Source organism: Nocardiopsis suaedae (assembly GCF_027706745.1).
Classification (GTDB): Bacteria; Actinomycetota; Actinomycetes; order Streptosporangiales; family Streptosporangiaceae; genus Nocardiopsis_A; species Nocardiopsis_A suaedae.
This window is the reverse complement of the sequence record NZ_JAQFWP010000006.1, coordinates 1-56,123: the sequence shown is the minus strand read 5'-3', so window position 1 is coordinate 56,123 and position 56,123 is coordinate 1. Positions and strand designations below refer to the sequence as shown.

Here is a 56,123-nt window from a genome sequence, read left to right as displayed (position 1 = left end):
CCGGTCCGCACCGGAGCCGTCACCCCGATGGCACCGGGGTTCCGAATGGCGGCAGATCCTCTTTTCGTGACCCCGAACGGCCGCCGCCCCTTGTCCTCCGGAGCGGCACCGAAGTCATCGCGCTCCGTCATTCGACGTGAACAGATCGAGAGACCGGAGGCACCATGACGAACCCGAACGCGGGAATCCTTGAGGAGATCGGCGAGCAGGGCCTGGCGCAGATCATCTTCGGCGCCGACGCGACCCCGAACACGATCACCGGAATCGGTTGCATCGGCATCAGCCTGGGACTCGGGAACCCGGGGCAGGTGTGCACCCTCACCGTGGAGTGCCAGGACGGATGCTGAGAACGCCTTCTTCCACTGAAAGCGACGAGGAGCCCTTCATGACGAACCCGAACGCGGGAATCCTTGAGGAGATCGGCGAGCAGGGCCTGGCGCAGATCGCCTTCGGCGCCGACGCCCACCCGAACCCCATCACCTTCCCCTCGTGCGCGACGCCGAGCATCATCCTCGGCAACCAGGGGAAGGTCTGCACGCTCACCGTGGAATGCCAGGACGGATGCTGAACCCCCCAGAAAACGACAAGGAGCATTCCATGGCGAACCCCAACGCCGGGATCCTCACGGAAATCGACGACCAGAGCCTGAAGGGCATCACCTTCGGCGCCGACGCCGCGCCGAACACCCTCAGCTTCACCTGCCAGAACCCGCTCACCATCCTCTGCACCCACACCACCGACATCTGTCGGCCCGTCGAGCCCTAGAACGACCGCTGAGGCCCCGACGGGACGTTCCATCCCGAAGGGCCCACCGCGGACCGTCCCGGACGGCGCGTGCGAGGCGGCCGGCCCCGCACCGGCCTCCCGGGCGGTCCGCGGCCACGACGACGCCCGGTTCCCGCCGGGCAGGACGATGCGAATCTGGAGTTGCCACGGTGGACGGTCACGGGGCGGACGCCGCCCGCGTCGTCATCGACAAGTACCTGCCCGAACTCGACTCCGACGAGCTGCGCGAGGCCCTGGTGGAGCAGCTCTCCGCGGTGTCGGCCGATGCACCCGCCGGTGAGGGCGAGTTCCCCCCTCCGCCCGCCTACGCCCCCGAGGCGGACGTCGAGGGCGGGATGCAGGATTACTTCGCCTACTGGACCCGGGCCTGGTCCGACGGGATCGCGGCCCGGATCGCCGCCTCCCCGCAGGTCGCCCCCGACAACGACATCGCCACCGGATTCATCGCCGACCAGACCGAGCGGACGGGCGCCGCCATGGTCCGCGTCCTGCTCGAAGAGCTGTACCGGCTGCGCAGCAGCGGCGGCCTGGAGGGCGCGACCGCCGAGGAGCGCTACCGGAGCTTCCGCCGCTGGACGAACGGCCCGGACGGCCACCGTCACCTGCTCGGCCGCTACCCCCACCTGTTCCACTCGTGCCGCGCCCGGGTGCAGGCGGCCGCGGACCACCTCCTCGCCATCATCGGCGAGGTCGGGCGCAACCGTGCGGCCCTCGACCGCGACATGCCCGGTGTGCGGGAGGGCAGCAGGATCACCTCGGTCCGGCTCGGGAGGGGCGACACCCACAACGGCGGCCTGTCGGTGGCCGAGGTCGGGTTCGACGACGGCGGCCGGATCCTCTACAAGCCGCGGCCGGTCCAGGCCGAACGCGGCTACAACGCCTTCGTGGACTGGGTGAACCGGCGCATGGGGAGCACCCTGCCGACCGTGCGCTACCTGCCCGCAGGCGCCGGGGGCTTCAGCGCGTTCGTCACCACGGGCCCGTTCTCGGGCACCGCCGAGGAGTACGACGCGGCCCTCGGACGGCTCGCGGGCGTGCTCTACCTGGTCAAAGGCGTCGACATCCACTTCGAGAACGTCCTCGCCTCCCCGGCGGGTCCGACCGTCATCGACGCCGAGACCCTCTTCGCCCCGCGCTGGCGGATGCCCGAGGCCGCCGACTCCGCTTGGACGACCGCCCGGCGCCGCCTCGTCGAATCGGTGGCCTGCATGGGCCTGCTGCCGATGGTGATGCGGCAGCCGGGCGCCGACAGCGGCATGCACGTCGGTGTCGTCGGCTACGAGGCCGGGCAGCAGTCCCCCTATCGCGCCCTGCGGGTGCGCAACCACGGGCGCGACGACATGCACACCGAGCTCGTCGCCGCCACCGCGCCCGGTTCCGAGGGGGAGACCGCCGTGGGCGCCGACCGCGGCGCCGACGAGCCGACCCCGGCGGCCCAGCGCGACACCATCAAGCGCGAGCTGCGGCGTGTTCTGGAGTTCGCGGCCCGCCACCGCTCCGAGGTGGCGGCCGCCGTCGAGGAGCACCTGGCCGACGCCCGGTTCCGCTACGTCGCCGAGCCCACGGCCTTCTACGCGCAGCTGCTGCGCATGGCGCGCCACCCCGAGGCCGTGGCCGACCCCCTCGTCCGCGCGGCCCTGCTGCACCGGGTGGCGCTGACCAAGGGGGCCGTCGACGACCTGACCCGCGCCGAGGCCGCCCAGCTCGCCGCGGGCGACGTGCCCTACTTCTCCTACACCGGACGTTCGACCGCTGTGGAGGCGGGCGGGGCCGTCGTGCGCGCCGACGCCTTCGAGGAGCCCCCGGCCGATACGGTCCGCGACCGGATCCTCGCGTTGGACGAGGAGGAGATCGAGCGCCAGCTGCACATGGTCGACCTGGCGTTCGTCACGCGGCTGCCCTTGGACGAGGAGACCACCGGGTTCGCACCGGCGGCGGCCGGCGGCGGCCGCGCGCCCGCCGCGCCCGTGGGCCGCTCCCGGCTGCTGGCCGAGGCCGTGCGCATCGGGGACGATCTGGTGTCCTCGGTCATCGGCGGCGACGACGCGGACTCGCCCGCCACATGGCTCGCACCGCAGATCGCGACCCTCGACGACCTGCAGTGGAGCCCCGGCGTGCTCGGGGCCGACCTGTACAGCGGGACGAGCGGGGCGGCGCTGGTGCTGGCCGGGCTGGCGCGGGCGACCGGCCGCCAGGACTTCCGGGACACCGCACTGGCCGTGCTGGACCCTCTGGAGCGGGGGTTCGCCGACGACGGCCCCGGCGGCCTTCCCTCCCCGCCCGGCGCCTACGGCGGGATCGCCGGAGTGGCCTACGCACTGGCCACGGCCAAACGCCTGCTGGGCGACGACTCCGGCGCGGGCTCCGGTGACCTGGCCGAGGCCATCGCGCGGACGCTCGACGGGTGCACCGAGCCCGACCTCGTCGGCGGCGCCGCCGGGGCGCTGGCCGTCCTACTGTCGCTGCACCGGAACTGCGCGGACGCCCGCGAGCGGGAACGCATCGCCCGCGCCGCCCGCCAAGCGGCCGACACCGAGCTGCACCTGCTCGCCGACACCGGTCCGGACGGACGCGCCACCGGGCACACCGGGTACGCCCACGGCACCATCGGGATCGCCCCCCACCTGCTGGCGTACGCGGCGGTCTTCGGCGATGAGCGGGCCCACGGGACGGGTCTCCTCCTCGCGCGCGGCATCGCCGGTGCCCAGGACCCCGGCGACCGCGACTGGCCCCGCGAGTGGGACAACGAGGAGCGTTCCTTCGCCTGGTGCCACGGGGCGCCCGGACTGCTGCTCGGGGCGCTGCAGGTGAACCGCCACGCGCCGGAGGCCGTCCCCGAGCGCCAGATCGCCCGAATGGCGGAGCTGACGCTCGCCCACGGGTTCGGCAACAACCCCAGCTACTGCCACGGGGACCTCGGTACCGCCGAGGTCGTGCTCTTCGCCGCCCGGGAGCGGCCGGACCTGTTCCCCGCGGGAACCGTCGACGGGCTCTATGAGCGCCTGTTCGACGCGGTGCTGGACCGCTATCCGGCCCGGTGGGACACGCGCTACTCCTACAGCCGCAGCCTGATGCTCGGCCGCCCGGGAACGGCCTGGTCCATCCTGCGCCACCTCGAACCGGAGGCCTTCCCCTCCCTCCTGCGGCTGGACTGACCGCGACACCGGCGCACCGACCGCCTCCCGACAGGCCGTGGGCCCCACCTCGGTGCGCCGTCCACGATCGGGCCCCGGCACCCGCCGGAGGCCTCTGCAGAGAATGACAGGAAGGGATACGGCCATGAGCAACCTGCCCATGGACAGGTCCACCGGGTACATCTCCGTGGACGAGCTGGTCGAGCTCGCCGAGCCCCCGGGCGGCTTCGTCGGCGGCGACGCCCAGGTCCAGAGCACCATCGCCTGCGTCAGCGCCACGGTGGCTTCGGCGACCGCCGTCAGCGCGGCGATGGGCGACAACTGCCCCAGCACCGCCTGCACGAGCCGCTGCGCGGGTACCTGACCCGACCGGCACACCACTCGCGCCCCGGTGCATCCGCGCCGGGGCGCCCTCCTCCGCCCGCCGGGGCGCCCACCGTGCCTCCGTCCGACCCGGCGGGCGCCCCGGCCGCGCCGCGCCTCCACCGGCGCGGCCGCGCACCACGTCCCCTGGAGGTCCCCATGTCCGATGCCGTCGCCCGGCCCGCGCCCGCCGAGACGGAGCGCGTCATCGATGAGCTCATCGCCGCCAAGAGCGGTGTGTTCGGCCGCTTCCACCGGCCCGTCCTCGACGCGTGCGCGGAGCGGCCCGTGCTGCGCCGGGCGGCCGACGACGGCCGCGCCGCACTCGTCCGCTCCATCCTGGGCAGCGTGCTGGACGGGTTGCACTGGATCGGCATCCGCTCCCTGGTCACGGCCTTCCACGCCGCCCGCGCCGAGGAGGACTCGGCGCCCGGCTACGCCGAATTCCACGACCGGGTCGCCGGCGCCGAGGGGCGCCGCCGCATCCTGGACGCCTTCCCCGAGCTGGAGCGGCTCCTGGAGCTGTTCGCCCGGCGGCGGACGGCCCTGGTGGAGGCCGTGCTCGCGGCCGCCGACGAGGACGGCGGCCTGCTGCGCGAACGCTTCGGCACCGCCGGTCCGGTCGTCGCGGTGGAGCCGGGCGCGGGAGACAGCCACCGCAGGGGCGCCACCGTGTGCTTCGTGACGTGGGAGAACGGCACCACCCTGGTGTACAAGCCGCAGGCGCGCACCGCACACCGCATCCTGCAGGCCGTGCGCGGGGCCGCCGACCCGAGCGGGGGCTTCTTCGGCCCGCTGTGCCCGGACACCCTGGAGCGGGACGACCACCTGTGGCAGGCGCGGGTCGTGTACTCCGAACCGGCCGACGAGCGGCAGGCGGCCCTGTACTTCCGCAGGTTCGGTCGCTGCGCCGCACTGCTGAGCATGTTCGGGACCGGGGACCTGCACCACGAGAACGTGATCGCCACCGCCGACGGACCGGTCGTCATCGACCTGGAGACCCTGGTCGGCCTGCCGAACCCGTCCTCGGCCGCCGCGGACACCGGGGGCGCCCCGCAGGCCGCCGACGTCGAGTCCTCCGTCCTCAACACGCTGATGTTCCCGGTGCGCTACACCGCCGAGATCCTCGACATCGACATCTCCGCCCTCGGCAGCGTGCGCACCGACCGTTCGGAGCGGATGGAATCGTTCACGATCGTCGACGCGGGCACCGACGCCATCAGGTTCGACACGGCCCCGGTCACGGCCACGCGCGGTGACAACGTGGCCCGCGTCGGCGGAGAACAGCTCGACCCCCGCCTCTGGGAGGACGAGCTGGTCACCGGCTTCGAGGAGGGGCGCGCCCGGCTGCGCACGGTCCGGGAGGCGGCCGTGGAGGCGGTGCGCACCACGGACGGCTGGTCGGTACGCCAGCTCGTCCGGCCGACCTTCGTCTACTACCGGTTCCTGGAGGCCTCGACCCACCCTGCCCATCTGGCCGGGCGCGCCGACCGGCTGGACCTGTTGGACCGGCTGCCCCGGCGCCACCGCGGCCTGCGCCGCAGCGTCGCCGAAGAGGTCTGCTCCGAGGAGGCCCACGCCATGCTCGGCCTCGACACCCCCTTCTTCGAGGTCGAGTGCGACTCCACGGCGCTGCTGTGCAACGGCGGCGAGGAGGTGCCCGACGCCGTGGTGCGCACGCCGCGCGAGGCCGCCCTCGACAACATCGGGGCGTTCTTCGCCCGCCCGGAGCGGCGGGACCCGAACTACATCCGCTTCGGCCTGGCCACGTCCACCGACGACGCCTGGACCGACCGGCCTGCCCGGCCCCCCGTGGCCGGATCCGCCGCCGCCGGGCCCGCCGCCGCGCGGCCGTCGCCGCTGGCCGACCCCGGAGAGCTGGTCCGCACCATCGGCGACCTCGCCCTCGGCACCCCGGAGCGACCGACCTGGCTGATGCCGCGCCTGCAGGGCAACGACCTGCGCCTCGACGTCCTCTACCCGTCCCTCTACGAGAGCGGCGGGCTCCTGCTCACGCTGGCCCGGCTGCGCACCGCCGATGGCGCCGAGGGCTCCGGCGGTGTCCACCCCGCGGCCGCCCTGCGCACGGCCCTGCCCCGGGAACTCCCCCCTGTCGCCGCGCCGCTGGGCCTGTCCCCCTTCACGGGTGCTCTCTCCATGCGGGCGGTGGCCCTGGACCTGGGCGGGACCGAGGACGCCGCGCCGGAGGCCACCCTGGAGGCGGAGACCTCCGCCGACCCCGAGGCGCTCACCGCCGACGACCTCGACTACCTCAACGGGCTCGGCGGCTACCTCGTCCACCTCGCCGAGTACGACGACCCCGGCGCTCCGCGCCTGCCCGGGTACGGCCCCGAGGCCCTCGTCCGGCGCCTGGTCGAGGTCGACGGCCCACCCGGTGGGCACAGCGGTGGGCACGGCGGGGAGCTGGGCCTGGCGCACGGCCGGTTCGGCCGGGTGGCGGCGCTGAGCGCGGGCATCACCGCGGGCGCCGACCCCGACGGGCGCGCGCGGGAGCACCTTGAGGCGCTCACCGGCGCCTACCTGCGGTACCGCTGGCGCGACGACGTGCTGGACACCCCCGGCGACGCGTCGGGGTGGTGCAAGGGCTACGCAGGTATCGCCTTCGCCCTGGCCAAGGCACTGTCGGTGCTCGGCCGCACGCCGAGCGAGATCCGCGCCGCGATCGGCGAGGAGGCCGGGCGCGCGGCCCACGGTCCGTTCACCGGCGACATCAGCATGTGCCACGGCGCCGCCGGGCGGATCGCCGTGCTGGTCTGGCTCGCCGACCGCTTCGACTGGCCCGAGGCCCGCACCTGGGCCAAGGAGCTGGAATCGCGGTTCCTCGACCGCCACGCCGACGGCGGATGGCGCTGCGGCGTCGGGGCCACCACGGCCCTGCCCTCGTTCATGGTGGGCCTTTCCGGCTGGCACTACGCTCGGCTCATGCTGCGGGACCCGGCCGTGCGGCTGCCGCGCTGCCTGGGAGGGCGCTGATGGGGCGCGGGCCGTCCGGCGGGCGCGGGCGCCGGGTCCGGGAGGTCCAGCAGTTCGCCCAGACCGAGTGCGGCCTGTGCTGCATCGCGATGGTGCTCTCGGCGCACGGCTCCCACGGCACGGTGGCGGCCCTGCGGCGCGCCTATGAGACCGGCCGCGACGGGCTGTCCATGCACGACGTCGTGGACATCCTGCGCGGGTACCGGATGCGGGTGCGCACGTTCCGGGCGGGGCGGGACCGGATGCCCGAACTCGCCCTGCCGCTGATCGCCTATTGGGACGACAGCCACCTCGTCGTGGTCGAGCACATCGGACGGCGCGGCATTACCGTGGTCGACCCGGCCGGCGGCAGGCGCCGCTATTCTTTCGAGGAGTTCGACGAGCACTACAGCGGCGTCGTGCTGGAGGCGGTGCCCGCAGAGGACTACGCCCCGGTCCGCCACCGCGAGCCGAGCATGTGGTGGACGTTCCTGCGCGCCGCCGCGGGCGCCAAGTGGCTGCTGGCCGGCGCGTTCGCGGCCTCGCTGGTGCTGTACGCGTTCACCCTCGCCGTGCCCCTCGCGGTGCAGTTCGCCATCAACAGCCGCGGCGCCTTCATCGAGCAGACCCCGGCGGCCCTGCTCGCGGTGGCGTTCCTGGTACCGATGGCGCTGCACTTCGCGTTCTCGGCGGTGCGGGCGCTGTGCCTGGCCTCGGTCATCCGCCGCCTGGGCGAGGCGATGATGGGGCAGACCTTCCGCAAGCTGCTGAGCCTGCCCTACAAGTACTTCTCCAGCCGCTCCCAGGGCGAGCTGGTGTACCGGCTGTCGAGCATCGCCGCGGTACGGGACATGATCTCCAACCAGGTGGCGGCGACGCTCCTGGACATCGGCAGCCTCGCCGTCGCCCTGACCTACATCTTCCTGCGGTCGCCGCTGCTGGGCGCGGTGGTGGTGGCGGTGATGGCACTGATGGCCGCCATCGCCGTGGCCTCCTACCGTCCGGTCCGCTCCACGACCGACCGCGAGATCGGCGCGACGGCCGAGTCCAGCGCGATCCAGATGGAGGCGATGGCGGCCATCGAGACGCTGAAGGTCTCCGGCATGGCCGACTCCTTCTTCGCCGACTGGCGCAGGGTGTACGCCGGGGCGATGCGCCACACCTGGCGCAGGATCGTGCTGCAGGGGATGGCGACCAGCGGCTACGCGGCCCTCCAGACCTTCGGGCCGCTGCTGGTGCTGGGGCTCGGTCTGTGGCTGGTGGCGGGCGGGCGCCTGGACATCGGCTCGGCCGTGGCCGTGCAGAGCCTGACCGCCACCGGGCTGGCGACGGTCATGTCGCTGACCTCGGTGTTCAACCAGCTCATCACGGCCAACGCCCAGGTGTCGCGGATCGGCGACATCGTCCACCAGCCCGACGGCGAGGCGGTGTTCGGGGACCGGCCGCACGAGGTCCGCGGGCACGTATCGGTCCGGGACCTGCGGTTCACCTACCCGGGCGGGCGCACACCGGTGCTGGAGGGCGTGTCGTTCGAGGCCCCCGCGGGCGCGTGCGTGGCCGTCGTCGGCGGGACCGGGTCGGGCAAGAGCACTCTCGGCAAGCTCCTGATGGGGCTCTACCCGGCCCAGAGCGGCGAGATCGCGTTCGACGGGGTGCCGGTCGGCGCGATCTCCGCGGAGTCGTTCTACCGGGCCGTGGCCTACGTGCCCCAGGAGATCGTGCTGAGCAACCGCAGCATCGCCGACAACATCCGCTTCGGGCTGCCCGACCTGACCCTGGACGGGGTCCGGGCGGCGGCCGTCCGCGCCGACCTCGATGAGGACGTCCAGGCGATGTCCCTGGGCTACCACACCCAGGTCCGTGAGATGGGGAACACGCTCTCGGGCGGGCAGCGCCAGCGGATCGCGATCGCCCGGGCGCTGGCCCGCGACCCGCGGGTGCTGGTGCTGGACGAGGCCACCAACGCGCTGGACACGGTGACCGAGTCGCGGATCGCGTCCACCCTCGACGCCCTTCGGTGCACCCGGATCATCATCGCGCACCGCCTGTCGACCATCGCCGCCGCCGACCTCGTCGTGGTCCTGGACAAGGGGCGGGTCGTCCAGATCGGCGCCCACGAGGAGCTGATGGCCTCCTCCGGCAAGTACGCCGACCTGGTGCACTCCCAGGAGGTGCTGGGGGGCGTTTGAGGCACGGGCAGGGCCGGGGCCGGGGTCGTATCCCGTGGAGTGGTGCCATTTCCGTCCGCCCGGGTCGGCCCGCCGGTGACGGACCTGGCGCGGGCCGACGCACCTTCGGGGCCTTGACCGCCGACCCGCCTTCGGCGGGGTCGGCCTCCGGTCGCCCCCGGTGCCGAGGGGAGGCGGCCGGACCGCCCGTCAGCGTTGCCCTTCACCTCCCGGCGCGTGGTCGAGGCGCCAGAGGCGGTCGCCCTCCACGCGGGACAGGCGCCAGCCCTCGGGAGTGCGGACCGCCTCCATCCGGTACTCCTCGCCGACGGTGAACTCGGGGGCCTCCCCCTCCCGGCAGAACACCGCGATCTGCTGGGCTCCGAGCACGGCGCGGTCGCCGTCGACCTCCACCAGCGGGTTGGTCGTCAGGTGGTGCGTGCGCGCGAACGGGCCGTGGCTGCGCGCGGCCAGCTCGGCGACGCGGTCCGCGCCCTGCACCTCGCCGGAGCCGACGACGACCACGGCGTTCGCGGTGAAGACGCTCCGCACGTCGTCGAAGCGCTTGTCGTCCAGCCACCGGCCGTGCCGGGAGAGCAGGTCGGTGATCTCGGCGCGGTCCGCGAGGCGGGCCACGGTGTCCTTCGCGGCGTCCCCGCCGTCCTTTTCATTGGTCACACCAACGTTCATGGCGGCGACCGTACACGAATTCGTTGGCGACGCCAACAGTTGGCTAGACTGCCCGCATGACCACCCGTCCCGCCGCGCAGCCCCCCGAACGGCTGCGCCTCCTGCCCAGCCGCCTGCTCACCCGCACGGCCGCCCAGGTCCAGCGCCTGGTGGCCGAAGGGCTCGGGGAGTACCGCACCCACCACTACGCGCTGATGGCCGCCGCGGCCGAGCTCGGTCCGGCCAGCCAGGCCGCGCTGGGGCAGGCCTGCGGGATGGACCGCAGCGACGTCGTGGCGGCCCTGGACGACCTGACCGTGCGGGGACTGGTGCGCCGCGCCCTCGACCCCGCCGACCGGCGCCGCAACACGGTCGTCCTCACCGGCGACGGCGAACGGGCCCTGCACGAGCTGGACGCGCGTGTGCAGGAGGTCCAACAGCGGGCGTTCGTGCCGCTCACCCCGGACGAGCGGGGCGTGCTGGCCGACCTTCTGGCCCGGGTGAACCGGCACCACGCCGAAGCGGAATGACGCTCTCTCGGGTTCCGTTCCGGAGCGCGCGCCCCGGCCTACCAGGGGCCGGGGCGCGCGGGGACCTCACTCCTCGGCGGTGCACCAGTACTGCAGGGTGGCCTCACCGCTGTGGACGTACGACAGGCCGGTGAACCCGTGGCCGCCGCTGAACGCGATGTCCTGCACGGCCGGGGTCCCCAGCTGGTACAGGTCGCGCGCGATGCGGTCACCGGCGGCCCCGGTGACGTCCACGGAGACCATGCGGCCCTCGGGGGCCTCGCCGATGTACCTCAGCGCGATGCTCATCTCCTCGAACTCGGCGGTGTCCTCGGCACCGGCCCTATCGTCGGTGCGCTCGGCCTCCAAGGTGGCGTCCTCCTGCCCGGCGCCGCTGTCACCGGCCCGGTAGTCCGCCTGGCACACCACCCGTGAAGGCAGGGAGGCACCGCCCCCTTGAGCCCCCGAGGCGCCTTGGGCGCCCTGGGCCCCTTGGGCGGCGCCGCACCCCGCGGCGGCCGCCACCAGGGCCCCGGCTCCTGCGAGGACGGCCGCCCCATGACCCTTCATCTCGATCTCCTCCCGACGCACGTGCGGTCACTGCGGTGGGACGGGGGTGTCACAGGGTACGCGGCACCCGCAGGGTGGCGATCTCGAACGGGCGCAGCTCCAGCCGGTGCCCGTCGCCGTCGGGCACCGGCGCGGTGGCGCCTTCCAGCGGGCGTTCGAGCAGGTCGACCCGGGCGGGCCTGCCCGCGGCGAAGCCGAACCCCACCCGCGTGGACGCCCGCGCCCCCCGGGCCTCGTACAGGCGCACCACCACGTCGCCGGAGCGGTCGTCGGCGAGTTTGACCGCCTCCACCACGACGCCGGCCTCCTCCACGCGCACCAGCGGCGCGACCGACCCGCCGCGCGCGGCGGTGCGCTCGGGGAGGTTGATGCGGTACCCCTCGCGGACCGCGTCGGCCACGGCCGCGCCGGGAACCAGCGCGTAGCCGAACCGGTGGACGCCGTGGTCGGTGCGCGGGTCGGGGAAGCGCGGCGCCCGCAGCAGCGACAGCCGCACCGCCGTGGTGGTGCCGCCGTCGCCGCGCACGTCCCGCGTGACGTCGTGGCCGTAGGTGGAGTCGTTGACCAGCGCGTGCCCGTAGTCGGGGTCGGCCACCCGGATCCACCGGTGCGCGCAGGTCTCGAACCGGGCCGCGTCCCAGGAGGTGTTGGTGTGCGCGGGGCGGCGCACGTGCCCGAACTGGATCTCCGAGGCCGCCTCGTCGGCGCGCACGTCCAGCGGGAAGGCCGCCTTGAGGAACTTCTCGGCCTCGCGCCAGTCCACCTCCGTCTCCATGTCCACCCGCGCCGCCCCCGGGCGCAGCACGGTGCGCTGGACCGCCGTGGACGAGCCGAAGCTCCGCCGGGCGGTCACCGCCCACGCCCCGCCCTCCAGCGGCTCGGCGGAAACGTCGTCGGCACCGTCCAGGTCGGTGACGGTGTTGCGGTAGAAGGAGTCCACGTCCCAGGCGTCCCACATGTTCGGGAAGTCGGGGTGGATCTGCAGCAGGTTGCCGCGCCCGCCCGGCGCCAGGGCCTCGCGGCCCCGCCCGCCGTCCGCGCTCAGGTCGACGACCGACAGCAGCAGCCCGTCCGGGCCGACGACGGCCCGAACCAGGCCGTTGTCGAGCACGTGCGCGTCCCCGTCGAGGGTGTGGCGCACGGCCCCGCCGGTGTCCTGGGCCCGGGTCGCCGGGCCCGCGCCCAGCGCGGGGACGCCGTCGCGCTCGTGCGGGCAGGCGTTGAAGACCGCGGGGGCGTCTGGGCCCCCGGGGCCGGGGGCCGCGTCGAGCAGGGCCGCCTGGGCGCCGCCGATGACCTCCTCCAGCTCGCGGGCGATCCCCTCGTAGGTCTCGGCCGCCTCCCGGTGCACCCAGGCGATGGAGGTGCCCGGCAGGATGTCGTGGAACTGGTGCAGCAGCACCCGCTTCCAGATCCCCTCCAGCCGCTCGTAGGGGTAGGGCGCCCCCGCGTGCACCGCCGCCGTGGCCGCCCACAGCTCGGCCTCGCGCAGCAGGTGCTCGCTGCGCCGGTTCCCCTGCTTGGTGCGGGCCTGGCTGGTGTAGGTGGCCCGGTGCAGCTCCAGGTACAGCTCTCCCAGCCACACCGGCGGGTCGGGGTAGTCCTCGCGGGCGGCGGCGAAGAACGCGTCGGGCCGCTCCAGGCGCACCCGCGGCGAGCCCTCCAGGTCGGCCAGCCGGTCGGCGCGCCCCAGCATCTCCCGGGTGGGCCCGCCCCCGCCGTCGCCCCAGCCGAACGGCACCAGGGACCGGCTCGCCCCGCCCTTGTCGCGGAAGTTGCGCACCGCGTGCGCCAGCTCCCGCCCCGACAGGTCGGAGTTGTAGGTGTCCACCGGCGGGAAGTGGGTGAACACCCGGGTCCCGTCGATGCCCTCCCACTGGAAGGTGTGGTGCGGGAAGGGGTTGGTGCGGTTCCAGGAGATCTTCTGGGTCAGGAACCACTCGGCCCCGGCCAGCCGCACGATCTGCGGCAGCGCCGCCGAGTAGCCGAAGGAGTCGGGCAGCCACACCTCCTTGGTGTCCACCCCGAACTCCTCGGCGAAGAACCGCTTGCCGAACACGAACTGGCGGGCCATCGCCTCCCCGCCGGGCATGTTGGTGTCGGCCTCCACCCACATCCCGCCGACCGGGACGAACCGCCCCTCGGCCGCCTTCTCCTTGACCCTGGTGTACACCTCGGGCCGGTGCTCCTTGATCCAGGCGAGCTGCTGGGCCTGCGACATGGCGAACACCAGGCCCGGGTGGTCGTCCATGAGCGCGGTGACGTTGGCGGCGGTGCGCGCCACCTTGCGCACGGTCTCCCGCAGCGGCCACAGCCACGCCGAGTCGATGTGGGCGTGCCCGACCGCCGAGACGCGGTGCGCCCCCGCCTCGGCCGGGGAGGCCAGCACCGGGGCGAGCACGCGGCGGGCCGCCTCCGCGGTGCCGGGCACGTCCTGCAGGTCGACCGCGTCGAGCGCGCGCTCCAGGGCCCGCAGCACCTCCCAGCGGCGCGGCGCCCCCTCGGGCAGTTCGCGCATCATCTGGTCGAGCACCTCGATGTCGTGCACCAGGTGCCACACCTCGTGGTCCAGGACGGCCAGGTCGACCGACTCGACGCGGTACAGCGGGCGGTCGTGGGCGGTGCGCCGGTCGCCCAGCTCCGTGGGCCGGAACGGGGGCACCCCCAGCACCACGGGGTTGGCGGCGGCCTCCACGAAGTACTCCACCGGCTGCCCCGCCTGCGCCGAGGAGGCGGCGCGCAGCCACCGGTTGCGCGGGCTGAGCCCCTTCACCACCGCGCCGTCGGCGGTGTAGGCCAGGCCTTCGCACTGGAAGCCGGGCATGCGCTCGTCGAAGCCCAGGTCGACGAGGGCCTCCACGGTGCGCCCGGCCCACGCGCCGGGCACCCGGCCGCGCAGCCGGAACCAGGTGGTCGCCCACGGTGGGCCCCACGGCTCCCCCGTCCGGGCGGGACGGTAGGGGGCGGCCAGGCCCTCGGCCACGGGGACGGGCTCGCCGGGGGCGTCCCAGCGGGCGACCTCCATGGGCACCCGCTCGGGGTGGACGGCGGGGCGGATGCGCTCTTCGAGGACGCGCGAGACGCGGTCCTCCACCAGTTGCCGGTCGTCGTGCATTCCTGCCTCTCTCTCGGGCCGGGGCCGGTCAGGGGGCGTGGCGGGTGCGCCGGTCACCACCGGTGGCGGAGCACCGCGCAGGCCGACCGCCCGTAGTCATGCCCGACGGCGGTGATCTCCAGCCGTGTGTACCGCTCGCCGCCGCGCCGCCGCAGCTCACGGATGTGGAAGGCGGGTGTGGCGGTGGCGCCGAGCAGCACGGCCCCCTCAGGGGCGGCGTGGAAGAGCTCGTAGTGGCGGGCGCCGCGCACCGGGTTCCAGCGCAGCCGCAGCTCGGCCGTGCCCTCGCCGGTCGGGCGGGCGTCCTCCACGCGCGCGCCGGAGGGCGGGGGCGGAGGAGCGGCGCCGGCGCCGGTGACCCGCAGCAGCCCCAGCCGCCATACCGCGCCGCCGTCCGCCTCCTCGGCGCTCAGGCAGACGGAGAGCGTGCCCGGTTCAGCGCCCTCGGGGACGCGGGCCCGGACGCGCCGCCACCCGCCGCCCGCGTCCCCGGCGTCGCGGGCGGCAAAGCGGCGCCCGCCGACCGCGACCTCCACGTCGACGCCCGCGCCCCGGTAGACCAGCTCCACCGTCACGGCCCCTGCGTCAGGAAGCGCCAGGGGGTAGAGCCCGACCTCGGCGGGCTCGGCGCCGATGCCGCTCACCTTCAGGCACGAACCGCCGTGGTACGGCTCGGCGAAGTCGAACCCCGCCTGGGCCGTGCCTCCACTCGTCGACCAGCGCCGGGGCGGCAGCACGTCCTGCACGCCCAGGTGGCTCCACTCCCCTTCGGATGACTCGCTCCCCTCGACGGCGTAGCGCAGCCCGTGGCCGGTGTTGAAGGCGGTCGCGAACGGCGGTGCGATCTCGGCGGCCCGCGCCTCCACGTGGGCGGCCACGCCCGGCCAGTCCCCCTCGCCCGTGTGCCACATCCGCTCCTCGCGGCGGTGGAACTCCTCGGGTCCGGCGTCCTCGGGCAGACGGGTGTGCGTCCACTCGGGCCGGTAGAAGCCGATGGACACCTTCCCGTCCGGGTCGGCCCCGAACAGCGCGTCCCAGTCGACGCGGGTGCCGGTGCCGTTCGCCTCCAGGTCCACTCCGGCCCACAGCTCATAGGGGTCGCGCCCCAGACCCCGCGCGCGCTCGGCGGAATCGGCGAGCCCCCGGGCGGTCCAGTCGAAGTTGAGGAACATCGTGTGGGCGACGGGCCCGTCGGCGTCGTGGAAGAACGGTTCGTTGGCGTCGTCCAGGCGGTTGCGCCAGTCGATGCCGCCGTCGGCCGTCATGGAGTCGTACCAGGTGATGCGCAGCGGCGCGGCCGCCCTCAGGCGCTTGAGGAACCCCCGCATGTCCTCGGCCAGCGCGCGGTCGCCGCCTCCGGTCTCGGCATTGACGAACCAGCCGTCGAATCCGTAGGCGGTGGCGACCTCGGCGAGCTTGTCGGCGACGGGATATCCGCCCATGGCGTCGCGCTGGACCAGCTCCCTGGTCCAGCGCAGGTCGCCGCCGTAGGCGGCGGGCGGGAGGAAGACCGTCCCCAGCACAGGCACCCCGTTGCGGTGCGCCGCATCGACGACGGGGGCGTTGGGCGCCAGGATCAGCCCCTCGAACGAGGAGCCGCCCCAGAACACCAGCTCCTCCACCAGGGCCCAGTCGGTGAAGGCGTAGTAGCGCGCGTCGGGCGCGCCCTGGCTGGGGTTGCCCGAGGTGGGCGCGAACGAGACGAGTGACTGCACGCGCGCGCCGTCGGCCGGGGGCCGTTCGGCCAGGGGGACGGTCGCGGTGTTGTAGGGCAGGTCCGGGTCGTCCTCGGGTACGTAGTCCAGCAGGCTCCGCCAGACCACGCCCGGGTCGGGTTCGCCGCCGGGCACCGAGTCGGGAAACCAGTAGGCCGCCTGCGGGCCGAACACGTCGGCCCGCCCGGTCGGTGTGCGCGCCGCGACGGCATCACGGGCGGGCACGGCGGCGCACAGGGCGGCCGCCGGAACGCCCGCCAGCACCGCGCGGCGGGACGGGCGGAAGCTCCGGGCGGGGCGGTGTCGGGGGGTCATGGGGTTCCTCCAAGGACCTCGTGGGGGTCGACGACCTCGGTGATGCCGCGTTCGCGCAGGTGGTCGGCGCCGACGCGGTCCGCCCGCACCAGCGCCGCCCACACCCCCTCGGCCGCCAGGTGGGCCCAGGCCTCGAACACGCTCCCGCCGGGAGCGAACTGCGCCCGGCGCGGCGCGTCCAGCGGGTCGGGGCCGGGGTCGAACCGCACCGCGGTGCGGCGGCCGGGCGGCTCGGGCGGGCGCTCCCGCAGCTCGGCGACGACACGCGCCAGGCGGCGGCCGAGCGGCTTGGGCTCCCGGCCGGCCGTCATCAGCCCCAGGCCGTACTCGTGCTCGGGGAAGTCGGCCAGGGAAGGGTCGACGTCGTGCGAACACCACCAGGTGAGGCCCCACGTCGCGGCGGACGACACGGCGTTGCGCACGGTGGCCTCGGCGAAGTCGGGGGCAGCGTCGGCGGGCACGTACGGGGCGGGCGCCCCGACCTCCTGCACCCATACCGGGCGGCGCGGGTCGGCGGCCCAGGCGGTGGCCAGCTCCACCATGTACTCGGCGTGGTGCCCGGTGGCCGCCCCGTCCGGGCCGTGGCGCTGGGCCGTGCCGTTGAACACCCACGAGTGCACGGTGGTGGCCGGTCCCAGGCCGACCGCGTGGGCGGGGGTGAAGGGGTGGTGGTCGCGGTACCAGGCGGCGTCGTACTCGGAGTGCAGGTGCATGCGCCCGGGGGCGGCGTCCTCGCAGGCCTTGAGCAGGCGCTCGATCCAGGCGCCGGCGCCCGCCGGGTCGACCCGGTCGGGGTCGGGGTGCGGGTCGCCGGAGAACTGGTCGAACTCGTTGCCCAGGGTCATGCCCAGGAAGTTGGGGCGCTCGTGCAGGGCGGCGGCCAGGGTGCGCAGGTAGGCCTCGGTGCCCTCGGCCACCTCGGGGTCGGTGAACAGGTTGCGGCGGTGCCAGGTGCGCGTCCAGGCGGGCAGGAAGTCGAAGCTGGACAGGTGCCCCTGCAGCGCGTCGGCGGCCACGTCCAGCCCGCACTCCCCGGCGATCTCGGCCAGGCGCACGAGCTGGGCGACGGCGCGCGGGCGGATGAGCGCCCGGTTGGGCTGGAAGAGCGGCCACAGCGCGAACACGCGCACGTGGTCCAGGCCCAGAGCGGCGACGGACTCCAGGTCGGCGCGGACCTGGCCCTCGTCGAAGTCGAGCCAGTGGTGGAACCAGCCGCGGGTGGGGGTGTAATTGGCTCCGAACCTGATTCGGGTCATCCCTTCACGGCCCCTTCGTTGACGCCTCGGAAGAAATAGCGCTGCAGGGAGAAGAAGAGGGCGATCAGCGGCGCGACGGCGATGACCGTCCCGGCGGCGATGAGCCGCTGGTCCCCCACGAAGGTCCCCCGCAGGTACTCCAGGCCGACGGTGAGGGTGTAGTTGGCGGGGTCGCTGAGGACGATCAGCGGCCACAGGAAGTCGTCCCAGGCGCCCATGAAGGCGAAGATCGCCACCACGGCCACGGTGCCCTTGACCGAGGGCAGGGCGATGCGGGTGAAGCGCTGCCAGGCGTCGGCGCCGTCGATCATGGCGGCCTCGTCCAGCTCGCGCGGCTGGGCACCGAACGCGTTGTACATCAGCAGCACGTTCAGGGCGCCGACCATGCCGGGCAGGACGACGGCGACGAGGGTGTCGTGCAGGTTCACCGAGCGCATCATCAGGAACAGGGCCACCATGACGGCCTCGCCGGGCACCAGCAGCGCCAGCACGAACACCGACAGGGCGGCCGTGCGGCCGCGGAACCGCAGCCGGGCCAGGGCGTACCCGGCCAGGCTCGCGCCGACGACGTTGAGGACGACGGTGGCCAGGGCGACCCGCACCGAGTTCCACACGTACCCCCACACGGGCAGCACCTCGCCCACCCGGGTGAAGTTGCCGCCGGTGGGTTCGGCGGGCAGGAAGGTCGGCGGGACCGCGTAGATGTCCTCGCCCGCGCCCTTGAGCGCGGTGGACAGCTGCCACAGGAACGGGCCGATGCTGATCGCGGCGATGAGGAGCAGGAGCGTGTAGCGCAGCAGGGTCGTCGCGCGGCGGCTCACCGGCGCCCCCTGCCCGACTGCAGCCGCAGCACCGCCAGCAGCAGGAACAGCGTCAGGGCGAACAGCACGAGGCTGAGCGCGGAGGCGTAGCCCACGTTCCCGTCCAGGCCGGAGCTGACCTCGCGGATGAGCATGACCAGGGTGATGTCGCGCCCGCCCGGCCCGGCGGTGTCCCCGGACAGGATGAACACCTCGGTGAACACCCGGAAGGCCGCCACGGCGCTGAGCACCGAGATCAGCGCCATCGTGGTGCGCATCGCCGGGAGGGTCACCACCAGGAGGCGGCGCACCGCCCCGGCGCCGTCGACCTGGGCGGCCTCGTGCAGCTCCTTGGGGACCCGGTCGAGCGTGGCCAGGTAGATGACCATGTAGTACCCCAGCCCCTTCCAGACCGTCACGAGCATGGCGCTGGCCAGCAGCAGGTACTCGTCGGTCAGGAAGGGGATCGGCCGGCCGATCGCGCCGAGCGCCTGCAGGGTGCCGTTGACCAGGCCGCGGCTGTCCAGCAGCCACGTCCAGATCAGCCCGACCACCACCGCGGAGGCGATGACGGGGGTGTAGAAGAGGGTGCGGAAGACGCCGACGCCCGGCCCCTTGTCGCGCACCAGCAGGGCCAGCAGCAGCGGGAGCACCACCAGCGGCGGCACCACGCCCAGCACGTACAGGCCGCCGTTGCGCAGGGCCAGCCAGAAGCGGTGGTCCTGGAGCATGCGGGTGAAGTTGTCGGCGCCGGTGAAGGTGCCCGGGGCCAGGGTCCGGGCGTCGGTGAAGGCCAGCAGGACGGTGTTGGCGAAGGGGTAGAGGGAGAAGGCGACGGCGGCGGCGAGCGCGGGCGCCAGGAACAGCCACGGGGTGGCCGCCCCCTGCATGCGCGGCGCCCGCCGCCGGGCGGCGGGCGCCAGGGCGCTCACCCCTCCTCCAGCAGGGCGTTGCAGCGGTCGACCGCGTCGTCCAGGGCCTGCTGCGGGCTCTTGTCGCCGCGCATGGCCAGGGCGATCTCGTCGCGCAGGAGGTTCTGCATCTGGTCGCCGAAGACGACCGGGGTGTAGCTGGTGGCCGACTCCAGCTGCGCGGCGGCGGCCACCCGCACCCGGCCCTCGTCGGTGCCGTCCTCCTCGGTGAAGTAGGGGTCGTCCAGGGAGCCCTTCGTGCTGGGGAAGATCTGCACCTCGTGGGCGAAGGCCTCCTGGTTGGCGGCGTTGGTGACGAACTCGGCGAAGGCGGCCGCGGTCGCGGGATCCTCGCTCTCGGCCGAGACCGCGAGCCCCTGCAGGTACATGTGGGCGCGGCCGGTGTTGGTGATGACCTCGGTGATGCCGACGTTCTCGTACAGGTCGGGGGCGTTGGTGCGGAAGTTCTCCAGGTCGTAGGCGCTTCCGGGGGCCCAGGCGATGGCGCCGCTCATGAACTGCTCGCCCGCGCCCGTGTAGTCCTGGGTGAGGGCCTCGGGGACCAGCGCCCCGGCGTCGTAGAGCTCCTTGTACCGCTCGACCATCTCCACGCCCGCAGCGTCGTTGAAGGTGAAGCGGGTGCCGTCCTCGTTCATGGCCTGCGAACCGTAGAGGCCCAGGTCGATGATGCCGGGGGTCTGGCCGAGCATGGCGGTCTTTCCGCCGGTGGCCTCGGCCATCCGCTGGGCCTGGTCGAACAGCTCGTCGTAGGTGGTGGGCGGGGCGTCGGGGTCGAGCCCGGCCTCCTCGAACAGGGCGCGGTTGTAGAAGACGGGGCCGGTGTTCAGGTACCAGGGGTAGGCGTAGGTGCCGTCCTCGCCGGGGACGGTGAAGCCCGCCCAGGCGTCGGCGGTGTAGGCCCCGGCCGCGCCGGGGCGGGCCCGGTCCAGGTCGAGCACCATGCCGGCCTCGGCCAGGGGGTGGACCAGGTCGGGGGCGACGTTGACGACGTCGGGCAGGGTCCCGGCGGCGGCGTCGGCGCTGAGCTTGTCGGCGTAGCCCTCGGCGGGCTGGTCGAGCCAGCGGACCCGGGCCCCGGGGTTGGCCTCCTCGAAATCCTCGATGACGCCGGTGAAGAACTCCTCGTAATCGGCCTTGAGGTTCCAGGTCTGGAAGGTGATGGCGCCGTCGGCGGGCCCATCGACCGGGCCGTCCTGTCCGGCGCCGCCGGAGCCGGGTGCGGCCAGGCCGCATCCGGAGGCGGTGAGCGCGGCGGCGGCCAGGGCCGCCGCCGCGCGGATGGCAGGGGTGCGCATGGAACGGTCTCCTCGGCTTTATAAACCGCTTTAGTTCCTCGCTGCCGATGAGCGTCCCCCACCGCGTGATCCGCGTCAATACCACCTCCGGCGGTTTTTTCCGGGTCCGGGAGTGTAGGATCGCCGGAAGTCGCTGAACCGGTTCATAAACCCGTCCTCCCCCGGACGGGAAAGGAGGGCGGGGTGCGACGCCCCACCATCGCCGACATCGCCCGCAGGGCCGGGGTCTCCCAGGCCGCGGTCTCCTTCGCGCTCAACGGCCGCCCCGGCGTGTCGGCGGCCACCCGGGACCGCATCCTGGCCGCCGCCGACGCCCTGGGCTGGCAGCCCAACACCGCCGCCCGGTCGCTGTCGGCGGCCGCGGCCGGGGCGGTGGGACTGGCCGTGGCGCGCCCCGCCCGCACCCTGGGGGTCGAACCGTTCTTCATGCAGTTGATCTCGGGGATCCAGGCCGAGCTGAGCGAGCGCGGGTACGCCCTGCTGCTGGACCTGGTCGAGGACGTGCACGCCGAGGCGTCGGTCCACCGCCGCTGGTGGGCCGAGCGGCGGGTGGACGGGGTGCTGCTGGTGGACCTGCGCACCGGCGACCCGCGCCCGGAGGTGCTGCGCGAGATCGGCATGCCCGCGGTGCTGGCGGGCGGCCCCGACCCCACCGGCGCGGTGCCGGGGGTGTGGGTCGACGACGCGCGCGCGATGACCGCGGTCGTGGAGCACCTGCACGGTCTGGGCCACGAGCGGCTGGCGCACGTGTCCGGGCCGCCGGTGATGGAGCACAGCGCCCACCGCGCCGAGGCGTTCGGAGCCGCCGCGGGGCCGGAGGCGGCGCGCGCGGCCACGGACTTCAGCGACGCCGAGGGGGCGGTGGCCACCCGGGGGCTGCTGCGGCGGCGCCCGCGGCCCACCGCGATCGTCTACGACAACGACGTGATGGCGGTGGCGGGCCTGTCGGCCGCCCGGCAGGCGGGGCTGTCGGTGCCCGGGGACCTGTCGGTGGTGGCGTGGGAGGATTCGGCCCTGTGCCGCCTGACCCACCCGACGCTGACCGCGCTGACCCGGGACGCCTTCCGCTTCGGCGCGGCGGCCGCCGCCCGCCTGCTGGACCTGGTCCGGCACGGCCCCGGCGGCGGTGCCGTCGGCGACACCGAGTTCGAGCTGCCCGAGCTGGTGGTGCGCGAGAGCACCGCGCCGCCCCGCCCGAACGGAGGATGATGGACCCCACCCCTGAGCACACCTCCCCCGCCCCTCCCACCGCACCCGCCTTCCCCGGCGTCGACCCCGCGTGGCTGGCGGCCGAGGAGAGGCGCGTGGTCGGCTTCGCCCGCGCGGCCGCCCTGCCCGAAGGCGGCTTCGGCTGGCTGGACGAGGCCGGGCGCCCCGTGCCCGGCGGCACCGCCCACACCTGGATCACCTGCCGGATGACGCACGTGTTCTCCCTGGCGCACCTGCGCGGGGACCGTGGGGCCGCCGCGCTCGCCGACCACGGTGTGGCGGCGCTGCGCGGGCGGCTGCGCGACGCCGGGCACGGCGGCTGGTTCGCCTCCTCGGATCCCGGAGCGGGCGCCAAGGGCGCCTATGAGCACGCCTTCGTCGTTCTGGCCGCGTCCAGTGCCGCGCAGGCGGGCCGCCCCGGGGCGGAGGAACTGCTGGCCGAGGTGCTGGGGGTGGTCGAGGAGCGCTTCTTCGACACCGCCGAAGGCCTGTGCGTGGAGGGCTGGGACCGGGCCTGGCGGGAGTGCGAGGCCTATCGGGGCGCCAACAGCAACATGCACATGGTCGAGGCGTTCCTCGCGGCCGCCGACGCCACCGGCGGGCAGGTGTGGCGCGAGCGCGCGCTGGGCATCGCCGACCGGCTGATCCGGGGCGAGACCGCCGCGAACGGGTGGCGGCTGCCCGAGCACTTCACCCCGGACTGGACGCAGGACCTGGACTACAACCGGGAGGCGCCCGCCGACCCCTTCCGCCCGTACGGCACGACGGTGGGCCACTGGCTGGAGTGGGCGCGCCTGCTGGTGAACCTGGAGACGGCACTCGGCCCGGAGGCCCCGGCGTGGCTGCTGGAGGACGCCCGGCACCTGTTCGGCCTGTCCTGCGGGCACGGGTGGGCGGTCGACGGCTCCGACGGGTTCGTCTACACCCTGGACTGGCAGGACCGGCCGGTGGTGCGGGAGCGGATGCACTGGGTGGCGGCCGAGGCGACGGCGGCGGCCGCGGTGCTGTGGGCGCGCACCGGCGAGGAGGGGTACGCGGAGCGGTACGGCCGGTGGTGGGGCTTCATCCGGGAGCACCACCTGGACGGGGTGCACGGCGGGTGGCACCACGAGCTGGCGCCGGACGGGTCCCCGTCGTCGACGGTGTGGCGGGGCAAGCCGGACGCCTACCACGCCTACCAGGCGGTGCTCATCCCGCGCCTGCCGCTGTCGGGTTCGGTGGCCGGGGCGGTGGCGGCGAATGCGGGGGCGGACCCAGCGGACGGCTGACGTCCCCGCACCCGGCGGCGTCCGCGGAAGGGGCGGAGCCTTCGGCGGCTGCGGTCCGGCGGCGGTCCGGCGGCGGCGTCACGCGGTGCCCGCAGTCCCGCCGATGGGCACGGCGGGCGTACCGCGGGTGTCCGGAGCGCGTCCCCGGTACGCACGGCCCCGGCTCCGCTCCTCCACGCGTTCGGGCCCCCGCCCCGGTGCGGTCGGGGCGGGGACTTCGGAACGGCGCCACAGGCGCCGGGGCGCGCCGCCGCTCAGGACGTGGAGTCGAGGACGAAGTCGAAGGCGGCGGCCCTGCCCGCCCCGTCGTCGCGCACGTCCATCAGCAGGCGGGGGTCGAAGATGAGGTCGGTGTCGTTGCGGGGCTCGCCCGGGAAGTAGAGCTGCGTGGTCAGCACCGGACGGGACGGCGCCTGCACCTTCACATGGATGTGCCGGGTGCGGCCCGGATACAGGCCCGGGACGATGGTGGACAGCGCGAACGCGCCGTCGGCGCCGGTGTACTGGTGGCCCCGGTAGCGGTAGCCGGCGTTGTCGTAGGCGCCGTAGTAGTCGGCTTGCCAGAAGTCGAGCAGGGCCCCGGCCACGGGGCGGCAGTCGCGGGTGAAGACGAGGCCGGTGACCGCCAGTGCCATGCCGGGGTCGCCGGGGATCCTCAGGTCGCCGGTGCGCGGGGAGTCCGGTTTGAAGTAGGGGCCCTCGGTCTGCGGCGGCGTGGGGTCGTCACCGTCGTCGCAGGCCGGAGTGGGGTCGAGCATCCGTTCGCCGACCCGGTCGCGGGCCAGGGCGGGTGCGGCGCCGGCCCCGGCGGCGCCGAGCACGGCGCCGGCGGCCAGGGCGGCCTTGAGCATCGTCTTGCGGGTGGGCGTGCTGTCGGTGCTGTCGGCCACGGCGGGCTCCTCCTGCGGGGTGGGGAGGGGACGGAAGAGGGGGCGCGGGATCCGGCCGGTACCCCTCGGGAGCCCTGAGACTACGCCGCGTCACCTCCCGTGTGCGATGGACGTTCCGCGGGCGGCGTTGTGCTTGCCGCGGGTCCCGTGTCGATGCGGGCCGCGGTGCGGAAGGCGCCGGGGGTGGTGCCGGTCTCGCGGCGGAAGAAGCGGCAGAAGTAGGCGGGGTCGGTGAACCCGGAGGCGCGGGCGACGGCGGCGACGGTGAGCCGGGTGCAGGCCAGCAGGCGCTTGGCCTCCAACAGCCGGGCCTGGCGGAGCAGGGCGCCGGGGGTGCGGCCGGTGGCGCGTTTGACCGCCTCGCCCAGGTGGCCGGGGGTGACGCCGAGGGTGTCGGCGATGCGCTCGACGGTGGCGCCCGCCTCCAGCGCGGCGGGGCCCTCCAGCGTGTCCAGGTACCGCCCGGCCAGGCCGGTGGCGGACTCGGGTGCGTCCGGCCGCAGGTCCGCTCCGTCGTCCGCCCGCGCGGCGCCGCCCGCTGCCCCTCCCCCGGCGCCGGGCGGCCGGGCGGCGCGCACCAGCAGGACGTGCAGCAGCGCGCGCACGACGGTGGCCATGCCGGGGCGGCGCTCGTCGAACTCGCGGGCGATCTCGGTGACGACGGCGGCGGCCTCGGCGTGCTCGCGGGGGCCGAGCGCGGTCCAGGTGCGCTCGGCGGCCAGGCGGCGCAGCAGGTCCCGGTCGTCGGGGCGGTCGAGCAGGAAGGCGTCCTCCAGGAGAAGCACGTACCCGTCGAGGCCACGGGCGCCCTGCCAGTGGTGGACCTGTCCGGCGGCCAGCACCCCCAGGTTGGGCGGGGTGACCGGCAGCGGGCGGGTGTCGACGACGTGCAGGCCGGTCCCGGAGGTGACGAGCACGATCTCGTGGAAGGTGTGCCGGTGGGGGTAGTCGGCCCGGGAGAGGGGGCCGATGCTGTCGAAGGTCCCCACGGCGAAGGGCAGCAGGTGGGGCGAGGGGACCTCCAGCCGGTGCAGTTCCAGCGCGGGGTGGGCGGCCATCCGGGGCCTCCATGAGGAAAGGCTCTTTACGGAGAGAGGCGGGGTGAGGAAGCCTAGCCCGCCGCGGCCCCGGCGGGGCGGCCGCCACCCGCGCCGCCGCCCCGCTCCCCGGTGCTCAGTAGCCGACGGTGAAGCGCTCGCCGACGTGGGCCGGGGTCTCGACCTCGTCGATCAGGGCCACGGCGTAGTCCTCGGCGCTGATGCGGCTCTCGCCCTCGCCGTCCACCACGAGGTCCTCGGTGGCGGTGCGGTAGGCGCCGGTGCGCTCGCCGGGGGCGATGTGGGCGGCGGGGCTCAGGCTGGTCCAGGGCACGTCGGACACGGTGCGCAGGAAGTCCAGGGCGTCGCCGTGGGCGTGCATGATGTCCAGCAGCCAGTCCGGCAGGCCGGGGGCGTCCCAGACCTGGGAGCCGTCGGCGGTGCGGAGGCTGCCCGCGCCGCCGACCATGATCAGCCGGGGCGCCTGGTCGCCGAGCGTGCGCAGGGCCTCGACCAGGGCGCGGGCGGAGGGCTCGACGAGCGCCCTGTGTCCGGCCCCGTCGCCGCCGCCGATGGCGCTGACCAGGACGTCCTTGCCCTTGGCGGCCTCGGCGACCGCGGCGGTGTCGAGCACGTCGCCGGTGGCGACGGTGAGCCCGTCGTCGGCCCGGTCGACCTTGGCGGGGTCGCGCACGACGGCGGTGACGGTGTGCCCGCGCCGCAGGGCCTCGTCGACGATGCGCGATCCGATGGTGCCGTTGGCTCCGATGACGGCGATGTCGGCCATGGCGGGTCTCCTTCGACGGTGGTTCCGTTCGGTGTCCGCCAGCAACACTAACGAGTGGTTAGTACTTACGAAAGTGCAGTACGTGCGATCTGGATCACGGCAATGCGGAGGGATGGGGAGGTATCGTGCTCAGGTGAGTTTCGAGGACCTGGCCTACGACGTGTTCCAGAAGCGCTGCCCGTCGCGCTCGGCGCTGGAGCACATCACCGGCAAGTGGGCGGTACTGATCCTGGGCGCGCTCGCCCAGGGGCCCGCGCGCTTCGGCGCACTGCGCAGGCGTGTGGACGGGGTGAGCGAGAAGATGCTGTCCCAGACGCTGCAGACGCTGGAGCGCGACGGCTTCGTCCACCGCGAGGTGCACCGCCAGATCCCGCCGCACGTGGAGTACTCCCTCACGGCCCTGGGACGGGACGCCGCCGCGCACCTGATGACGCTGGTGGAGTTCCTGGAAGACCGCATGGACGAGGTCGAGCGGGCGCGCACCGCCCACGACGCCCGCGGGGAGTAGGGGCCCAGACGACAGCGAGGCGCCCGCCCCGGCGCCCTTACAGGGCCGGAACAGGCGCCTCGATGATCGAAGACGGCCCCGGGCGGGATCACCCGTCCAGGAGTCCGGGCACGGAGGCGACGGCCACAGAACGCAGCCGATCTCCATCGGTGCGCGCGAGGATGCGCTCGCGCTCGGCTTCAGCGACTCCACACCACGCGACTCCAGACCCTCGAGCAGCGACCCGGTTGCTCTCGCCCTCCCCCTGCTCGGCGAAGCGGTCCGTCACGAGTCCACCGGGTCAGGTGTCGTAGCGGGCCATGTCCACGGCGCCTTGGAACCAGGCGGGCGGCCGCAGGCCCAGCCGGAAGGCGAGGGTGGCCGCCGCCAGCATCGCGACCATGGACGTGTCCCGCAGAGCCATGCCGACCCTGCCGGTGCGCGGCGCCACGAAGCCGGTGGAGTACCCGCCCACGCTCTGAGAGCTCTTCACGAAACCGCGCATCGCCGCCTCGTAGGCGGCGAACGCGCGCACGTGGTCGCCGTCGGCGGCGGCCAGCTCGCCCGCCAGGACGATCGCGCCGACCAGGCCCAGCACGCTGCCCTGGCCGGTCATCGGATCGGGGCAGAAGGCCGCATCCCCCACCAGAGCCACCCGCCCCTTGCTCCACGCGTCCATCCGGATCTGCAGCGACGGCGCGAAGTGGACGTCCTTGGCGTCCCGCATGGCCTCCACCAGCCACGGCACCCGCCACCCGAGGCCGTCGAAGAGGCGCTCGACGAACGCGTCCCGCTCCTCCGGGGTGAACACGCGGGTGTCCATCGGGCGCGCCGCGCGGAACAGGAAGAGCCCTTCGAGCAGCTCGTCGCCGGGGAAGGCGCTGATGGCGCAGCCCCGGTAGGGCCCCGGCCGGAACATGACCTTGCCGCGGACGCCCAGCGTGTTGGGCGTGCTGAAGATGACCAGGTGGGTGCCCAGGTAGTGGGAATGGTCGGCGGTGGTCCCGCCGAAGACCAGGCCCCGGACGTTGGAGTGCAGCCCGTCTGCGCCGATGACCAGGTCGAAGCGGCGGTCCGGGCCGCGCTCGAACCGCACGTCGACGCCGTCGGGGTCCTGGTGCAGGGCGGTGATGGAGTCGTCGTAGAGGTATTCGGCGTCGTCGCGGGCCCGGTCGAGCAGTGCCGCGCACAGCTCGCCCCGCCGGACGGCCAGGCCCGCACTCTCCGGCGGGACCTCCATCCCGTAGGGCCGCCCGCCGTCGAAGGGGTAGAACTCGACCTCGGGGGACAGGTCCCCGACGGCGCGGACCCGGTCGAGCACGCCCGTCCGCCGCAGGGCCTCGATCCCGGGCTCGGCGACCTCGAGGCGGTGGCCGGCCGTACGCGGCTTGGGTGCGCGCTCGACGACGGTCGGCGCGAAGCCCTTGCGGCAGAGCCAGTGGGCGAGAGTGGGGCCTACGACCCCGCAGCCGGAGATGAGGACGGTGGTCGCCATGGTCGCTCCCAAGGGTGGAGGGCTTTCCCCATGGTCGCCCCCGGCGCTTATGGAAGGCTGACAGCGCTGAGGGGCCGCTGACGCCGGGCGGACAGGGCCGGACGGACCGGGCCGCGCCGTCACAGCGCGGGATCGGCCTCCCCGGTGACCCCGTCGGCCATCTCCTCCACGACGCGCAGCGCGGCGTAGTGGTTGGAGGCGCCCCAGTGGTCGTAGTCGGCGGCGTAGACGCGCTCGTCCCGGACCGCGCCCAGTTCGGCCCACACACCCGAGCCGTAGGAGGTGGGGGCGTCCTCGTAGCCGCTTCCGGAGAGTACGAACAGCACGTCGGCGTCGGCGCGCTCCAGGTTCTCGTAGCTCTCGGAGATGAAGTCGCGGTCGGCGTCGGGCTCGTCGTGGCCTTCGGGACGGGCCAGCCCCAGGTCGTCGGCGATCTGCCCGGGGAAGGAGGCGGGAGTCTCGATGCGGATCTCCTGCGGGCTCTGCAGGCGCAGGAGGGACACCTCGATGGCGGAGGGGTCTCCCGCCTCGTCCTCGATGCGGGTGCGGGCCTGGTCGACGGCGAGCCGGTACTCCTGCTCGGCGGCGTCGGCCTCGTCGGGGACGCCGAGGACGTCGGCGACCTCGGCCAGGTGGCCGCGCCAGGACTCGGTGCCGGTCCATTCCAGCAGGACCGTGGGGGCGATGGCCTCCAGCTCGGGGAGGGTCTCGGCCTGGGCGCCGAGGTCGGTGGAGACGCCGATGACGAGGTCGGGGTCGGCTTCGGCCAGGCGTTCCAGGTCGACGTCGGCTTCGGCGGGTGAGCCGGAGACGACGGGAGGGGCCTCGGCGCCGTCGGGCAGGAAGGGGGCCAGGCCGCCGTCGTCGGCGGAGGGGTCGCCGAGCGAGCCGACGACGTCGGCCCCGAGCCGGGTGGCGGCGGCGAGGGTGGGCCGCCACAGCACGGCGACCCGCTCGGGGTCGGCGGGCACCTCGACGGGTCCGGCGGCGGAGTCGACCGTGCGGGTGTCCCCCGCCGGAGCCGGATCGGCCCCCGACGTGCACCCGGCGAGGACGACGAGGAGGGCGGCGAGCGGGGCGGCGACGGTGGGGGATACGCGCATGCCGAGATGATATTCGGTTAGCCTAACCTCATCAATATCGGCCCAGACCCCGGTTCTGCGTGTCCCTGACATGGACGGCCCGCTCCGCCTTCGCGACCTCCGCACAGCCGGACTCGCGGCCACTGTGCGCCGACTCGGCCCCTGGCCACGCCTCTAAGGGACACCCGCTCCACCGGGAAAGACGTCACGTGCCCCGGACTCCCCCGCCGGATCCACGTCGTCCGCCTCGGCCTGACCGTGGACCGGGTCACCGGGACCCTCATCACCGGTTGACCTCCGCCGACGCCTCCTCCGGGGCCGAGCGGGCCAACCGCGCCAACACCTCCAGGGCCGCATTCAGCTCCCCCTCGCCCGGGGCCACCAGCGCCAGCCGCACCGCCGCCGGGGAGCGCCCCCGTCCGACCGCGAACGCCGACGCCGGGGTCACCGCGATCCCCCGCCGGGCCGCGGCCGCCGTGAACGTCTCCGCCCGCCACCGCTCCGGCAGCTCCCACCACAGGTGGAACGCACCCGGGTCGGCCGTGACCGCCTCCCCCTCCAGGCACGCCGCGGCGATGCCCTGGCGCCGCTCCGCCGCCCGCCGCTTGCCCTCGACCAGCCCCGTGACCGTCCCGTCGGCGACCATCCCGGCCGCGGTCTCCAACGCGAACCCCGTCGCCGCCCACGTCCCCGACCGCAGCGCCCCCGCCACCCGGTCCCGCAGCCGCGGCGGCGCGCACGCGAACCCCAGCGTCAGGCCGGGGGCCACCCGCTTGGACAGGCTGTCGGTGACTACGGTCCGCCCCGGCGCGTGCGCCGCCAACGGCTCCGGTCCCGGCTTGAGGAACGCGTACACCGCGTCCTCCACCGCCGCCAGGTCCAGCTCCTCCACGGCCCGGGCGATCGCACGCTTGCGGTGCCCGGACATGGTCGCCCCCAGCGGGTTGTGCAGGGTCGGCTGCAGGTACACCGCCCGCACCGGCGCGGCCCGGTGCACCTCGCGGAGCGATTCGGGCACCATCCCCTCCCCGTCCACGGCGGCGGGCACCGGAACGATGCCCAGCCGCGCCGCGATGCCCTTCACCACCGGGTAGGTGAACTCCTCCACCGCGACCCGCTCCCCCGTCGGCACCAGCGCGGCCAGCGCCGCAGCGATCGCCTGGCGCCCGTTGCCCGCGAACAGCACGCCGTCCGGGTCCGGGGTCCAGCCGCCCCGCGCGAGCAGGTCCGCGACCGCCCGCCGCAGGCCGGCCCCGCCCCCGGCCTGCGGCGGGCGGAGGGCGCCGTCGAGCGCCCCCGGGCGCAGGAGCCGCCGGAGCGAGGCGGCGACCGCCTCCTCCTGCCCGTCGAGCACCAGGTAGTTCAGCTCCAGGTCGACCAGCGCCTCGCCGGGCTCGGCCAGTGCGGTGTCGGCGGGCGGCGGCCCGGCACGCACGTAGGTGCCGCGCCCGACCTCGCCCACGGCCAGGCCGCGCCGCACCAGCTCGCCGTAGACCCGGGCGGCGGTGGAGGGGGCGATGCCCTGCTGCCGGGCGAAGCGGCGCTGCGGCGCAAGGCGCTGCCCCGGCCGTAGCCGCCCCCGGGCGATGTCCTCGGCGATCGCGTCGGCGACGGCCCGGTAGTCCTCCGCACCCACTGGCCCTCCTTCCCCGCTCCGGCCCCTCCGCTCGGATCTCGGAGCGGTTGCGCATTGCTCCGAGAGCATTCCAGGCCATTGCTCCGAGGTCGAGCACAGGCCTAGCGTCGGCCCCGCGGCCCGCACGTCCCCCTCCGCCACCGCCCACCGGAAGGTCCCCCATGTCCGCCCTCGACGACCTCGGCCCCGAGGACGGACCGCCCGTCCTCCTCTTCCACGGCCACCCCTTCGACCGCTCCATGTGGCGCCCCCAGGCCGAACGCCTCGCCTCCGCAGGCCACCGCGCCCTCGTCCCCGACCTGCGCGGCTACGGCCAGGCCCCGCCCGCCGGGCACGCCACCCCCTTCGACGCCTTCGCCCGCGACGGCGCCGCCCTGCTCGACCGCCTCGGCCTGGAGTCGGCCGTGGTCGGCGGGCTGTCCATGGGCGGGCAGATCGCCATGGAGTTCCACCGCCTCTTCCCCGACCGGGTGCGCGGGCTGCTGCTCGCGGCCACCTCCGCCCCGCCGGAGACCCCCGGGGGCCGCGACCGGCGCGACGCCGCCGCCGACCGCGTCCTGGCCGAAGGGATGGACGCCTACGCGCACGAACTGCTCTCCGGCATGCTCGCCCCCGCCACCGCCGGCCGCGACCCCGACCTGGCCCGGTACGTGCTGGAGATGATGTGCGCCGCACCGCCCCAGGGCGCCGCCGCCGGGCTCCGGGGACGCGCCCGCCGGGCCGACCCCCGCCCCTCCCTGGCCCGCGCCGCCGTTCCGACCGTGGTCATCGTCGGCACCGAGGACCCGTTCACCCCGGTGGAGGAGGCGCGCGCCATCCGCGAACTGGTCCCCGGCGCCCGGCTCACCGTGCTGCCCGGCACCGCCCACCTGCCCAACCTGGAGGACCCCGAGGGGTTCGGCCGGGCGCTCGACTCCCTGTCGGAGACAATCACCCCATGAGCACCGACGAGCACACCCTCTTCATCACCGGCGCCAGCTCCGGCTTCGGCGCCGCCATCGCCCGCATGTTCACCGGGCAGGGCCACCGGGTGGTGGCCGCCGCGCGCCGCACCGAGCGGCTCGCCGCGCTGGAGAAGGAGCTGGCGCCGCTGCTCCACCCCGTCGCTCTGGACGTTCGCGACCGCGACTCCGTCATGCGGGCGGCGGCGTCGCTGCCCGCCGACTTCGCCGCCGTCGACGTGCTGGTCAACAACGCGGGGCTGGCCCTGGGGCTGGGGCCCGCGCACGAGGCCGACCCGGACGAGTGGCAGCGCATGGTCGACACGAACTGCGCGGGGCTGATGAACTGCACCCGCGCGCTGCTGCCGGGCATGGTCGACCGGGGGCGCGGCCACGTGGTCAACATCGGCTCGGTCGCGGCCCACTACCCCTACCCGGGCGGGAACGTGTACGGCGCGACCAAGGCGTTCGTCAGCCAGTTCAGCCGCAACCTGCGGGCCGACCTGCACGGCACGGGGGTGCGGGTGACCTGCGTGGAGCCGGGCCTGACCGGCGGCACCGAGTTCTCCGAGGTGCGCTTCTCCGGCGACACCGAGCGCGCGGCCGCGCCCTACGCCGGGACCGACCCGCTCACCCCCGAGGACGTGGCCGAGGCGGTGCACTGGGCGGTGTCCCTGCCCGCGCGGGTGAACATCAACACCGTCGAGATGATGCCGGTGGTCCAGAGCACCGGCCCACTGCGCGTCCACCGCGAGGGCTGAGGCGCCCACGGCCGCGACGGCCGTCAGCGCCGCCTGCCCCGGTACCCCATCTCCGCTGAGATGTCCGCGGCGGCGCCCTGCACCCGCGGCACGAGTTCGCGCATGCGCTCGGCCGGCATGTAGGGCGCCGTCGCCGAGACGCTCACGGCGCCCACGACCGCGTCCGACCCGTCCCGCACCGGCGCGGCGACACAGCGGATCCCCGGCTCGTTCTCCTCCATGTCGTAGGAGTACCCGCCCGCGCGGTAGTACTCCATCCGCCCCAGGAAGTCCTCCTCGGCCCCCTCGCCCGCCCGGCGCGCCGACGGGGACGCCGCCGCCTCGTCCGCCGGACCCTCCGCGCGCCAGCGCTCGACCCAGCGCTCCCGCGCGTCCAGCAGCAGCGCCTTGCCGATCCCGGTCCGGGTCAGCGGCATGCGCTGCCCTACGCGCGAGCGCATCTCGGCGCCCCGCTGGCCCGGGATCTTGGCCAGGTACAGCACCGACCCGTGGTCCTCCACGGCCAGGTGCACGGTGTCGCGCACCTCGTCGGCGAGCGCCTGCAGGTGCGGAGCGGCCACGCTCGCCAGCGGGTTGGACGCGAGCGCGCCGAAGCCCAGCTCGATGAGCGTAGGCCCCAGGGACAGGCCGTTCGGCGTGTCGCGCAGGTACCCCTCCCCGCGCAGCGTCTGCACCAGGCGGTACAGGGTGCTGCGGCGCAGCCCGGTCCGTCCCTGCAGCGCCGGCACGTCCCGCACGCCGTCGGCCACCAGGCGCACCAGCGCCAGCCCGTTCAGAAGCGTCTGCGCGCCTTTCGGCGCCTCACCCTCGGATCCCATGCGTCCGACTATATGGGACGCCATTGCACACTTTGGGACCCTCTTCCTAGCGTGCGTGAGATGCAGCACCCCCACGAGGCCTCGGCCCCCGCCCTGGTGGCGGTGGACTGGGGCACCACATCCCTCCGGGCCTGGGCCCTGGCGCCGGACGGCGCCGTCCTGGGCTCCGTCCGCTCCCCGAACGGCCTGCGGACGGTGGCCGCCCGCGCCGCCGAGCGCGGCGTCCCCGCCGACCGGGCCTTCGCCGACGCCCTGGCCGAGGCGGCCGCCGCCCTCGGGGCCGAAGGCGCGCCCGCGCTGGCGTGCGGCATGGTCGGCAGCGACGGCGGCTGGTCCCCCGTACCGCACCTGCGGCCGCCGCTCCCGGCCGTCCCCGAGTCGTTCGAGCCGCACCGCGTGCCCGGCGCCGACCCCCCGGTCTGGATCGTGCCGGGCCTGCGCACCTCCCCCGCCGCACCGGACGGCGGAGGCACGGCCGACGGCGCCCCCGACGTCGTCCGCGGCGAGGAGACCCAGGTCCTCGGGGCCCTGGAACGGCTCGGCCTCCCCGAGGAGGCCACCCTGGTCCTGCCCGGCACCCACACCAAGTGGCTGCGGGTCGAAGGCGGGTCCGTCACCGGCTTCACCACCGCCATGACCGGCGAGATCCACGCCGCCCTGATGGAGGGCACCATCCTCGGCGACCCCGCCCGCACCGCCCCCTGCCCCGGGGACACGGAACACCCGGACGCCGGAGGAGCGGCCTTCGGCGCCGGGATCGGGCACACGCTCGCGAACCCCGCCCAGCCGCTCGCCGCGCGCCTGTTCAGCGCGCGCACCCGCCACCTGGACGGCGCGCTCGGCGCGCACGACGTCGCCGAATACGTGTCGGGCCTGCTCATCGCCGACGAGACCGAGCACATGCTCACCCTCACCGGGGCCACCGCCGTCGTGCTGTGCGCGGACGGCGCGCTCGGCCCGCGCTACCGGCGCGCCCTGGAGCGCCGGGGCACCCGGGTCCGGCTGCTGGAGGACACCGCCCGGGACGGCCTGACCGCCCTGGCCCGCGCCTTCGGCCTCCTCAAGGCACCCGCCCCCGAACGACCCGCCGCGAACCCTTCGGAAGGACCGGCATGACCACCGCACCCATCGGCCTGATCGCCATCCTGCGCGGGCTGGCCCCGGCCGAGGCCCCGGCCGTCGGAGACGCGCTCTACAGCGCCGGCCTCCGCGCGATCGAGGTCCCCCTGAACTCGCCCGACCCCCTGGACTCCGTGCGGGAGCTGCGCGCGCGGCTCCCCGGGGACTGCCGCGTCGGCGCGGGAACGGTGCTCTCCCCCGCGCAGGTCGCGGCCGCCGCCGACGCGGGCGCCCGGATGATCGTCGCCCCCAACACCGACCCCGCGGTCATCTCCGCCGCCGCCGAGCGCGGCCTGGACTGCTACCCGGGCGCCGCCACCCCCACGGAGGCCTTCACCGCCGTGGCCGCCGGGGCGTCGGCGCTCAAGCTCTTCCCCGCCGACCACATCGGCGTCTCCGGCATGAAGGCCTGGTCGAGCGTGCTCCCCACGGGCACGCCGCTGCTGCCCGTGGGCGGCGTCGACGAGTCGAACCTCGGCGAATGGCTGGCCGCCGGAGCCGCGGGGGCCGGGATCGGCTCCTCCCTGTACCGGCCGGGGGACGCCCCCGGCGCCGTCGCCGAGCGGGCCCACGCCCTGGCCGCGTGCTGGGCCCGGCACACCCGCTGACGGACACCGCGCCCGCAGGCACCGCCTGCGCGCACCACCCGAAAGGCCCGCACCCCATGAAGATCACATCCATCACCACCTATACCGTCCCCCCGCGCTGGCTGTTCGTGAAGGTCACCACCGACGAGGGCGTCACCGGCTGGGGCGAGCCGGTCCTGGAGGGCCGCGCGGCCACCGTCGCCGCGGCCGTGGAGGAGCTGTCCGACCACCTCGTCGGCAAGGACCCGCGCTTCATCGAGGACCACTGGACGGTCATGTACCGCGGCGGGTTCTACCGCGGCGGCGGCCTCCACATGAGCGCCCTGGCCGGGCTCGACCAGGCGCTCTGGGACATCAGGGGCAAGGCCCTGGGCGTCCCCGTGCACGAGCTGCTCGGCGGGCGGCTGCGCGACCGGATCAAGGTCTACTCCTGGATCGGCGGCGACCGGCCCGGCGAGACCGCCGAGCAGGCCGCCGACGCCGTCCGCCGCGGCTTCACGGCCGTGAAGATGAACGGCCCCGAGGAGCTGCAGTACATCGACTCCCACGACAAGGTCGACACGGTCGTGCGCAACGTCGCCGAGGTCCGTGCGGCGGTCGGCCCCTCCGTCGGCATCGGCGTGGACTTCCACGGCCGGGTGCACCGCCCCATGGCGCGGGTGCTCCTGCGGGCGCTGGAGGAGTACGACCCGATGTTCATCGAGGAGCCCGTGCTCTCCGAGCACGTCGACGGGATCGCGGACGTCCTGCGCGCCTCACCTGTGCCGATCGCCCTCGGCGAGCGCCTGTACTCCCGCTGGGACTTCAAGCGGGTGCTCTCCTCGGGCGTGGCCGACATCGTCCAGCCCGACCTGTCCCACGCCGGGGGCATCACCGAGGTCCGCAAGATCGCCGCCATGGCCGAGGCCTACGACGTCGCGCTGGCCCCGCACTGCCCGCTGGGACCGATCGCCCTGGCGGCCTGCCTGCAGGTGGACGCCGTCAGCTACAACGCGGTCATCCAGGAGCAGAGCCTGGGCATCCACTACAACACCGCCAACGACCTGCTCGACTACCTCGCCGACGCCTCGGTGTTCGACTACTCCGAGGGCATGGTGGCGATCCCCTCCGGCCCGGGGCTGGGCGTGGACATCGACGAGGAGTACGTGGCCGAGCGCGCCCGCGAGGGCCACCGGTGGCGCAACCCGGTGTGGCGGCACACCGACGGCTCGTTCGCGGAGTGGTGAGGCCGATGAGCGACACCGCCCCCACCGCCGCCGCCCCGAAGCGGCCGCAGTCCGTGCGCGCCTCCCGCGCGCGGCTGGTCATCGCCGCGATGCTGTTCGTGTCCGTGGTGATCAACTACCTCGACCGCGCCAACCTGTCGGTGGCGATGCCCGCCATCGCCGACGAGCTGTCCCTCTCCCCGGCCCAGCAGGGGCTGCTGCTGTCGGCGTTCGGCTGGACCTACGCGGCCCTGCAGATCCCCGGCGGGTGGCTGATCGACCGGGTGCCGCCGCGGGTGCTCTACCCGGTGTGCCTGATCCTGTGGTCGCTGGCCACCGGCTTCATGGGCGTCTTCGCCGGGTTCGCGGCCCTGATCGTGCTGCGCCTGCTGGTCGGCGTCTTCGAGGCGCCCGCCTACCCCATCAACAACCGCGTCGCCACCAGCTGGTTCCCGGAGAAGGAGCGCGGCGGCGTCATCGGCTTCTACACCTCCGGCCAGTTCATCGGTCTGGCGCTGCTCACCCCGGTGCTGACCTGGCTGCAGTCGGCCTTCAGCTGGCACTGGATCTTCATCACCACCGGCGCGGCCGGCGTGGTGTGGGGCGCGGTGTGGTGGCTGGTCTACCGCGAGCCCAAGCGGATGCGCACGGCCAACGCGGCCGAGGTGGAGCACATCCGCGAGGGCGGCGGCCTGGTCGACCTGGAGGACGCCCCTCCGCCGCGCAAGGCGCCGTCCTGGCCGGACTTCGCGGCCGTGCTGGCCAACCGCAAGCTGTGGGGCATCTACCTCGGCCAGTTCTGCCTGACCTCGACGCTGTGGTTCTTCCTCACCTGGTTCCCCACCTACCTCGTGGAGTACCGCGGGATGGACTACATCCAGTCCGGGCTGCTGGTCTCGCTGCCCTACCTGGCGGCCGTCGCCGGGGTCCTGCTGTCGGGGTTCGCCTCGGACGCGCTGGTCCGCCGCGGCGCCCCGCTGGGCCTGGCCCGCAAGGGGCCGATCACCGCGGGCCTGCTGCTGTCCACGGCCATGATCGGCGCGAACTTCACCGACAGCACGGCCTGGGTCATCGCCTTCCTGTGCATCGCCTTCTTCGGCAACGGGTTCGCCTCGATCACCTGGTCGCTGGTGTCGGCGCTGGCGCCGCGGCGGCTGATCGGCAGCACCGGCGGGGTGTTCAACTTCGTCGGGAACCTGTCCTCGATCGCGACCCCGATCGTCATCGGCCTGCTGGTCTCCGAGACCAGCTTCGCGCCGGGGTTCGTGTACATCACGGCGGTCACCGTCGTCGGGGTCCTCTCCTACACCCTGCTCGTGGGGCGTGTGGAGCGCCAGCCCGACCCGGAGGAGGCCGCGGGGCCCGCACCCGGGGGCACCGCCTCCGCCTGACGGCGGGGCCGCCTCCGGCTATAGTATTCGGAACCGAATAGTCGCTTCCGAATAAGGAGGTCCCCGCATGCCCGCCCGCAGCGCGGCCGCCAACCCGCTCGCCCTCGCCGTCATGGGGCTGCTCACGGAGAAGCCCATGCACCCCTACGAGATGATGTCCACCCTGCGCGAGCGCGGACTCGACTCCGCCTTCAACCTGAGCACCGGCACCCTCTACGACACCGTCCGCGCCCTGCTCGGGAACGACTCGATCCGCGAGGCGGGCACCGGCGGCGACGGCAACCGCCCCCCGCGCACCGTCTACGCCCTCACCGACACCGGCCGCACCGCCTTCACCGCGCGCCTCGACACGCTCATCCGCGTCCCCGCCGACGACGAGTACCCCAAGTTCGTCTCCGCCGTCGCCTACATCGGCGCCCTCGGCACCGAAGCCGCCGCCGACGCCCTCGCCGAGCGCGCGGACCGGCTCGCCGAGCGCGCCGAGCGGCTGCGGAGCGGCCTCGACTCCGCCCTCACCGACTCCGGCCTGCCCCGCCTGTTCATGATCGAGACCGAGTACGCGCTGCACATGATCGCCGCCGAGCGCGAGTGGGCGCTCGCCACCGCCGGAGAGCTGCGCTCCGGCGACCTGTCCGACGGCCTGCCCGACCGCCCGGAGGAGCGCCGATGACCCGCCGCCTGACCGCCGACGTCCTCATCGTCGGCGCCGGTCCCGCCGGACTGCTCCTGGCCGTCGAGCTCGCCGCCGAGGGCGTGGACACCCTCGTCGCCGAACGCGACCCGCGGCGCCCCCGCCGCTCGCGCGGCTTCACCCTCAACGCCCGCAGCCTCGACCTGCTCGCGCGCCGTGGCCTGGCCGCCCCCTTCCTCGCCGAAGGCCGCCCCGTCGCCCACGCGCCCTCGGTCGGCCTTCCGGTCACCGCCGTCCTGGACGGCGCCGCCACCGACCACCCCTTCACCCTGGGCATCCCGCAGCTGCGCGTCGAGGAGGTCCTGGAGGAGCACGCCCTGGCCCGCGGCGCCCGCCTGCTGCGCGGCCACCGACTCGACGCCCTGCGCCAGGACGCCGACGGCACCACCGCCGCCGTCACCGTCGACGACGGCCACAGCAGCCCGGGCGGGAGCGCCGCCTCCCCCGGCCCCGTGGAGATCTCCGCCGCCTTCACCGTCGGCTGCGACGGAGGCCGCAGCACCGTCCGCGAGCAGACCGGGATCGGCTTCCCCGGAACCCCCGCCACCACCTGGACCCTGCTCGGCGACGTCGTCCCCGCCGACCCGGCCGACCTCCCGCCCGGACCGCACACCGGCCCCGGCGGCAGCGTCTTCGTCCTGCCCCGCCCCGGATACGTGCGCGCCATGCTCACCGACCCGGCCCCGCCCGACGACCCGCACTCCCCCGTCGCCCCCGGCCTCTTCGCCGAGGCCCTGGAGGGCGCCCTGGGCCGCCCGGTCCCGCTGGCGGACCACATCTGGCTCACCCGCTTCGGCGACGCCGCCCGCCTCGCCGACCGCTACCGCGACGGCCGCGTGCTGCTCGCCGGGGACGCCGCGCACATCCACCCGCCCGCCGGAGCCGTCGGCGTCAACGTCGCCCTCGAAGACGCCCACAACCTCGGCTGGAAGCTCGCCCGCAGCGTCCTGGGCACCGCCCCGGACGGCCTGCTCGACACCTACGGGTCCGAACGCCGCCCCGCCGCCGAACGCGTCCTCGCCCACACCCGCGCCCAGGCGCTCCTCAACGGGGACGAACCCGGCCTGCGGCCGCTCGCGGACCTGCTCACGCACCTGCTGTCCCGCCCCGGGGGCCCGGCCTCGCTCGCCGAGGCCCTCGTCGGCCTGGACACGTGCCACCCCATGGGCGCCGAGGACCCCGGCGCCCACCCCTGGCTCGGCCGCCTGGCCCCCGACCTCGACCTGGTCGCCGAGGGGCGGCGGGTCCGCCTGTCCGAACTGGTGGCCGAGCGGCGCCCGCTCCTGCTCGCCCTCAACGGCGCCCACGTCCCCGACGATGTCCGGGAGGCCCAGCAGGCCGGGGTCCGCACCGTCGGCGCCTACTGCGCCGCCGCCCACGGCGCGGCCGCGCTCCTGCTCCGCCCCGACGGCCACACCGCGTGGGTGCGCACCGGCGACGGGCGCCAGACCGGTGACCTGGCGGACGCCGTGGCCCGCTGGTGCGGCAAAACCGATGGCGGCGTCCCCGAGCCCGCTGCCAGACTTCGGCCGTGACCGAGACAGACACCATCGACACCGAACCCCGCGTGGCGCTCCTCCTCGGGCAGCTCGACACCGCCTGGGCGCTCTTCGAGCACCACCTGGAGGGCATCGACGACCGTGCCGCGCTCTGGGAGCCCGCCCCCGGCGCCTGGAGCGTCCGGCCCGGCCCCGGCGGGGCGTGGACGCCCGACTGGCAGGTCGCCGAACCCGACCCGGCGCCGCCCGTCACCATCGCCTGGACCATGTGGCACATCAGCTACTGGTGGTCGACCGTGCACGAGGTCTGCTTCGGCGGCGGCGAAGCGCCCGAGCGCACCTCCATCGCCTGGCCCGGGAGCGCGGAGGCGGCCGCCGGGGAGCTGCGCGGACTGCACGCCGCCTGGCGCACGGCGCTGGAGGGGGCCACCGCCGCCGACCTCGATTCGGCCGACCGGACCGCCGCCCTGCCGTGGCCGGTCACGATGACCCTCGGCGACGCGGCCGGCTGGGTCACCGTCGAGCTGACGAAGAACGTGGCCGAGATCGGCCTGCTGCGCCACCTGTACCTGAACCGGCCCGAGCGATCCCAGCGGCCCGAGCCGCGTCCCGAGGCCTCACAGGGCGCCGGTGAAGAACGCCCATAGGGGCAGGAGCAGATCGAAGGCCATGACGGCCAGGAAGAGGACATAGACCACGGCCCGGGAGAGGCGGTGCACCACCCGGTCGAACCGCCCGACCCGGCCGCCGGGCTCGTCCGCTCCGCCGTCCTCGTCCCCGTGCGCGCGCACCACCCAGAACGCGGCGGCCGCGGTGGCGGCGACGGCGGCCACCAGGATCGCCCACAGGTCCCAGGCCCCCAGTCCGATGGCCCGCTCGACGGGCGCCCGGAAGAAGAGGAGGAGCGGGAGCGAGGCGACGGCGGCCGTCCCCGCGGCCGCGGCGACCGCGGTCGCCGCCAGCCCCGCGGCGAAGCCGAGCACGGGGAACCGCACCGCGAACCGCCGGGGAAGGGGCGTGCGGGGCGCGGGCGCGTTCTTCGGCGGTTCACCACACATGGCGGCCTCCCGTGGGTCTGGGGTCCCACAGTATTGCGCCGCGCTCTGACACCGGGGAGCCCGCCGCGCTCGGCGCCCTCCCCTTGTCGGTGCCCTCCCCTAGGCTGCGAGGCCTCACAGTGGTGCGCCACGCTCCGACAACCGAGGAGGACCCCGATGCGCAGGGTGACCTATTCGATGACGACGTCCCTCGACGGCTACATCGTGGGGCCGGACGGGGGCTTCGACTGGGCGCCGCCCGACGGGGAGGTCTTCCGTTTCGCCACCGACGAGGTCCGCGCGCTCGACGTCCACCTGCTGGGGCGGCGGCTCTACGAGACCATGCTGTTCTGGGAGGACGCCGGGTGGAGGACCCCTGACCGGGACCGGGCGCAGGACGCGGCGATGCTCGGATTCGCCGGGCTGTGGAACCCCCTGCCGAAGGTGGTCTTCTCCACCACGCTGTCGGAGGTGCGGGGCAACGCCCGCCTGGCCTCCGGCGGTGTGGCGGAGGAGATCGAGCGGCTGCGGGCCGAGCCGGGCGAGGGGAACATCGCGATCGGCGGCGCGACCCTCGCCGCCGAGGCCGCCGCGGCGGGCCTGATCGACGAGTACCGGGTCCGGGTCTGCCCGGTCCTCGTCGGCGGGGGCACCCCGTACTTCCCCCACCAGGCGCGGCACGAGGACCTCGAACTCCTCGAGACCCGCACCTTCGACTCGGGGGTCGTCTTCCTCCACCACCGCGTGGTGCGCTAGGGCGCGTTGTGCGGATCATGGCCGTAGCGAGCGGCGTCCAGGTGCGTTCATCGCAAGGACGCAGTGTTCCCAAGCGCCGGGGGAGTCGGCCTGGGCGTGCTGTCGACCGATGAGAACGCAGCGAGGGGCGTGCCTGGGCGTCGCGCAGTAGGTCGTGATCCGCACAACACGCCCTAGCCGCCCGGGGGCAGGTGGCGTGCGAACCAGGCCGCGGCCAGGTCCGCCACCTGCTCCAATGCCCCGGGCTCCGCGAACAGGTGGCCCGCGCCGGGGACCACCTCCAGGGCGCTCTCGCAGGTCAGTTCCTCCCGCGCCCGGCGGTTGAGGTCCAGCACCGCCGTGTCCGCCCCGCCGACGATCAGCAGGGTCGGCGCCCGCACCTCCGCCAGACGCGCCCCGGCCAGGTCGGGGCGGCCGCCGCGGGACACCACGGCGCCGGTCCCCGACGGCGCGTCCGCCGCCGCGACCAGCGCTGCCGCCGCCCCGGTGCTGGCGCCGAAGTACCCCGTCGGCAGGTGCGCCGCCTCGGGGCGGGCGCCCAGCCAGTCGGCGGCTCCGCGCAGCCGCTCGGCCAGCAGGCGGATGTCGAAGACCAGCTCCCGGTCCTCGCCCTCCTCCTCGGTGAGCAGGTCGAACAGCAGCGTGCCCAGCCCGGCGCCGTTCAGCGTCCCGGCGACGCGCGTGTTGCGCGGGCTGTGCCGTCCGCTGCCGCTGCCGTGCGCGAAGACGACCGCGCCCCGCGCCCCCTCGGGCACGGTCAGGTGCCCGCCCAGGCGCACCCCGGCCGCCTCCACCCCGACGTCGGCGTCCACGCCCGGCCCGGCGGCGTCCCGGTGCTCCCGCAGCAGCCCGATGACCTCCTCGTCGGTCGTCTGAGCGAAGTCGGTGTACCACTCGCCCACCGCCTGGAACCACGCGGGCGCCGACAGGGAGACGACCTCGTCCGCGTCCCCGGCCAGCGCCCGCAGCGCCGCCGGCGCGCCGACCGGGACCGCCAGCACCACCCGCACCGCCCCCTGCGCGCGGGCCACCCGGCAGGCCGCGCGGGCGGTGGAGCCGGTGGCCACCCCGTCGTCGACGACCACCGCGGTGCGCCCGGCCGGAGACACGCGCGGCCGCCCCTGGCGGAACAGCGCCGCACGCCGCTCCAGCTCGGCGCGCTCGCTCCGCTCCACCGCGTCCAGCGCCTCGGTGTCCACGCCGTGCCCGCGCACCACCTCGTCGTTGAGGATGCGCACGCCGCCCTCCCCGATGGCGCCCATGGCCAGCTCCGGGTGGCCGGGCAGGCCGAGTTTGCGGACGGCGATGATGTCCAGCGGGGCGCCGAGCTCCTCGGCGACCCTGTGCCCCACGGGGACGCCGCCGCGCGGCAGCGCCAGCACGACGGGCTCCTTGTCCGCCTCCCCACCGCGCGCGAGCCGCTCCCCCAGGCGACGGCCCGCATCATCACGGTCGTCGAAGGCACGCTGCGTGAACGCCATTGCCGCATCCCCCTTCACCTGGACTCCTGCCCCCGCACCACGGGGCGAATGCCCGGTTTCACCACCTTTACGACGAAGATTCAGAGTCCGCGCCCCCGTCGCCGCCCCCACAGCGAACGCTCCCGGCGCGCTACACGACGAAGAGCCCACCGACGCTCCACACCCCACCGGAGGCGACGCCGCCAGGCTCACCCGACACCGGTCCCGGCGGCTGGCGGTCGACGCGTTCTTCGCGGCAGCGGCCTCCCTGTAGCGCTTGACGAGGTCAGTGACAGCCATCCAACGCGTAGACGGGAAGTCAGCGCCAATCCACCCCTAACCAGGCGTAAACATGGATATTATGTTCCGCATTATCCTATTTGCCCCATTGAGGCCGTACTGGTACGCCAACACCAGATAAACAACCAATGGAAATATCGCGGCCACAAATACATTCACTTCTGCGGCAACTCCGATTTTCGCCAAAAGGAATAATATCAGAGCGGTTACCGCAAAACCCCAACAGCGGGCCTTAACGAGCTGCCGACCATCCGCGCGATCAGGCGACATCGACGGATCGGCAGCGATCAGGGCAGCTGGCAGAACTTCTCCAAAACGATTGTTGGCGACGTTGTTCATAGCAGAATACGCCAATCTTCCGATTTCAACGGCACCCCCTTCCGGATTCCGCTTAAGTTCACTTCCGCAACGAGAAAACGTGTTTGAGGCCTGCGTGACATGCACGGCGAAACGCTTGCGCTCACCATGATCATCACCGAAGTCATCGGCCACGTCACGAATAAACCGGTGGAGATGCTCGTGTACACCGTTATCTCGCGATGGTCAGCACCCCCTCGAGCCACGATTCCACTTTGAGACGCGATTTCAAGAAGCGGATGGAGGACCACGTACGGGCGATACACAACCCTCCCCGCGATCCCCATTCTGATCCATTTCTGAAGTACAACTCCCCCAAGAACGGATGCCAGCAATATCATTGACCCCACAGGACCGGCATCCCCTCCAACAAGGAAAGACCAGTAGGAGTTGCACGGAACCGAGCCAGGGGCACCACCTTGCTCGCACTGATCGACATACGCGCCGTACCCCAGCGCCACCAGCACCCATCCGGATCGATGCCGACACCACCTACAACGCGGACCAATCCGCTGTTCAGAACCTTGGACGTAACCTCTAATCCGATGGGAAGGCATAGCGCAGCAGCATCACACCGTTCCCGAACACCCGGTGCTCTGCCAGGGTGAGCGGCCTGAGGCCGCCCTCGTCGAGGAATTGGCGGCGGCCGCCGCCCACCAGCACGGGGTGCACGTACAAGCGGAGCTCGTCCACCAGGCCCTGGCGGAGGAAGGCTCCGGTCAGGTCGGTTCCGCCCAGGTAGAGGTCGCCGTGGCGGTCCTTGAGGCCGGCGATGTGCCCGGGGTCCACCTCGCGCACGATGGTGGTGTTCCACCCCGCCTCCGACAGCGTCCGGGAGAAGACGTACTTCGGCTTCTCGCGCCACATGCGGGCGAAGTCGGCGACCGGTGCGGGGGCCCCGGGGTCGGCGTCGGCGTCCGGCCACACCTCGGCCTCCAGCTCGTAGCCGACCCGTCCGGACATGAACGCCCCCGCGTCGCGCAGGACGCCGTTGAAGTGCGTGTGCAGTTCGTCGTCGACCATGTGCCAGGCCAGGCTGCGCCCCGGCCCCTCCATGAACCCGTCGACCGACACCGATGACATGACGATGACCTTGCCCATGCACCGACGCTAGCCCGCACCAAGGACGTTCTCGGGGACCCGCGGCGGGCGGCGTTCAGGGGAGGAAGTCCAGGAACGCCTCCCGCCCGGCGATGCGCCCCAGCGCGGGCAGCCCGGTCGTGCGGGTCCAGCGCAGGCGGTCCACCACCCGGTAGGCGATCCCGGCGGTCTCGGCGGGGGCGGTGGGCGGCACCCGCAGCACCACCGCGTCGCCGCGCGCGGGCCGGTCGGCGGCCAGGTAGGTGACGGCCTCCCCGGCCCGGCCCCCGCCGGTGCGCACCTCGATGCGCAACAGCCCGAACCGCTCCCCGGCCCGCGCCGACCAGGCCTGCGAGGAGCCGCTCAGCTCCTCCAGGAGACAGGCGTGGCGGATCGGGACGGGGGCGTCCCGCCCGGGGGCGCCGAACGGTCCGCCGTCGTCGTGCGGGGGCGGCACGATGGGCCCGCCGGGGCGCAGCGCGTCCACCAGCGCCGCCGCCCCGATCCCGGGGGCGACGCGGACCCGCCGCTCCCGGCCCCCGGGCCAGGAGGCGATGAGCGCGGGCCGCTCCCCGGTGAGGTCGACCGTGTGCACCAGGAGCCCGTGTGCGGCTCCGGCCCGCTGCACGCTCGCCAGCCGGTACAGCAGCGGCGCCCACCACTCGCCGCCCGCCCAGGAGGTGACGCGGTGGGCCCCGCCCTCCGGGATCGCCGGGTCCCCCGGTGCACCCCCGTCGGCGGCGTCGGCGCCGTCGCCCCCCGTTCCCATGGCCTCCTCCTCTGCCGCCCCCGAGGGTGCGCTGTCCTGTCTCCGCCCTTTGAAGAGTCCTCGGAAGGCGCCGTTCCGGGCGGCCCGGTGCCGCCCGCCGGGACGGTCCTTGGCGCCTGGTCCCCTCGGCTCTGCGTTCATCGGCCCTGTCGTCATCGATTCCGGCTTTCATGGTCGAACCCGCACGGACAATGCCCCGCGACCGTAGGAAAGCGGCCGCGGGGCGGACAGGGCCGAGAGTCCATCGACCATTACGGTCGGTAGCGCCGGGCCGATCACCTGCGAAACGGGCGGAAGGGCGCCTGGCCGACTCCGGTCAGGGATGCGCGTGTCGGTTCACGTGCAGGTTCATACGGCGGCCCCGAGCCAGAGGGAGGCCGCCACGGGGGCGAGGTAGAGCAGCGGCGCGGGGATGTGGGAGTAACGCCGTGCACGCAGGACGGTGATCCCGGCACCGATGAAGTACAGGAGCAGGCCGACCCCGGCGGCCACCCCGACGGCGGGGACGAGGAGGCCGACGAGCAGCCCGAGCGCCCCGGCCGCCTTGGCGGCGCTCAGCCACGGCCACCAGGAGCGGGGGACTCCGTAGATCTTCATGGCGGTGACGATCCAGTCGGCCTCGCGGTAGAGGACGACGGCGGAGAACCCCACCATGGCGGCGGCGAGCACGGTGACGGCGATGTAGGCGATGGTCATCTCGGATGCTCCTCAGCGTCGGGGGGATGGTCTCACCGCACTGACGGAGCGCACCGCGAAAGTGTGACCGGTGGGGCGGCCCTGCCCGGTCGACTCGGGCCGCGGGCGCTCAGGAGGCGGGGGCGGACGCCTCCGGCGCCGCCTCGTGGTCGAACCGCCGCGGCCGTCCGCGTCCCGCCATCGCGCCCACCGCCCTCCCTTGACGCCCGACCCCGGTCCCAGCAATTATGTAGCGATCACTACATAAAAATCTGCGAGGAGGAGGCCACCCCCATGGGTTCGCTCGACGGCAGGTCCGCACTGGTCACCGGCGGCAGCAGGGGCATCGGCGCGGCGACCGCCGCCCGCCTGGCCGAGGAGGGCGCCGCGGTCGCGATCACCTACACCTCGGCCCGGGACCGCGCCGAGAAGGTGGTCCGCGGGATCGAGGAGTCGGGAGGCCGGGCGGTGGCGCTGCGCGCCGACGCGGCCGACCCCCGGGCGGTGACGGCCGCGGTGGACGGGGCCGCCTCCGCACTGGGATCGCTGGACGTCCTCGTGAACAACGCCGGGGTCTTCCCCTACGGCGACATCGGGGAGCTCACCCTGGAGGACTACGAGGACACCATGGCCGTCCACGTGCGCGCGGTGTTCGTGGCCGTCCGGGCGGCCCTGCGCCACATGGGCGAGGGCGGGCGCATCATCACCATCGGCAGCAGCCTGGCCGAGCGCGTCCCGGCGCCGGGGATCAGCCTGTACGCGATGAGCAAGTCCGCGCTGACCGGGTTCACCAAGGGCCTGGCCCGCGATGTGGGCCCACGCGGGATCACCGCGGCCATCGTCCACCCCGGGTCCACCGACACCGAGATGAACCCGGCCGACGGCCAGGGGGCCGAGGAGGAGCGCGCCCTGACCGCCCTGGGCCGCTACGCGCGCCCCGAGGAGATCGCCGCGTCGGTGGCCCACCTCGCCGGTCCCGGCGGCGCCTACATCACCGGCACGTCGATCACCGTCGACGGCGGCGTGACGGCGTGAGCACGGTCCAGCGCCACCGCCCGCGCGGCGGGCACCGCCGCGCCGCGTTCTCCTGGGCGGTCCTCGTCGTGGCCGGGCTGCTGGAGATCGCCTGGTCCCTGGCGCTCAAGGAGGCCGAGGGCCTCACCCGGCCGGGCTGGGCCGCCGCGGGGATCGGCACGGCCATGGTCAGCCTCGGCCTGCTCTCCTACGCCCTGAGGGACCTGCCGGTGGGCACCGCCTACGCCGCCTGGGTCGGCATCGGGAGCGTCGGCGTCGCCGTCGCCGGGATGCTGGCCCTCGGCGAGCCGGTCGCACTCCCGCGGCTGCTGTTCCTGGGACTGATCGTCGCGGGCGTCGTCATCCTCAGCCGGCCCGAGACCCCGCCGAGCGGAGCTGACGAGGAACCGGGGAGGCACCGATGGCATGGGTGATCCTGACCGTCGCCGGACTGCTTGAGATCGTCTGGTCGCTGGCCCTCAAGAGGGCCGACGGGCTGACCCGCCCAGGCTGGAGCGTGCTGGGTCTGGGCACAGCCATGGTCAGCCTCGGCCTGCTCTCCTACGCCCTGAGGGACCTGCCGGTGGGCACCGCCTACGCCGCCTGGGTCGGCATCGGGACCGTGGGGGTCGCCGCCGCCGGGATGGCCGCCTTCCGCGAGCCCGCGTCGCGCACGCGCCTGGCCGGCCTCGCGGCGGTCATCGCGGGGGTGGTGGGACTCAACCTGATCGGCGGCTGAACCTCCGGGTGGCCCGTTGAATCGGCGCCGCGACGGGTAGCGGTACGGGTCCGGGCCCAGTTGCAGGGCGCGCGGAGCCGAGCCACGGGGGGAGGCGTCATGGGGCCGACGGCGCCACCGGACACGGCGGTCCGCAGCACAGACGCGGCCGCCTACCGTGTCCCCCTGCCGGAACGCGAATCCGATGCCACCCTGACCTGGGGCGCCACCACCATGGTGGTGGTGCGGGTGGACATCGGGGAGGCGCAGGGGCTCGGCTACACCTACGCCGACGCCACCTGCGCCGACTATGCGCGGCGGGTGCTGGGGGCCGCCGTGCACGGCGGCGACGGCTTGGACGTGCCCGCCGCATGGGACGCGATGCGGCGGGCCGTGCGCAACGACGGCAGGCCGGGCCTGGTGTCCTGCGCCATGTCGGCGGTGGAGACCGCCCTATGGGACGCCGCCGCCCGTGCGCACGGGATCGCGCTGTGCAGGATGTTCGGCCGTGTCCGCCGGGCGGTCCCGGTCTACGCCAGCGGCGGCTTCACCGGCCCCGAGCCGCTGCGGGCGGCCGAACGGGCCGGATGGTGGGCCCAGGAGCTCGGCGCGCACGCGGTCAAGATCAAGATCGGCGGCACGCCGGAGACCGGGCCCGAGGACCCCGACCCCGCCCGCATCGAACGGGCCCGTGAGGCCGCCGGGGGCGCGCAGGTCTACGCCGACGCCAACGGGGCCTACGGCGCCAAGCGGGCGCTGCGCGCGGGCGCCGTGCTGGACGCGCTCGGGGTGGCGTGGTTCGAGGAGCCGGTGAGCAGCGACGACCTCGACGGGCTGCGCCGGGTGCGGGACGGGGTGCGCGCCGACGTGACCGCCGGGGAATACGGGTACCACCTGCCCTACCTGGCCCGGATGGCGGGCGCCGGGGCGGTGGACTGCCTTCAGGCGGACGTCACCCGCTGCGGCGGCTTCGGGACGTGGTTCCGCGCGGCCGCCGCGGCCGCCGGGAACGGCCTCGCGGTGTCCGCGCACTGCGCCCCGGCGCTGGCGGTGCACGCGGCGGTCGCCACGCACAACGTCCGCCACATCGAATGGTTCGCCGACCACGAGCGCGTGGAGTCGGCACTGCTCGACGGGGCGCCCCGCCCGGTGGAGGGGGATCTCGCCCCCGACCCGTCGGCGCCGGGGCACGGCATGCGGCTCAAGGCGGCCGACGCCGAGCGGTACCGCGTGGGCTGAGGACCGGGCGGAGCACGGACCGGGAAGGGGGACCCGTGTACGACGGGCTGGAAGAGGAACTGGAGGAGCGCGTCGATGGGGAGGTCCGCTTCGACCGCCAAGCACGCGGCGCCTACTCCACCGACGCCTCCAACTATCGCGCGGTGCCCATCGGTGTGGTGACGCCCCGCAGCACGGAGGCCGGGGCCGAGGCGGCCGCGGTGTGCCGTGAGTACGGCGCGCCGGTGCTGTCCCGCGGCGGCGGCACCAGCCTGGCGGGCCAGTGCACCAACACCGCGGTGGTCATCGACTGGACCCGCCACTGCGACCGGCTCGTCTCGGTGGACGAGCAGGCGCGGACCTGCGTCGTGGAGCCGGGGATCGTCCTGGACGAGCTGAACCGGCGCCTGTCCGGCAGGGGGCTGATGGTCGGTCCGTCCCCCTCCACGCACGCCCAGTGCACCATCGGGGGGATGGTCGGCAACGATTCCTGCGGGGCCAGCGCCCAGGCCTACGGGCGGACCGCCGACAGCGTCGAAGGGCTGGAGGCGCTGACCTACGGGGGCCTGCGCCTGCACGCCGGCCCGACCGGCGAGCATGAGCTGGAGCGGCTCGCCTCGGAACCGGGCGCCCGCGGGGAGCTGCACCGGGGGCTGGCCGCGATCCGTGACCGCCACGCCGACGACATCCGGGACCGCATGCCGCGCATCCCGCGTGCGGTGTCCGGCTACAACCTGGACGCCCTGCTGGGCACGGGCTCCGAGGACGGCGGCATGGACACCGCGCGGCTGCTCGTCGGCACCGAGGGCACCCTGGCGACCGTGCTGCGGGCCGAGCTGCGGCTGGTGCCCACGGTGCCGGCCACCGCCACCGCCGTCGTCGCCTACCCGGACGTCGTCCGGGCCGCCCACGCGGCCGCGGAGGTGGCCGAGGCCGGGGCCGCGCGCGGGATCACGCCCCAGCAGATCGAGGCCGTCGACGCGACCCTCGTCGGCTATATGGCCGACAAGGGCATGCACCCGCACGGGCGGTCGCTGCTGCCGCCCGGCGGCTCCTGGCTGTTCCTCCGCTTCGGCGGCGCCGACGCGGACGCCGCCGCCGACGCCGCGCGCGACGTGCTGCGCGGCGTCGGGGCCTCGCCCGACGACGAGACGGTGTTCCTCACAGCGGACGAGGCCGTCCAGGAGGAGCTGATGGCGCTGCGCGAATCGGGCCTGGGCGCCACCGCGCGGATCACCGGGCGCCCGGACAACTGGCCGGGCTGGGAGGACTCGGCCGTCGCCCCCGAGAGGCTCGGCGACTACCTGCACGACCTCGTCGGGCTCTACGCGGACTTCGGCTACCCCCGGCCCGCGTTCTACGGCCACTTCGGCCACGGGTGCGTACATGTGCGCAGCCCCTTCGACTTCAAGACGGAGGAGGGCATCGCGAAGGCGCGGCGCTTCATCGGGCGCGCGGCCGAACTGGTGGCCGCGCACGGAGGGTCGCTGTCGGGTGAGCACGGCGACGGGCAGGCGCGCGGCGAGCTGCTGGAGACCGTGTTCGGGGAGCGCATGGTCCGGGCGTTCGAGGAGACCAAGGCGGTTTTCGACCCGCAGGACCGGATGAACCCGGGCAAGGTCGTGCACCCGCGGCCGCTCGACGCCGACCTGCGGTTCGGGGCCGGGTACTCCCCCGCCCACCCGGGCACCTTCCTGGGCTACCCCGATGATTCGGGCGACTTCTCCCGCGCCGTGGAGCGCTGCGTGGGGGTGGGCAAGTGCCGGCGGCACGAGGGCGGGGTGATGTGCCCGTCGTACATGGTGACGGGGTCCGAAGAGCACTCCACGCGGGGGCGGGCGCGGCTGCTGTTCGAGATGCTGCACGGGCACGACGACTCGCCCGTGAGCGGCGGCTGGCGCTCGGAGGCGGTGCGCGGGGCGCTCGACCTGTGCCTGGCGTGCAAGGGGTGCAAGTCGGACTGCCCCATGGGGGTCGACATGGCCTCCTACAAGGCGGAATTCCTGGCCCAGCACTACCGCGGGCGCATCCGGCCCGCGGCCCACTACTCACTGGGGTGGCTGCCGGTGCTCGCGCGCGCGGCGCGGCTCGTCCCCCGTGCGGCGAACGCGGTCCTGCGGGCGCCCGGCGTGGCGCCCCTGGGGAAGCGCGCGGCCGGGGTGGCGCCTCAGCGGGAGGCGCCCGAGTTCGCGGACGAGACCTTCCGCCACTGGTGGCGCAGGCGCGGCACACCCGAGCCGGAGCCCGGCGACCCGCGGGCGGCGGTGGTGTGGCCCGACACCTTCACCGACCACTTCGCCCCGCAGATCGGCGCCTGCGCCGTGCGCGTCTTGGAGGAGGCCGGGTTCCGGGTGGCGGTCCCGGAGCAGGAGGCCTGCTGCGGGCTGACGTGGATCACCACCGGGCAGCTTCGGACGGCGCGCGCGGCCCTGCGCCGGTCGATGCGGGCGCTGCGCCCGTGGGTGCGGGCGGGCACGCCGGTCGTGGGCCTGGAGCCGTCGTGCACGGCGGTCCTGCGCTCGGACTCCGCGGAGCTGTTTCCGCACGACGAGGACTTCCGGCGGCTGCGGGAGAACATGGCCACCTTCGCCGAGGCGCTGGTGCACTGTGCCCCCGACGGGGAATGGCGGCCGCGGCGGCGGCCGGGCCGGGCGATCGTGCAGACACACTGCCACCAGCACGCCGTCCTGGGCTTCGACGCGGACCGCAGGCTGATGCGCGAGGCGGGCGTCGACGAGCAGGTCCTCGACTCGGGCTGCTGCGGCCTGGCGGGGGACTTCGGCTTCACACGGGGCCACTACGACGTGTCCATGGCCGTGGGCGAACGCGTGCTCCTGCCCGCGGTGCGCGAGGCGGACGCGGAGACCCTGGTCGTCGCGGACGGGTTCAGCTGCCGGACCCAGATCGCCCACGGGACCGAGCGGAGGGCCCTCCACCTGGCCGAAGTCCTGGACGGCCGGGAGGAGCCGGAGCCGCACGAGCGGAGAAGGTCCCCACCATCCGGTCCCAGCCCGCCATGGCGGCGTCGATGACCGCCTGCACGCGTTCGCGGCCCGCGCCGTCGCGCGCTTGGACCGACAGGCCGTGGAGCAGGGTCAGCGCGTAGTCGGCCAGCACGTCGGCGTCGATCCCGGCGGGCAGGTCGCCGTCCTCGGCCCCCCGGGCGATGCGGGCGCGCACCTTCGCACGGTCCTGCCCGCGCAGGTCGGCCAGGTGGCGGCCGACCTCCTCGTGCCCTTCGGACAGGTTGATGCCGGAGAGCACCACCATGCAGCCCGACGGGGTGCCGGGGTCGACGTAGGCGTCGGCGTTGGCGCGCAGCATCTCCTCGACGGCCTCACGGGCGGTGGGGCGCCCCATCGCGCGGTCGGTGGGCGAGTTCTCGGGCGCGTTGTAGGCCGCGACGGCCTCGCGGAAGAGGGCGTCCTTGGAGCCGAAGGCGGCGTAGAGGCTGGTCGGGGTGATGCCCATCGCGGAGGTGAGCATGGACAGCGAGGTGCCCTCGTAGCCGTGCTCCCAGAAGAGCCGCATGGCCGTCCGCAGCGCGGCGTCCCGGTCGAAGCGGCGCGGCCGCCCGCGACCCGCCATCGCCGTCACCGCCTTCCTGGATACCGGCCCTCCGCCCTAGCGATTATGTAGCGATCACCACACAAAGCGCAACGCCCGCCGCCCCGGGTCCGGGGGGGGGGCATCGGCCGTCGTCTTCCAGGAGCCCATGACCTCGCTCATCCCGGTGTTCACGGTCGGCTGGCAGCTGCGCGAGGTGCTCCCGGTGCACCTGGGGAAAGGACGGTGTCCGGCTCCGCCACGCGCACCGCGCGGCAGGGGCACAGGCGTTCGGCCTCGCGCGCCGCCCTCCGTCGGGCCCCGCGGGTTCCGGTGTGAGCACCCGCACCCGGCCGTCGTCCTCGTCCTGGTCGAACAGGTCAGGGGCGGTCAGGACGCACATCCCCGCGCCGACGCACACCTCCCGGTCCGCGGTGGCCTTCGCTGTTGGCCACCCCAGCTCACCGGGAGGCTGTGCAGGCCGAAGACCAGGACGTCGTGCTTGTACGGCAGCTCCGACGCCGGCGCCTCCAGGCGCAGCCCGGGCAGCCGCTCGACCAGCGCGGGCAGCACCATGGCACACATTCGCAGGACCCGTTCCCGGCTCCGCTCCCCGGCGGGCTCCAACGCCGGAACCCCGGCAGAATCGGCGTTTCCAGCACCCTGGAGGAGGCCGATGCCCGACCCCGCGCTCAAGCCGGGGACCACCGTCGTGAAGACCGCGCCGAAGCTGTGGATGGAGAGTGTCCCGTTCGCGGCCGACGTCGGCGCCACCGCCACCGACCTGCTCAGTAAGCGTGTCACCGACGCCATGGACCGCCGCAAGCCCGATCGGCGCTTCGCGGACTTCGGCGCCACCATCGCCAAGCGGGTGATCGACCAGCTCGGGCACGAGTCCGCCGGGCTGCCCGACAATGAGCGCGAGGCGGCCGTCCTGGCCGCCACTGTTCGACCAGGACCTCGACCCGCCGCACCTTGGGCGCAGGATCCGCGAGACCAGCCCGCGGGCGACACGCGACCTGAGCGAGACGGCGACCGGTGTCAACGACCGGCTTCTCCCCGAGTGCTGCGCCTACCCAAGAAGATCATCGGCGCGGACCGGCTCGGGCCGGGGAGCAGAGTGATCCGCTCGCCCCGGCCCAGGTATCGATCCCTCATCCGCTCACGGCATCTGCCCGACCGCCGTCGCCGTGCCCCACAGGACCAGCACCGCGAACGCCACGTTCACCACCGGCATGATCCACGAGTACCAGCGGGCCGGGGCCGCACCGGACCCGCCCGTCGCGGGCCACCGGAACCCGGCCGTGACCAGCGACGCCGCGACCAGGCCTCCGCCCAGCGCCCACACCGCCGGGGGCACCGTCCCCCAGTCCCCGAGGACGAACGCCCACGCCCAGGCCGCCACCGACACCGCCGACTCGGCGACCGTGTTCACCCGGGCCAGCCGCACCCGTTGGAGCCTGCCCCGCACGATCCGCACCAAGGTGATCAGCGGGACCAGCACGGCCAGGAAGACCCCGACCCCCGCACTCCAGTAGGCGGCGACCCCGCCCCCGCCGTCGTCGGCGAAGGGCGTGGAGTCCATCTCCAACAGCCCGAAGCCGATCCGCTCGGCGGGCACCTTCGCAGAGTCGGCCATCACGACCACCGATCGGCCGTCACCGGTGTGCGCGGCGAACGTCACCGTTCCGCTCGTGGCGCCGTTGTGCCAGGCCACCTCGGTCCCCTCGACGTTCCACAGCACCCACGCCAGACCGGACCGCCCGTCGAACTCCTCCTCTCCGGGAACGCCCTCGACCTCGCGCGGCTCGTGCGTCAATCGCGTGACGGGGTCCTCCGAGTCCCGGGCCGCCGCCAGGAACCGGTTCAGGTCCTCCGGCGTGCTCCACGTCCCGAGGCCCGCAGGGGCGTAGCTGCCGCCCGACCACTGCACGGCCGGGGAGGACGCGGCCCGGTACGGCAGCGCCGCGTCCTCCGGAGGCCCGTCGCCGGGGCCGGCCACCACCGTGTCGTCCATGCCCAGAGGCTCCAGCACCCGCTCGGTCACGGCGGTGCGGTAGTCCGCGCCCGCCGCCTCCCCCAGCGACTCCCCGAGCAGCGCGAACCCGAAGTTCGAGTACACCTGCGGCGAGTCCGGTGCCGCGCCGCTGTCCTCCGCGGACGCCGCGGCCTGGAGCGGGGAGCCCGTCCCCCCGTACGGGTCGGTTCCGAAGAAGTTCGTCGGCAGAATGCTCCGGGTGAGCCCCGGGTCCCAGCCGAACGGCAGGGGCGGCAGCCCCGAGGTGTGCGTGGCCAGGCTCTCCAGCGTGGTGTCGGCGACCGCCTGGTCCGCGAAGTCCACGTCCGGCCAGATCTCGCCGAGGGTGGTGTCCAGCTCGACGTCGCCGTCCTCGACCATCTGCGCGAGCAGCCGGGCGGTGACCACCTTCTGCAGGGACCCGGTCTCGAACCGCGTCCCCTCCCCCACCGGCTCACCGCCGCCGCGGGTGCCGAGCTGTGCGGAGCGCGCCTGCCCGTCCTCTTCGAGCAGGACCGACACCCCGACCGCCGATCCGCGCGGCAGTTCGGCCAGCACCGCCTCGGCGATCTCCTCGTCCCCGGAGACGTTCCGCTCCACCGGCGGCGTCACCGGGAACAGCAGGTAGGCGCCGATGGCCGCGGCCACGCCCACCCCGGCGGCGACCGCCGCCGCCTTCCGGGGACCGGCTCCCTCCGGTGCCCGGTCGGCACCGTCCGCCCGTCCGTCGTGCCTCGCCTGTTCCGTCCCCGTCCAATGCATCACAGTCTCCGTCCTCGGCGCGGTCAGCGCCGCGCGGCCATCAGCACCGTCAGGAGCGGCACGATGCGCTCGGGCGGCACCCGGTAGCGCCCCCGCCCGGCCGACCGCAGCCACCCGTCGGCGGTGAGCCGGCGCAGGTGGTGGTAGAGCTGGCCGGTCGTCCCCAGCTCGGGGTCCTCCTTGAGGGCGGCGGTGTCGCCGACGCCCGAGAGCACCCGCTGCAGCAGGGTGAGCCGGACCGGGTGCCCGAGCGCCTCGATGGAGGAGGCGACCTCGGTCCAGTCGGACTGGAGCAGCTCCGTCGCCTCGGCCGCCATCTGCCACTCGTAGTTCTCGCCGGTGGGCAGCGGCACCTGCCCGGTGAACAGCACGGCCCCCCGGTCGGGGGCGGCCATCGCCTTCAGGCGGTTCAGGGCCCAGAAGACCTCGCCGTCCGGCACCCCGCCCGACCGGTCACCGGGTCCGTCCTCGGCGGCCGGTTCCGCCCCTGCGGATCCCGATGCTCCGTCCGGCTCGTCGGCGCCGCGCTCCGCGTCCCGCTCCAGCCGCCGAACCCGCTCTTCCAGCTCGGCCAGCCGCTCATCGATGCGCTCCTCACGGTTCTCCACACTTCGAGATTACGCACTTACGTAATTACGTACAAGTCGAAGCAGCCTCCACGTCGCCCGAGCAGGGCCCGAGTAGGTGCGCAGTGCTGTCAAGTGCGGGTGCGTACGTGGTCACCGTGATGGGCGGCGGCGGAGCGAGCCGAGCGGTTCCCCTGGCCTGGTTGCCGTCCGGCGGGTCCCTCGCGGTCCGGGTGGGCGGGGCGGCAACGACGGGACGAGCTGGTGCCCCGCTGACGGACCCCGGCCGAGTGGCGGGCCGCCGGGGCGCAGGGTGGATGGCGGCGACGACGAAGGTCGGCGGGC

Annotated in this window: 50 protein-coding genes and 3 pseudogenes; 27 read left to right on the top strand and 26 right to left on the bottom strand. The window is 74.5% G+C overall.

The window, feature by feature from the left end; all coding sequences use genetic code 11:
- Positions 1-164 precede the first annotated feature (164 nt).
- The 7 genes from O4U47_RS04965 to O4U47_RS04935 all read left to right on the top strand — a co-directional run bounded on the left by O4U47_RS04965 (position 165) and on the right by O4U47_RS04935 (position 9,445).
- Positions 165-347, top strand: a complete 183-nt coding sequence (locus O4U47_RS04965; protein ID WP_270676342.1) for a plantaricin C family lantibiotic — start codon at positions 165-167, stop codon at positions 345-347.
- A gap of 38 nt (positions 348-385) precedes the next feature.
- Positions 386-568, top strand: a complete 183-nt coding sequence (locus O4U47_RS04960) for a plantaricin C family lantibiotic (RefSeq protein WP_270676341.1) — start codon at positions 386-388, stop codon at positions 566-568.
- 29 nt (positions 569-597) lie between these two features.
- Positions 598-765 carry a plantaricin C family lantibiotic gene (locus O4U47_RS04955; protein WP_270676340.1) on the top strand — a complete coding sequence of 56 codons (168 nt, stop codon included), beginning with the start codon at positions 598-600 and terminating at the stop codon, positions 763-765.
- A gap of 170 nt (positions 766-935) precedes the next feature.
- Positions 936-3,941 carry a type 2 lanthipeptide synthetase LanM family protein gene (locus O4U47_RS04950; protein ID WP_270676339.1) on the top strand — a complete coding sequence of 1,002 codons (3,006 nt, stop codon included), beginning with the start codon at positions 936-938 and terminating at the stop codon, positions 3,939-3,941.
- Between the two features lie 124 nt (positions 3,942-4,065).
- Positions 4,066-4,284 carry a class II lanthipeptide, LchA2/BrtA2 family gene (locus O4U47_RS04945; RefSeq protein WP_270676338.1) on the top strand — a complete coding sequence of 73 codons (219 nt, stop codon included), beginning with the start codon at positions 4,066-4,068 and terminating at the stop codon, positions 4,282-4,284.
- A 158-nt stretch (positions 4,285-4,442) separates the two neighbouring features.
- Positions 4,443-7,277: a type 2 lanthipeptide synthetase LanM gene (gene lanM, locus O4U47_RS04940; protein WP_270676337.1), complete on the top strand. Its 2,835-nt coding sequence runs from the start codon at positions 4,443-4,445 to the stop codon at positions 7,275-7,277.
- Complete coding sequence (locus O4U47_RS04935; protein ID WP_270676336.1) at positions 7,277-9,445, top strand: peptidase domain-containing ABC transporter; 2,169 nt, start codon at positions 7,277-7,279, stop codon at positions 9,443-9,445. The genes lanM and O4U47_RS04935 overlap by 1 nt, the downstream gene beginning before the upstream one ends.
- A 189-nt stretch (positions 9,446-9,634) precedes the next feature.
- Here O4U47_RS04935 and O4U47_RS04930 read toward each other — a convergent pair whose 3' ends face one another.
- Positions 9,635-10,114: a nuclear transport factor 2 family protein gene (locus O4U47_RS04930; protein WP_270676335.1), complete on the bottom strand. Its 480-nt coding sequence runs from the start codon at positions 10,112-10,114 to the stop codon at positions 9,635-9,637.
- Between the two features lie 56 nt (positions 10,115-10,170).
- Here O4U47_RS04930 and O4U47_RS04925 point away from each other — a divergent pair, with 56 nt between their 5' ends.
- Positions 10,171-10,623, top strand: coding sequence for a MarR family winged helix-turn-helix transcriptional regulator (locus O4U47_RS04925; RefSeq protein ID WP_270676334.1), 453 nt, complete (start codon positions 10,171-10,173; stop codon positions 10,621-10,623).
- 66 nt (positions 10,624-10,689) lie between these two features.
- Here the strand turns inward: O4U47_RS04925 and O4U47_RS04920 are convergent, their stop codons facing one another.
- Genes O4U47_RS04920 through O4U47_RS04890 form a run of 7 tightly spaced genes read right to left on the bottom strand, consistent with a single transcriptional unit; the run spans position 10,690 to position 20,600 of the window.
- The gene (locus tag O4U47_RS04920; protein WP_270676333.1) at positions 10,690-11,172 is read right to left on the bottom strand and encodes a hypothetical protein; all 483 of its coding nucleotides are present in this window, start codon (positions 11,170-11,172) and stop codon (positions 10,690-10,692) included.
- Positions 11,173-11,221: 49 nt separating this feature from the next.
- Complete coding sequence (locus O4U47_RS04915) at positions 11,222-14,287, bottom strand: alpha-mannosidase (RefSeq protein WP_270676332.1); 3,066 nt, start codon at positions 14,285-14,287, stop codon at positions 11,222-11,224.
- A gap of 53 nt (positions 14,288-14,340) precedes the next feature.
- The gene (locus tag O4U47_RS04910) at positions 14,341-16,317 is read right to left on the bottom strand and encodes an endo-beta-N-acetylglucosaminidase (RefSeq protein ID WP_270676331.1); all 1,977 of its coding nucleotides are present in this window, start codon (positions 16,315-16,317) and stop codon (positions 14,341-14,343) included.
- On the bottom strand, positions 16,314-17,573 hold the full coding sequence (locus tag O4U47_RS04905) for a glycoside hydrolase 5 family protein (protein ID WP_270676330.1): 1,260 nt from the start codon (positions 17,571-17,573) through the stop codon (positions 16,314-16,316). Before O4U47_RS04905 ends, O4U47_RS04910 begins: the two co-directional genes overlap by 4 nt.
- Positions 17,570-18,394, bottom strand: a complete 825-nt coding sequence (locus tag O4U47_RS04900; RefSeq protein WP_270676329.1) for a carbohydrate ABC transporter permease — start codon at positions 18,392-18,394, stop codon at positions 17,570-17,572. Before O4U47_RS04900 ends, O4U47_RS04905 begins: the two co-directional genes overlap by 4 nt.
- Positions 18,391-19,305 carry a carbohydrate ABC transporter permease gene (locus O4U47_RS04895; RefSeq protein ID WP_270676328.1) on the bottom strand — a complete coding sequence of 305 codons (915 nt, stop codon included), beginning with the start codon at positions 19,303-19,305 and terminating at the stop codon, positions 18,391-18,393. Before O4U47_RS04895 ends, O4U47_RS04900 begins: the two co-directional genes overlap by 4 nt.
- Positions 19,302-20,600 (bottom strand): ABC transporter substrate-binding protein, encoded by a 1,299-nt coding sequence (locus tag O4U47_RS04890; RefSeq protein ID WP_270676327.1) that lies wholly within the window; start codon positions 20,598-20,600, stop codon positions 19,302-19,304. The genes O4U47_RS04895 and O4U47_RS04890 overlap by 4 nt, the downstream gene beginning before the upstream one ends.
- 183 nt (positions 20,601-20,783) lie before the next feature.
- Between O4U47_RS04890 and O4U47_RS04885 the strand changes: the two genes are divergently transcribed.
- Both O4U47_RS04885 and O4U47_RS04880 read left to right on the top strand, forming a co-directional pair.
- The gene (locus O4U47_RS04885) at positions 20,784-21,809 is read left to right on the top strand and encodes a LacI family DNA-binding transcriptional regulator (RefSeq protein WP_270676326.1); all 1,026 of its coding nucleotides are present in this window, start codon (positions 20,784-20,786) and stop codon (positions 21,807-21,809) included.
- A complete protein-coding gene (locus O4U47_RS04880; protein WP_270676325.1) occupies positions 21,809-23,077 on the top strand; it encodes an AGE family epimerase/isomerase in 1,269 nt (422 codons plus the stop codon). The genes O4U47_RS04885 and O4U47_RS04880 overlap by 1 nt, the downstream gene beginning before the upstream one ends.
- A 254-nt stretch (positions 23,078-23,331) precedes the next feature.
- Here the strand turns inward: O4U47_RS04880 and O4U47_RS04875 are convergent, their stop codons facing one another.
- The 3 genes from O4U47_RS04875 to O4U47_RS04865 form a co-directional block, all read right to left on the bottom strand.
- Complete coding sequence (locus O4U47_RS04875; RefSeq protein ID WP_270676420.1) at positions 23,332-23,928, bottom strand: dioxygenase family protein; 597 nt, start codon at positions 23,926-23,928, stop codon at positions 23,332-23,334.
- Between the two features lie 119 nt (positions 23,929-24,047).
- Positions 24,048-25,025: an AraC family transcriptional regulator gene (locus O4U47_RS04870; RefSeq protein ID WP_270676324.1), complete on the bottom strand. Its 978-nt coding sequence runs from the start codon at positions 25,023-25,025 to the stop codon at positions 24,048-24,050.
- A 115-nt stretch (positions 25,026-25,140) separates the two neighbouring features.
- Positions 25,141-25,791: an NAD(P)-dependent oxidoreductase gene (locus tag O4U47_RS04865; protein ID WP_270676323.1), complete on the bottom strand. Its 651-nt coding sequence runs from the start codon at positions 25,789-25,791 to the stop codon at positions 25,141-25,143.
- A gap of 133 nt (positions 25,792-25,924) precedes the next feature.
- Between O4U47_RS04865 and O4U47_RS04860 the strand changes: the two genes are divergently transcribed.
- Positions 25,925-26,299, top strand: coding sequence for a winged helix-turn-helix transcriptional regulator (locus O4U47_RS04860; protein WP_270676322.1), 375 nt, complete (start codon positions 25,925-25,927; stop codon positions 26,297-26,299).
- A 280-nt stretch (positions 26,300-26,579) separates the two neighbouring features.
- Here the strand turns inward: O4U47_RS04860 and O4U47_RS04855 are convergent, their stop codons facing one another.
- The 4 genes and pseudogenes from O4U47_RS04855 to O4U47_RS04840 all read right to left on the bottom strand — a co-directional run bounded on the left by O4U47_RS04855 (position 26,580) and on the right by O4U47_RS04840 (position 30,491).
- Positions 26,580-27,773, bottom strand: coding sequence for an FAD-dependent monooxygenase (locus O4U47_RS04855; RefSeq protein ID WP_270676321.1), 1,194 nt, complete (start codon positions 27,771-27,773; stop codon positions 26,580-26,582).
- A gap of 119 nt (positions 27,774-27,892) precedes the next feature.
- A complete protein-coding gene (locus tag O4U47_RS04850) occupies positions 27,893-28,876 on the bottom strand; it encodes an ABC transporter substrate-binding protein (RefSeq protein WP_270676320.1) in 984 nt (327 codons plus the stop codon).
- Positions 28,877-28,907: 31 nt separating this feature from the next.
- Positions 28,908-28,997 (bottom strand): annotated as a pseudogene (locus O4U47_RS04845) (DUF397 domain-containing protein); the annotation flags it as partial.
- Between the two features lie 141 nt (positions 28,998-29,138).
- Positions 29,139-30,491, bottom strand: a complete 1,353-nt coding sequence (locus O4U47_RS04840) for an aminotransferase-like domain-containing protein (protein ID WP_270676319.1) — start codon at positions 30,489-30,491, stop codon at positions 29,139-29,141.
- A gap of 161 nt (positions 30,492-30,652) precedes the next feature.
- Here O4U47_RS04840 and O4U47_RS04835 point away from each other — a divergent pair, with 161 nt between their 5' ends.
- The gene (locus O4U47_RS04835; RefSeq protein WP_270676318.1) at positions 30,653-31,432 is read left to right on the top strand and encodes an alpha/beta fold hydrolase; all 780 of its coding nucleotides are present in this window, start codon (positions 30,653-30,655) and stop codon (positions 31,430-31,432) included.
- The gene (locus O4U47_RS04830; RefSeq protein ID WP_270676317.1) at positions 31,429-32,193 is read left to right on the top strand and encodes an SDR family NAD(P)-dependent oxidoreductase; all 765 of its coding nucleotides are present in this window, start codon (positions 31,429-31,431) and stop codon (positions 32,191-32,193) included. Before O4U47_RS04835 ends, O4U47_RS04830 begins: the two co-directional genes overlap by 4 nt.
- A 23-nt stretch (positions 32,194-32,216) precedes the next feature.
- On the opposite strand, the gene O4U47_RS04825 is transcribed toward O4U47_RS04830, so the two are convergent.
- Positions 32,217-33,011, bottom strand: a complete 795-nt coding sequence (locus O4U47_RS04825) for an IclR family transcriptional regulator (protein WP_270676316.1) — start codon at positions 33,009-33,011, stop codon at positions 32,217-32,219.
- Positions 33,012-33,071: 60 nt separating this feature from the next.
- Between O4U47_RS04825 and O4U47_RS04820 the strand changes: the two genes are divergently transcribed.
- The 7 genes from O4U47_RS04820 to O4U47_RS04790 all read left to right on the top strand — a co-directional run bounded on the left by O4U47_RS04820 (position 33,072) and on the right by O4U47_RS04790 (position 40,150).
- Positions 33,072-34,127 (top strand): 2-dehydro-3-deoxygalactonokinase, encoded by a 1,056-nt coding sequence (locus tag O4U47_RS04820; protein ID WP_270676315.1) that lies wholly within the window; start codon positions 33,072-33,074, stop codon positions 34,125-34,127.
- Positions 34,124-34,738, top strand: coding sequence for a 2-dehydro-3-deoxy-6-phosphogalactonate aldolase (locus tag O4U47_RS04815; RefSeq protein ID WP_270676314.1), 615 nt, complete (start codon positions 34,124-34,126; stop codon positions 34,736-34,738). The genes O4U47_RS04820 and O4U47_RS04815 overlap by 4 nt, the downstream gene beginning before the upstream one ends.
- A 56-nt stretch (positions 34,739-34,794) precedes the next feature.
- Entirely contained in the window at positions 34,795-35,943 is a 1,149-nt protein-coding gene (dgoD, locus tag O4U47_RS04810) for a galactonate dehydratase (protein ID WP_270676313.1), read from the top strand.
- A 5-nt stretch (positions 35,944-35,948) separates the two neighbouring features.
- Positions 35,949-37,313 (top strand): MFS transporter, encoded by a 1,365-nt coding sequence (locus tag O4U47_RS04805; protein ID WP_270676312.1) that lies wholly within the window; start codon positions 35,949-35,951, stop codon positions 37,311-37,313.
- Positions 37,314-37,380: 67 nt separating this feature from the next.
- Positions 37,381-37,983 (top strand): PadR family transcriptional regulator, encoded by a 603-nt coding sequence (locus O4U47_RS04800; protein ID WP_270676311.1) that lies wholly within the window; start codon positions 37,381-37,383, stop codon positions 37,981-37,983.
- Positions 37,980-39,539, top strand: coding sequence for an FAD-dependent monooxygenase (locus O4U47_RS04795; protein WP_270676310.1), 1,560 nt, complete (start codon positions 37,980-37,982; stop codon positions 39,537-39,539). Before O4U47_RS04800 ends, O4U47_RS04795 begins: the two co-directional genes overlap by 4 nt.
- Positions 39,536-40,150 (top strand): DinB family protein, encoded by a 615-nt coding sequence (locus O4U47_RS04790; protein WP_270676309.1) that lies wholly within the window; start codon positions 39,536-39,538, stop codon positions 40,148-40,150. Before O4U47_RS04795 ends, O4U47_RS04790 begins: the two co-directional genes overlap by 4 nt.
- Here O4U47_RS04790 and O4U47_RS04785 read toward each other — a convergent pair.
- The gene (locus O4U47_RS04785; protein WP_270676308.1) at positions 40,121-40,561 is read right to left on the bottom strand and encodes a hypothetical protein; all 441 of its coding nucleotides are present in this window, start codon (positions 40,559-40,561) and stop codon (positions 40,121-40,123) included. The genes O4U47_RS04790 and O4U47_RS04785 overlap by 30 nt on opposite strands.
- A 156-nt stretch (positions 40,562-40,717) precedes the next feature.
- Between O4U47_RS04785 and O4U47_RS04780 the strand changes: the two genes are divergently transcribed.
- Complete coding sequence (locus tag O4U47_RS04780; protein WP_270676307.1) at positions 40,718-41,296, top strand: dihydrofolate reductase family protein; 579 nt, start codon at positions 40,718-40,720, stop codon at positions 41,294-41,296.
- A gap of 173 nt (positions 41,297-41,469) precedes the next feature.
- On the opposite strand, the gene O4U47_RS04775 is transcribed toward O4U47_RS04780, so the two are convergent.
- The 5 genes from O4U47_RS04775 to O4U47_RS04755 form a co-directional block, all read right to left on the bottom strand.
- A complete protein-coding gene (locus tag O4U47_RS04775) occupies positions 41,470-42,777 on the bottom strand; it encodes a phosphoribosyltransferase family protein (RefSeq protein ID WP_270676306.1) in 1,308 nt (435 codons plus the stop codon).
- Positions 42,778-43,092: 315 nt separating this feature from the next.
- The gene (locus tag O4U47_RS04770; RefSeq protein WP_270676305.1) at positions 43,093-43,548 is read right to left on the bottom strand and encodes a hypothetical protein; all 456 of its coding nucleotides are present in this window, start codon (positions 43,546-43,548) and stop codon (positions 43,093-43,095) included.
- A gap of 402 nt (positions 43,549-43,950) precedes the next feature.
- On the bottom strand, positions 43,951-44,514 hold the full coding sequence (locus O4U47_RS04765) for a dihydrofolate reductase family protein (protein ID WP_270676304.1): 564 nt from the start codon (positions 44,512-44,514) through the stop codon (positions 43,951-43,953).
- Positions 44,515-44,569: 55 nt separating this feature from the next.
- Positions 44,570-45,262: a hypothetical protein gene (locus tag O4U47_RS04760; protein ID WP_270676303.1), complete on the bottom strand. Its 693-nt coding sequence runs from the start codon at positions 45,260-45,262 to the stop codon at positions 44,570-44,572.
- Positions 45,263-45,610: 348 nt separating this feature from the next.
- Positions 45,611-45,958, bottom strand: a complete 348-nt coding sequence (locus O4U47_RS04755) for a DoxX family protein (RefSeq protein ID WP_270676302.1) — start codon at positions 45,956-45,958, stop codon at positions 45,611-45,613.
- 273 nt (positions 45,959-46,231) lie between these two features.
- Between O4U47_RS04755 and O4U47_RS04750 the strand changes: the two genes are divergently transcribed.
- The 5 genes from O4U47_RS04750 to O4U47_RS04730 all read left to right on the top strand — a co-directional run bounded on the left by O4U47_RS04750 (position 46,232) and on the right by O4U47_RS04730 (position 51,919).
- Positions 46,232-46,972: an SDR family NAD(P)-dependent oxidoreductase gene (locus O4U47_RS04750; RefSeq protein ID WP_270676301.1), complete on the top strand. Its 741-nt coding sequence runs from the start codon at positions 46,232-46,234 to the stop codon at positions 46,970-46,972.
- Entirely contained in the window at positions 46,969-47,385 is a 417-nt protein-coding gene (locus O4U47_RS04745) for a DMT family transporter (protein ID WP_270676300.1), read from the top strand. Before O4U47_RS04750 ends, O4U47_RS04745 begins: the two co-directional genes overlap by 4 nt.
- Positions 47,373-47,690, top strand: a complete 318-nt coding sequence (locus tag O4U47_RS04740) for a DMT family transporter (RefSeq protein ID WP_270676299.1) — start codon at positions 47,373-47,375, stop codon at positions 47,688-47,690. The genes O4U47_RS04745 and O4U47_RS04740 overlap by 13 nt, the downstream gene beginning before the upstream one ends.
- A gap of 99 nt (positions 47,691-47,789) precedes the next feature.
- Positions 47,790-48,908 (top strand): enolase C-terminal domain-like protein, encoded by a 1,119-nt coding sequence (locus O4U47_RS04735; RefSeq protein ID WP_270676298.1) that lies wholly within the window; start codon positions 47,790-47,792, stop codon positions 48,906-48,908.
- Between the two features lie 35 nt (positions 48,909-48,943).
- Complete coding sequence (locus O4U47_RS04730; RefSeq protein WP_408638930.1) at positions 48,944-51,919, top strand: FAD-binding and (Fe-S)-binding domain-containing protein; 2,976 nt, start codon at positions 48,944-48,946, stop codon at positions 51,917-51,919.
- 43 nt (positions 51,920-51,962) lie between these two features.
- On the opposite strand, the pseudogene O4U47_RS31245 reads toward O4U47_RS04730, so the two are convergent.
- Both O4U47_RS31245 and O4U47_RS04715 read right to left on the bottom strand, forming a co-directional pair.
- Positions 51,963-52,418, bottom strand: a pseudogene (locus O4U47_RS31245) (TetR/AcrR family transcriptional regulator); the annotation flags it as partial.
- 405 nt (positions 52,419-52,823) lie between these two features.
- Positions 52,824-53,237 (bottom strand): hypothetical protein, encoded by a 414-nt coding sequence (locus tag O4U47_RS04715; protein WP_270676295.1) that lies wholly within the window; start codon positions 53,235-53,237, stop codon positions 52,824-52,826.
- On the opposite strand from O4U47_RS04715, the pseudogene O4U47_RS31240 reads away from it, so the two are divergent.
- Positions 53,170-53,557: pseudogene (locus O4U47_RS31240) on the top strand (NACHT N-terminal Helical domain 1-containing protein). The gene O4U47_RS04715 and the pseudogene O4U47_RS31240 overlap by 68 nt on opposite strands.
- A 38-nt stretch (positions 53,558-53,595) precedes the next feature.
- Here the strand turns inward: O4U47_RS31240 and O4U47_RS04710 are convergent.
- Both O4U47_RS04710 and O4U47_RS04705 read right to left on the bottom strand, forming a co-directional pair.
- Positions 53,596-55,098 (bottom strand): serine hydrolase domain-containing protein, encoded by a 1,503-nt coding sequence (locus O4U47_RS04710; RefSeq protein WP_270676294.1) that lies wholly within the window; start codon positions 55,096-55,098, stop codon positions 53,596-53,598.
- Positions 55,099-55,235: 137 nt separating this feature from the next.
- Positions 55,236-55,820: an ArsR/SmtB family transcription factor gene (locus tag O4U47_RS04705; RefSeq protein ID WP_270676293.1), complete on the bottom strand. Its 585-nt coding sequence runs from the start codon at positions 55,818-55,820 to the stop codon at positions 55,236-55,238.
- Positions 55,821-56,123 lie beyond the last annotated feature (303 nt).

Coding starts and splice junctions, on each gene's coding strand:
- O4U47_RS04965 (WP_270676342.1), top strand. CDS start 165: ATGACGAACCCGAACGCGGGAATCCTTGAGGAGATCGGCGAGCAGGGC.
- O4U47_RS04960 (WP_270676341.1), top strand. CDS start 386: ATGACGAACCCGAACGCGGGAATCCTTGAGGAGATCGGCGAGCAGGGC.
- O4U47_RS04955 (WP_270676340.1), top strand. CDS start 598: ATGGCGAACCCCAACGCCGGGATCCTCACGGAAATCGACGACCAGAGC.
- O4U47_RS04945 (WP_270676338.1), top strand. CDS start 4,066: ATGAGCAACCTGCCCATGGACAGGTCCACCGGGTACATCTCCGTGGAC.
- lanM (WP_270676337.1), top strand. CDS start 4,443: ATGTCCGATGCCGTCGCCCGGCCCGCGCCCGCCGAGACGGAGCGCGTC.
- O4U47_RS04935 (WP_270676336.1), top strand. CDS start 7,277: ATGGGGCGCGGGCCGTCCGGCGGGCGCGGGCGCCGGGTCCGGGAGGTC.
- O4U47_RS04930 (WP_270676335.1), bottom strand. CDS start 10,114: ATGAACGTTGGTGTGACCAATGAAAAGGACGGCGGGGACGCCGCGAAG.
- O4U47_RS04925 (WP_270676334.1), top strand. CDS start 10,171: ATGACCACCCGTCCCGCCGCGCAGCCCCCCGAACGGCTGCGCCTCCTG.
- O4U47_RS04920 (WP_270676333.1), bottom strand. CDS start 11,172: ATGAAGGGTCATGGGGCGGCCGTCCTCGCAGGAGCCGGGGCCCTGGTG.
- O4U47_RS04915 (WP_270676332.1), bottom strand. CDS start 14,287: ATGCACGACGACCGGCAACTGGTGGAGGACCGCGTCTCGCGCGTCCTC.
- O4U47_RS04910 (WP_270676331.1), bottom strand. CDS start 16,317: ATGACCCCCCGACACCGCCCCGCCCGGAGCTTCCGCCCGTCCCGCCGC.
- O4U47_RS04905 (WP_270676330.1), bottom strand. CDS start 17,573: ATGACCCGAATCAGGTTCGGAGCCAATTACACCCCCACCCGCGGCTGG.
- O4U47_RS04890 (WP_270676327.1), bottom strand. CDS start 20,600: ATGCGCACCCCTGCCATCCGCGCGGCGGCGGCCCTGGCCGCCGCCGCG.
- O4U47_RS04880 (WP_270676325.1), top strand. CDS start 21,809: ATGGACCCCACCCCTGAGCACACCTCCCCCGCCCCTCCCACCGCACCC.
- O4U47_RS04875 (WP_270676420.1), bottom strand. CDS start 23,928: ATGCTCAAGGCCGCCCTGGCCGCCGGCGCCGTGCTCGGCGCCGCCGGG.
- O4U47_RS04870 (WP_270676324.1), bottom strand. CDS start 25,025: ATGGCCGCCCACCCCGCGCTGGAACTGCACCGGCTGGAGGTCCCCTCG.
- O4U47_RS04865 (WP_270676323.1), bottom strand. CDS start 25,791: ATGGCCGACATCGCCGTCATCGGAGCCAACGGCACCATCGGATCGCGC.
- O4U47_RS04855 (WP_270676321.1), bottom strand. CDS start 27,773: ATGGCGACCACCGTCCTCATCTCCGGCTGCGGGGTCGTAGGCCCCACT.
- O4U47_RS04850 (WP_270676320.1), bottom strand. CDS start 28,876: ATGCGCGTATCCCCCACCGTCGCCGCCCCGCTCGCCGCCCTCCTCGTC.
- O4U47_RS04835 (WP_270676318.1), top strand. CDS start 30,653: ATGTCCGCCCTCGACGACCTCGGCCCCGAGGACGGACCGCCCGTCCTC.
- O4U47_RS04830 (WP_270676317.1), top strand. CDS start 31,429: ATGAGCACCGACGAGCACACCCTCTTCATCACCGGCGCCAGCTCCGGC.
- O4U47_RS04825 (WP_270676316.1), bottom strand. CDS start 33,011: ATGGGATCCGAGGGTGAGGCGCCGAAAGGCGCGCAGACGCTTCTGAAC.
- O4U47_RS04820 (WP_270676315.1), top strand. CDS start 33,072: ATGCAGCACCCCCACGAGGCCTCGGCCCCCGCCCTGGTGGCGGTGGAC.
- O4U47_RS04815 (WP_270676314.1), top strand. CDS start 34,124: ATGACCACCGCACCCATCGGCCTGATCGCCATCCTGCGCGGGCTGGCC.
- dgoD (WP_270676313.1), top strand. CDS start 34,795: ATGAAGATCACATCCATCACCACCTATACCGTCCCCCCGCGCTGGCTG.
- O4U47_RS04805 (WP_270676312.1), top strand. CDS start 35,949: ATGAGCGACACCGCCCCCACCGCCGCCGCCCCGAAGCGGCCGCAGTCC.
- O4U47_RS04800 (WP_270676311.1), top strand. CDS start 37,381: ATGCCCGCCCGCAGCGCGGCCGCCAACCCGCTCGCCCTCGCCGTCATG.
- O4U47_RS04795 (WP_270676310.1), top strand. CDS start 37,980: ATGACCCGCCGCCTGACCGCCGACGTCCTCATCGTCGGCGCCGGTCCC.
- O4U47_RS04785 (WP_270676308.1), bottom strand. CDS start 40,561: ATGTGTGGTGAACCGCCGAAGAACGCGCCCGCGCCCCGCACGCCCCTT.
- O4U47_RS04780 (WP_270676307.1), top strand. CDS start 40,718: ATGCGCAGGGTGACCTATTCGATGACGACGTCCCTCGACGGCTACATC.
- O4U47_RS04775 (WP_270676306.1), bottom strand. CDS start 42,777: ATGGCGTTCACGCAGCGTGCCTTCGACGACCGTGATGATGCGGGCCGT.
- O4U47_RS04765 (WP_270676304.1), bottom strand. CDS start 44,514: ATGGGCAAGGTCATCGTCATGTCATCGGTGTCGGTCGACGGGTTCATG.
- O4U47_RS04760 (WP_270676303.1), bottom strand. CDS start 45,262: ATGGGAACGGGGGGCGACGGCGCCGACGCCGCCGACGGGGGTGCACCG.
- O4U47_RS04755 (WP_270676302.1), bottom strand. CDS start 45,958: ATGACCATCGCCTACATCGCCGTCACCGTGCTCGCCGCCGCCATGGTG.
- O4U47_RS04750 (WP_270676301.1), top strand. CDS start 46,232: ATGGGTTCGCTCGACGGCAGGTCCGCACTGGTCACCGGCGGCAGCAGG.
- O4U47_RS04740 (WP_270676299.1), top strand. CDS start 47,373: ATGGCATGGGTGATCCTGACCGTCGCCGGACTGCTTGAGATCGTCTGG.
- O4U47_RS04735 (WP_270676298.1), top strand. CDS start 47,790: ATGGGGCCGACGGCGCCACCGGACACGGCGGTCCGCAGCACAGACGCG.